This is a genomic window from Paenibacillus sp. CB74 (assembly GCF_055687625.1).
Map to the genome: position 1 here is coordinate 921,487 of NZ_CM146009.1, position 57,671 is coordinate 979,157.

Here is a 57,671-nt window from a genome sequence, read left to right on the forward strand (position 1 = left end):
GAAGTCGAAGAAGATGGGACCGTCAGACGTAAAAGAACCTTCAATGACGAGGATTACACGGAGATATCAGAAGATGATATAGGTATGCTTGCACAAGCGCTCGGAGGATAAGAGAGAGATATCCCGTTTTGCCTAAATGAAGGTAGAACGGGATTTATGCATAAAGGCGGTGATTCTATTGACTGAAACAGAAGGACAAGGAGACAAACACTCCTTAACACAAGAAATATTAACGGATAGAGATCAATTAACTGGACAAAACACAGCACTAAAAGGGAGCTACCAATCAGGTGTTAGCACGCTGGTTAGACGTGTGCAGACGATCAGAAGTGATATGCAGTCGCAAATGATAGAAACGCTGACTAACGATCTGGAGCTTTTTTATCGTGGAGCGTTTAGGGAATTGAAGAATGTGTCTGCAGCTGGATCACAGGAGTTGTTAGACTCCGTGATGAATACGATGAAATATATTTCAGCAGGTGAAACCAAGGGATATTCGTCAACAATGCTCAAGAAATCTCTTGACTCGTCGCAGCAGATGGATCAACAGATGAGCCGGGCCGACCAGAATTTCGAGCTTAGATCTTCTGGGACAACGAATGACAGTGGGCAATACACACAAACCGGAACGTTCAAAAATCTGCAACGAATTGCACTGCAACATGGTATGGATCAGGAAGATGTAGGGCTTGCCTATCGCATTGGTTCTCGTAATTATGATCATGCCTCTGAAGCTGTCGCTTTTGCCGATGAAGTAGCCAAGCTACATGCTGTGAGCAATACGGATGTAGAACAGACGGCAACAGGCCTGGAAGCTGTCACTTCGGCATGGGGAAGCAGTAGCTTTGATCTGTCACAAGTCACAGACATGATGATCAGAGCTTCAACGCTGTTGGATATTGGCGTTCAGGACTTGATGGATATGATGCGTCAGACCCTTCCAGTGGTTGGTAACCATGAGGGAACGCTTGCACAAGAGGATACATTAGCCAACTGGATTAGCAAGGCTGCATTGGCAGTCCAGGAAAAAGGAGATAATCCGCAGCAGGCTTTTGCATCAAATCGAGTTAGATTCGATCTTCTTGCTGAACAATTGAAGGCTACGGATGCAAACACATCGATTCATCAGCGCACCGGAAGTAGAGACAACCTTCAATTCCGACAACGAGAGATCGAGATCGCATTTCAGATTGCAACACATGAGGCGATGCAAGGGTTGAAAGATGAATTTACCGAGCTGGGCGATTATCTGATCGCAGTCATGCGGTTAATTGGTGATCGTACGGGTGGCATTGTTGATCATATGGAACTGCTTAACCGAATTATGGATGAAGTCGGTGTTCAGGTTGCGTGGAATAAGTTCGGTGAAGTGATGAATGAAGGCGATCAGAAACGATACGGTGCTACGAATGCGGATCCAGGGAAAGTCGAAAAAACGGGGAGCGATGTTCCCGAGCGACTTGGAGTCACGGATGTGCAACGTGCTGGTGTAGCACAAGAAATGGGCAGACAGCAGAGTCGTCTACAGACTCTGGATCATCGCAGAACAGAAATTCAAAGTAGGGTCGCAGTTAAGCAAGATGAGGTACTTCAGGCACGGACTAACCGAGATCATCAACATGATATGTACAATCAGGCTATACAAGATGGGGATATAGCGGCTTCTTCCATTCATGCAGAAGAACGTGACGAAGCTGAGAAGCGAGTCAAAACGTATAGTCGAGAACTTCTTCTGTTGCGAGAAGAAATGCATTCACTCGATATTCAGATTGCGAAGACGAAGCGAAGTCTTGAGTTTCTAGGCCGAGAACTGGATGACACGAGTAAAGCCATAATGCAACTTGAACATCGATCTAGAGTTTTGATGATGGCGATGGATGACATGGACCTGGATGCAGTTGAACTACGAAACAAGTTGTACTTCCTTAATGCTGAGTTTACATACGGTTCCACCGATGTTCAGCGCTACGAATCCGAGATCCAGAAGCTGCGTAAACAGTCAACGCTGTTGAATGATGTTCTCTCTAAACTGAGAACCGAAGTCAATGAGTTAAATGCGTCTTTTAGACAGGGCATGATTGATGCTACAGCATACATATCCAAACTGAAGGAACTTGAACAAGTTCAGCTCGCGAGTATGATGAGTGGTCCAGGAGGATTGCTAGTTGTTCCAGGAGCAGGAAGTGGTGAATCCCCTGTTAAGGATGACAAGGAAGATTCAGCAAACAAACCCTTTCTAGAGAGACATCAAGATCTCATCAATGATGCAATTAAGGATATGGCTACATCAAAGATTGAGGAAGTTATGGATTTTGGCTCAGACAAGAAGAAGAAGGACAAGCCCAAGCGACGAGGGATTAAACAAAGATTCGAAGATATGAAGGAAGTCGGTAGTAAAAAAGCATTTTTCAACGGTCATGCACCTATTCGTGACAAGGATGGAAAAGTACTCAGAGGACCGGATAAACCTGACGGAACCCCTGGAGATATCCTTACCCAGCGTGATATCACGATCGAGCGTAAGAAGAACGGAGACATTCCAGGGAAATGGGCAAAGCTCGGCAAGTTGGGTAAGACGATACTGAAACCCCTAAAAGCCGTTCCTTATCTTGGGGCTGCCATGACTGCTGTGGATGTAGTGTCCGGTCTTGTTGATCCGCTGAGTAATATGGGTAAGTCAGAAGCGGAGAAGCAAAGTATTCGTGCATCAAATAAAGAGGAACTGGCCAAGGATTTTAAAGATATGGAGCAATCCTCATTTGTAGGTAAAGTATGGAAAGGTCTTAACCTTGGAATGGATGGGATCTTCAAGGGTGGAATGAGCACCCTGTTCGGAAACAATGCCACCAACAATAAGATGGGGGATTACTGGGCGGGTTTCAAAGCGGTATGGTCCGAAAAAGGCGGAGATGCTGTTGAGAAGAAACTGGCTAAAGAGTATAACTACGAGCAAGAGAAAAAAGACGCTCAGGTTCAAATGGATAAAGAGTCAGGAAAGCCACCTATTGATAACACTCAACAACAACCGCAGATACAATACATTCCACCTCAAATGCAGTACATTCCTGCTGCGGGCGGAATTGGGGCATTCGCTAATGGGTATAAGCCTCAGCCGCAAAGTAATGGTATTGATGAAATGATCGCCAAAATTAATCGGCAGCTTAACAAATCAACAAGTGACAACGAAACCAATTACCAAGTGACACGATCCCGTCTGTTGATTAGTGGTGTTCGCGAAGATTCGGGTCAGATGCGTGCGCTAATGGAGAAATATTTGCAAGAGAATATCAAGTTCTTTGATAAGGCTATTGCAAGCTTACAGAAGACGTACGACAAGATGGCTGAAGGCAAGGAGAAAGATGAACTGGGTCTGGAGATCAATGAGAAGAAACAGCAGAAGGCACAATCAGAGCTTGAACTGAATGGTGTCAAAAACAGCCAAATTGATGAGCTTAGACGCAAGATGAATGATCAGTTTGAATTGACGGAGTTGGATTATGATAAACGAATGTATGATCTCCTTGCAGCTAATGGGGGTAAGGAAGATGCACCCGAATTAATTGCATTGAACAAATCCCGTGCATCCGAAATGAACTCACAGATAAGTTCGATCAAGCAAGAGTGGAAGAATCTACTGAGTAGCGGTGTTTTTAAACCAGGGTCCAATGAATATATGGATATTTTTAAACAGATTCAGTCATTGGGTGTAGAACAAGCCAAAAATTTGGCTGAAATTAGTAAAAAAATGGATAAACCGATATCCACTTTCAACATTCCAGCAGGTCTAAAGGTCATGGATTACTTTGATTACATGACCACGAACAATACACATAAAAGTGTGATGGTTGGTTCGGGTGATGTCACGGTTCATGTGAACATCGACAATATGACAGGCAGCACAAAAGATGTGGAGAGACTGACATCTACGTTGGACAAGACACTGCGGCAGAACAGTCCTGGTATTGCAAACCGAATGTCCGGCAATGTTGGTGCGGGAATGGGAACGAATCATATCCCTAGATATAGTAGATAAGGAGGAACTCTGATATGACTCAGCAAAATCCGTTTGGCTTAGTTAATGACCGTTATAAAAGAAAGCTATATGTAGATACAGGCATGAAGTTCGAGCCAGTAAACGGAAGAATTATTGATCCGTACTCTTCACCTTCGCCCAATCCGCAAGTAAGGGAAATTAAAATGATTAATGCTCCCTCACATTTTCATCAGATGGGTGTGTCTTCGTACAAGGCGATCATTAACATCCTGTTTAAAGATAAGCAATCCTATCACGACTACGTCATGTACGTAGGCTGGACACACAAATTTTATGATGAGAAGGGCAATATCTATGTTGGTGTTGTAGAGTCCATCAAAGTTGACCCAATTTTCTACCATCAGGATACGATGGATAAGGATCAGAAGGGGTACAAGGTCGAATTGACCATGACCCTGATCAAAAAAGATGGATATGACCGTAAGAGTGCGATACAGTTTCAGGATTTACAGACGACACAAGGTAAAGACCACTGGGCAAGAGATTCCATTGAACGCTTGGCTGATTTGGGATTGACGGTTGTAACCCAATTGGATGGCACACCCATTCTATATTTCAGACCGGAAAACTTTATAACCAGAGCAGAGTTTGTTACTTTTCTGATGCGTACCAAGCGTCTGCTGGAACGAACAATTCGAGAGTAGGGTGACCTACTCTCTTTTCTGTCTATTCTAAAGATAGGAGGTGTTTATCATACGAAAATGGGTTGATGTAAACGAAGGGGACTGGTTCTATAACGATGTTATGGAAGCCACGAATATAGTTTTGGAAGATGGTGAAGTCTTTGTTGCCGGGATCAACTATAACAAGTTTGAGGAAGGCAAACCTTTTGTATATGAAGAAATCAAGGGGCAAGCGGGGCAAACCTCATTCAGTCTGCCTGTGCTGATTAAACCAACAGATGACAACCCACTGTATGTGTTTATTGACGGTGTTCAAACCATCTACCAAACGGCTGAAACCAATAGTAAGGGATTAACCGATGTGGAGTTGTATACCGGTGTAAAAGCAGGACAGGTGGTGTCCTTCTGTAGTTATGGTGAACCGTTGCTGGACAGTGCTTGGAAAAGGCCACCGGTGTCCTGGACTGGAGATCTGCCCAGAGCTGTACTTAGCGCAGCGACGACCTATTTCTACGATCCATTCAGTCGTAATCATCAGGAATATTTATATGCAGCAGGCCAACCGCTTCGCAGACTCAGTATTCCTTCCGAGGTATGGGCAGACACCATGGGAGACGCAGAGGCGGTAACCAAAATTGCAACCAAGGCGATTGGTTACCGAACGGATGTATATTGTGTCAGCCCTGGGGGCTCGGTGTTTCTTCCTTTTAATCTGAACGGTGTCACCTGCAAGTTCAATTATTGGACGAAGAATAACAAGTTCATGAGTGAAAATATCAAAGCAACAACCCTCAAACCAGCCTACAACAATTGTTTTTTTCCTAATGCCATTATACAGCGGGGAGAAGCCTTTCATCTGATTAACAAGTTGCGCAAGGTGTTCTATGCCAGATTTACGGACATGAAAGCACCAACGACGGAGATTAATCAGCCTATTACGGCATTTCAAGGTCAACGGGTCTTTAGACTTAACGGCAATTATCCGGCAGGTAAAAAGAAACTTAAAGTCACAGTGAAATTTAAAGACGAAAAAAAAGATAACGTCCCAGAAACCCCCGCTTATTCGGAAATTGACAACCACACGGTTGTATTTAATCAACCTTTTTCAGAAGGCGACGAAGTGACGTTCTATTATCTCAAAGATGTGAGCGAGAGGTTTGCAGACGTTGGCAAAGATTCAGCCATTTATTATCAAACCAAAGGTGAGCGGGTAGAACAGTCCAAGGATGCCTTTTGGAAAATAGCCGTCTCAGAAATGGAGGACGAAACATTTGCGAACAATGATCCACTCATTAATGGCATTCCTATCAAGAAAAAGATGGATGGTGCGGCAGTAGTTACGGAAATGGGGAGACCTGTAAATGGCACAGACGAAGAAGAGATATGGTTCCTTGGAAATTCCGCTATGACACGGGCTGAAGCCGCAGCTTTCCTGGACCGATTCATGAAATGGACCATCGAGCGATTCAAGTAAGGGGGAGATTACAATATGATTCCAATTTCGGATGAGGTTATGAATGTGCTATCCCAGCGTCTGAAGCTGGGGGAAGGAGCGCTTCCCAATATCCGTGTCGAAGTAGATCGGCTGGCCTTTATCCCGGGACGGACAGAAGAGTTCAGGCATATCGTAACCGAGCAGGTACCCATCATCAGTACAGAATCCGTTTGGGTGGATGAGTCGAGCAATGGTACATATAATGGTTCGACTCAAGCGAATGCTCAGGAGATTTTTTTTCCTGTCAAGGGTAAAACGTTTTTTACGATTAAAGTTACGGATAATTTCGGAGCTCCTCGTGATAAAGGTACAAGAATTCATAAAGGTATTGATTTGTGGGATGACATTGGAACGCCAATTCTGGCTGCTTGGTCAGGAAAGGTAGTCCGAATATCCCAGAATAAAACAGAAGGTGCTGGTAATGCCGTAAATATAAGACATGCCAACGGTGTAATCACCAAATATTTTCATCTCAAAGAAATTCTCTGTTCGGTGGATGATGAAGTAGCCCAAGGGGATGTCATTGGAACGCTAGGCAATACAGGTGGCGTATATACTGGTGGGCATAAGGTATCCGCGGCTGAACGTGCGGCGGGCAAGGGACGACATCTACATTTTGAGATCTGGGAAGGAGTCAATCCAACAACTAGAACAGGAGAAGGCGGTAAGGCAGTTAATCCTGAATTGTATTTCAAGGGCCAGCGCAAGTTGCATGGAAATGCTAGAACAACATTTACTGATGTAAAGCCGGTTCAGGTCGAGGGATATCCCGGAGAGATTAAACTGAATGAGAAGTTTGACAAGCGAAACTGGCATGAGAAAGACGTTTATACAACCGGATTGAAATTTTCGGATTATGCCAAGATTGAATCGGGCTGGACTATGTTTGATTCAGGAGGCAAGTTGCTATATACGTTTGAAGGCAAAGCTGCCGTAGCTGAATTCGAAATTAACGTGACGAAACTGAGTATGCCCACACAAGGGTTGCTTAGTATTGGAATGGGGACTAATTTCAGTGAAGCGGAAGGGGATTCTTTCGCCGTGGTGATTGATGGTAAAACGTATGCCTATGTCAATAAATTCAACGGGGCATATGATCTGACCAAACTAACGGAATTGAATAATATTGTGATCCCTGCAAAAGCCAAGAGTATCAAGATTAAGGTGACGTATGGGGGCAAACAAAACTCCACTGTCCCAACCGGGTCTGTTCCTGCTTCAAGTAAGAAGTATAAAAAATTCGCCATTGATTATATTCGCATTCAAGAGTTGTTGCCTGCTCCGTTGAAGAATCAAAAGAGTGAAGAAGGGCTCGATCCATCTAAAGGATATTATCAAACGAACAGCTACACAGATTTTATCAATAATAAAAGGGTCGAGACGGATGTTATTCAGGTCGGGTCTTTTGTTTATATGGACACACAGGTTCTTCCCAATATCATTAGTGCCGAAATCGATGATCAGTTTGATTCTGAAGCCCGGGAAGCACGGCTGACGATCTCCAATCCGAGAGGATTCTTCTCCCCCGATTATAATCCTGCTCATTTTCCTGAGCTTGGGGGCGTACCATCTCCATGGTCGTATTTCGCAAACGGATTCCATATCGGGGTTCTGAGTGAAAACACACCGATACGCATATATATGGGATATGGTCAGCACATGATGCGGGTATTTACGGGACTGATTGATAAGGTGGACATCAATGGCGAAGGCTCCACGTTGGAGATCACGGCTCGAGATATGTACAAGCGTATTATCGAGAAAGTCATTTCCGAGAAAAAAGCCTATCCAGAAGTAGATGAGATTGATAATGTGCCAGATCCGGTGCCGCCTGCAGCAGTTGGCACGGACCGGACATCATCCATCATTCAGGCCGCACAGGCCCAAGCTGCAGCGTATGGTGTGCCTGATCATAAGTTTTTGCTTGCGATATGCAGGCATGAGACCGTTCTCGGAACACAAGGTAAGGGTAAAGATGAGAACGGCAGCTTCATTCTTGGATATGGCTGTCCTAGTACAAGTGCTTGCAATCCACTGTACAAGGGAATTCAGGAGCAAATGAAGCGCGGAGCAGAACGGATGTCCAAGGCACTGGCTTCCAGAGGGAAAAAAGTGAGTTCCAAGGCGGATGTACTTTATTTCCATAATGGTGGAGATATTGCTCCGATGACCTGGAGCCAGGATCGGGAGAATTGGGTGGACAAGGTATGGACCTATTATCAGGAGATGCTCGCAGACCCGGCAAGCTGGACCATTACAGCAACCTCCACTCCGGCAGTTACACCAACACCCGCTCAGCCTGTAGAATTTGAAAAGCCGGCTTGGGTCAAATCAACCGTTGTACTAGATCTGGTTAAACATGCAGGTATGGTGGGTTGGAGGGCAACCAGTGAGGATCGCTCTTATCCTGACTATGTGATTGACGAGACCTATCTGATTGAGGTGAATCAGAAGACGGGCAGGGTCATTGTCCCCGTACCGGGTCAGGAAGGTGAGTTTGAAGTTAAGGACGCAAGTACAGTGCTGACACCGAATGGATGGCTTAATCCATTTATCGAGGAATATGGCAGGACGTTTGAGCAATGGTCCACCAAAGTTACAGAAGCTGTGCAGGAGGTAATCTCGGAGATACCGTATCGAAGCTACTGTGACCGTTATGGTACATACCGACTGGAACGTTTGAATTATGACAAACCTGTCGTGGCAGAGTTTTCCGAGAATGACAATCTGATCTCGATTACCAAATCCACGGATTGGTCCAGAGGAAGAAGTCACATCGTTGTTATCGACTCGAATTCAAGTCAGAGCAGTTTCGTGGACAAAGAGATTTTGCTCGAACTCAAAGGAGAGATCCGAACCATGGTGCTGGCCGTTCCTTGGGCGAAGACGGTCGAAGCTAAAAGACAGGTGGCAGAGCGAGCTTTTTTTGATATGAAACGGATGTGCCGTACGCTTCAGGTATCCATTCCTGCGAATCCTGCGCTTGATCTGCTCGACAACGTTATTGTGACGGATAAAACGACCACCACTCGAGCTGTATATACGATTAAAAGTATTAAAACCAGTTATTCGGTCGACCGTGGCATGTTACAGGTCATTGATATGATGTGGGCAAGAAAGGGCGTGATGGTGTAATGGCCGGCATTGTGAATGAAAATATTGTTTTTCCCGTGCTGGATCTCATCCACCGGGAACTTCGCAAATATAGCAGTATCTCCAATTCGAATGTTTCTCCTCTTGAAGGTGAGCCCTCCGTTACATTATATCGGGAGCACATGCAGGACCCCGACCGGGTGACTGGAGCAGACCTCTTGTATGAATCGGCATGGAAGGTTTCGATCTGGATGAAGTTTGGCTCAGAGGATGAGGAAGACTTTCCTTCCGGAGTGGGCTATTCCCATCCGGATTATGATTATTACAAGTATTTCAGGTTAACGCAGGTGACGGCCCGTACATATGATGCATCTGGAGAGTCGATGTTCACTTACAATATTGCTCTAAATTATGATGACGAAGGACGCTTAACTGGAACGAGCGTAAGTCGTATATAACATGTAGGAGGTGGTTCCATGGCATTTAATGTATCTTACATCGCGGGTGGCGTCATCGACAAAGTGCGCGAGCTGCCGTACCCACACTTCAGTAAAAAGACGATCCCGTTCATTCGGGGACAGATGTTGGACATTCCGGCGGCGAAGACCACCAAGTCGGATACGTTCACCTTGGCGTATGACACGGAGTTTCTGAGCATTGCGTTTGCTGCGAGTCACTACTGTGTCGGCGATTACTGGGAACTGACGATCGGGACGGAAAAGGTGTGCCGCACCATTTATGCGAAGGAACTTCCCGAGTCGGTTTCCATGGGGAACAGTTTCGGGATTGTCTACCCCATTCCAGCGGGAACGACCATCACGTTTGACTTTTTTAACGCGGTGGCTGAAGCCAAGTCGGTCTGGTACAACATCAAATTTTTGAGATAAGGAGGATGACCATGGCACAGACAGTACCATTAACCAAGTTCAGTGGGTTCGTGTCAGGCGAAAGTAAAGCAGAGGATATTATTTTCGATCTGGCCGATGCCATTGTGGGGGCGAAAATTCCATCGGCAGATGACTCAAATGTAGAAAATAAATGGAAAAAGGTCTACGAGTCTATGTCAGATGTATGGGTGACTTACAAAGAGATGACCCGTTCAGGTGTGCAAGGGAAGTATAAGCATACAGATGGTAAGTTGTATGATGTATTGAAGATTGCGTCTAACTTACCGAGTTTGACTAAAACACAAGATGGTACTTCTTTAGTGGATGAAGAAGGATTTCTTTCTGAGGTAAATTCATTTTATGGAAACAACCCAACGGGAAAGAAGATTCAAGTTGTTTCATTTGAATACATTGATAGTGTAGGGATAACTCAGTCTGTAATGTTGCCAGGAAGCCTTGTGGTCATACTTCCTGATGCAGATTCTCAGTGGGGATCAAAGGTCTATCTTGTAAAGCAAGTTCATTTAAAGAAGAACGGCGTGACGGTTGATAATATTGACTGGAATGAATTTGAATTGCTTACGGAACTCCCGAAAGATTGGGATTATGCACTAACACAGCTGGGATATAAGTTCAGAGTTGAACGCAATAGATATTTAGTTACGGGGACATCAAGCAGTTATTACACCACTGTTGATCAACAGCCTGTTTTAGCTGAGAAATACACTTTCACCGAACGATATTACGTAGCTGAACCAACCAACTACACTACACCAAAAGTTGTGCTGAAAGCTACACCAGATGTACCAGAAGGCATTTCCTCTCGGGATTACTTCATCATGTTTACTCAACCTCAGAACTTCGCGGGCGGAGATTATAATTACTTTGACTGCCAGCATGGTGTGGGATTTGTAGGCGAATTAAGCAAGGGTGATCCGTCAGCTACATACAAAGGAATTTGCAATCCCTCAACCGTTTCACCTGGGTCGACATCCGTTGTAGTGGATCAGACAGCAGCAGAAGCGATGTACGAGCAATGGAATGATCCTGAAGCAACTAAATTGTACACACCGCCAACCATCACATGGGACAAGGATTTTGATGGTGTAACTGAACTGATCAGTCCAGCTTCCCATTTCTTTTACGGACGTAACTCAACCGTGAAATGGTTGCCGAACAAAAAACGAAGACCAGATTATCTGGTAGCCTACCATATTTCGGTCAATAATGACCGAGCTGCGGTTGTCATTGAAGGAGATCCTTCTCCAAATATTCATGGATATTACCGCAGTTTTGGTTACTTTGGGAAAATCGTACCTTTTAACGACCACGATCACATTGGAAACTTTGGTTTAACCGTAGGTATGGGAGATTTGAAACAGGATCTAACAGGATATACCAAAAATGATATTCGAACGGATTTAAATCCGGACAAGTATGCGCAATATGGAGAGTATACTTCGAACGGGATGGATTCGGTATCTCTTCTCCGAACTCGAGGTAACGTATTGTATCAGGCTCATTATCCAGCATTTATTACCCAACTGCCGAATTATCCCGATGTTGGGAGTATCCCGAAAGAACTGTCTAAACTAGTCTTAGACAAAGATGGTTTCCAAAAGTCACTATGGACTGGGAAATACCATGCAAGTCCAGTCTATCTGGTGCACCAGGCGGAAGGTTATCGGGGGTATATGGATGGGGTTGTCGCGATATATGATCAGAATCTCGTTAATCTGGACGAACTGATTGTAGATACGGAGATTTCCAAAGATAATAATAACCCTGCAGCTGGTAATTGGACGGAAGTGTACAAATTCTTCAGTATCAAATCACCGATGAATTTTTTCAAGCAGTCGCCTGCTCCTGACCTGGTAACGATTGCAATACTTAAGGAAATTAAATAAGGAGGATTAACATTACATGGCAAATTTTAAGTATGTAGAAACCATTACAACATCCCAGGATCTTCTGAACAAGTTGAAGGAGGAGATTACGGCTTTCGAGAAATTCCCCTTCGAATCAACAGCGGGTGAAACAGCTGAGAATAACTCGTGGAAGGTGTTTTATGAGGAAAAGGATGCTGAAAATCGTATCAGTCTCTTGATTCTTCAAGGCACCATGACGATCGGAACAACAGAAAAACCAATCACCAAAAAATATTATGTACAGTTCACGAATCACGCCATCGTTCCACGAGTGATCACACCTACACCCAAATATGTAGAGCATAGTACTTTGACGGTCCAATTGCTTGAAGGACTGGAAGGAGAAGAGCCTGCTGCTTTGCCAGTGAAAACACTCCCTACATTCAAATTAACAGGTCACCCTGTACTGTACCAGTGGGCACTGGAGAGTCATACGCCAACGGATCGAAACAAAGAAAAGCCGGTTTACATGTATATCAATGTGATGAATAATCGTCTGGCTATGGTTCTGGTTGCAGATCCGGCTGTGAATTTCCTGGATTACAAAAAATCATTCCTCTATGTAGGTGCGCTGAAGCCATTCAAATACAACCTGAATGATGTAGACGGAAACGTTATGCTGACGGCAGGTGCAGTTATTGATGAACCGGATATCGCAACAATCGCCAAAGACGGTACATACTACTATGGACAGTATACTTCTGCAGGTAACAACACGTTGCAGATGCTCAAGACTAAATCAGGTATTGAATTCCAGAGCCATTATCCTTCTTTCATTACACAAGCACCACCAGTAGGCAAAGCCTTTATTGATCCTGAACTTGGGGATACGGGACTTGAACTGGAACCACAGGGTTTCCAGGCATCCAAATGGACGTCCAAATATCACTTGTCTCCAATTTATGTTGTCCACCCCTATGAGGGATATCGCGGGCAGTTCGACAATTGCATTGCGGTAACGAAACATAATATCCTTCACTTGGATGAGTTGATTATTGACGTGGAAGGAAAGCCTTGGCATCAAGAGGTTTATCGTTATTTCGATACAGATACACAGCAGAACTTCATGAACTTATCAGCTAATCAACGTATGGGCGTAGCGATTCTGAAAGAGGTACGTTACTCAAGTAAACAAGCATAGACCTGAATCGTATAGATTCAGTAGAGGGAACCCTGACTCCGCTCAGGAGTTCCCTTTTTATTTGGAGGGGGTGATGCCAGTGCTCACAACAAACGAATACTATTTCAGCATCCGGGATATTGTTCAGACATCACAGGGATATTTGCTCAGGATAGGCAGTACAGGAAGCAGGCCTTTGGACTATATGTTTGTATATATTCCTTATAGTCGCTATGCCAGCATATTAATGTTGGATTTCTACATGGCAAGGAATGCTGCTGATGATACGATAAAAGACGAATTGATTGACTCCATCAAAAGAGATTTGGAAGGAGAAGAACAATTTATCGTTCTGTCTGATGGAAGAGCAAGGAATCATGTATCAATAAAAGAGATACCTATTGGAGACAAAAGAAATACGGTACAAAGTGAGATCGAAGAAGGCATTAAGGCTATGCGTAATCGATTAGGTGCTGATGAGTCCTTAGAACCAATTGAAGGAATTCGAACATCTCTTCGAGATAGCGATCTTATGGATGACTCTGAACAAAAGGCTGCTGATCGAATGCAGTGGCTGCATCAGGGACAGTTGCATACGGAAGATGCAGCATGGCGTGTTGATAATAACAAAGAGTTAAGAATATTCAAGAATGTTACAGTAACACGTAATTTGCTGAAAAATTTGGACAAAATTCATCCATCCCAATGGGGTGTTCGTTTCTCGGATCAGGATGTCATTTTGGATTATCTTGGAGGTTACGATCGAGATGATGCAGTTGAAACTGTTGTTGAACGAATCATGGCGTCAGCCAGAGATCATCAGAAGCATACCCGGCTTGAGATACTAGCGTTAGCCAATCGGACAGTGTCGATGCTCACGGAGCAAATGATGATGGATGGTGCTTTGAAAGAAACTGAGCGAGACAGCATCATAGTTAGAGTAATTGAAAGTGTTAAAGAGAGGCTGAAAGATATTCGGATATCCAAGCTGGACTTGGCTTCATCCCTGACTCGGCGTGAACTCGATGTTTCATATGGAAACATGCTAAAAGCTGCAATAGCCCATCATCGGAACACTTCCAAGGAACTTATGAGTAACTCCAAGCGTTCCTATAAACGGAATTCAAGCATAGATCATGACATACGAATAGGGAATTCTTCACGTTCCTTGCAAGAAGAATATATGAAAATCGTACATGAGCACATTCTCTCTTCAATAGGTCATACGAGAGAAATCAGTGTTCATAAGCCAGATCAGGGTGAAAGAAATCTTCAGGTCGAAGGGCAACTAACTCAGTTCAATCAAGCTTTGCGGAATATTGATTTTGAAACGCAGATGCAGTACGTACAACAATGGGGGCAGCGCAAAGATTTCGAAAACGGATTAATCATGCGCCCACAGATTTTGGCTAAACTGAAAACACGCCAATTCCCAAGTGTGGTACATCAGTCTCTCCGAGTGGAAAGAGATACTAAAAAAGAACTGCTTTTAGCGGAAACTCAGTTATATAGACGAAGCGCGGAGCATGATATTAGTTCTTTAAACAAGATCATGAATTTTGATCGGAGCCGATTGACAGCACCAACCTTGATTAATAAGGCAGGTCTATGGGGAAGCATGGCTAAAGGTGTGCAAACCTATATGGACAGCTCTTCAGCCAATAGGTATCACCCTGCATCTGCGTTAAGAGATATTCGTAGTGATCCCTGGGTGATCCAAAATGCTTTTCCAAGAGGACAACGTATTATAGGTCATAATCCGGCAACAATAGATCAGGAATTTCCATGGGGCAAAAGAATCATAGATCATAATCCTACTTATATTGAAAGTGTGAATACGCAAATCAAGGCTCACCGACTTATTGTTGTACTTGGAGCGGTTGAGGACACGAATAAGCAAATTCTTGCATCAAGGGATGCTACGGAGTTCGGAAATGTCTTGCGAAATAAACCCGAAGCACATCGAGAGACAGTAGAATTCGCTAATGTTGAGAGGGATAAACCTGAAGGCACTCGGGTAGATAAAGAAGCTGCACATCTCCTTCGAGAATATTCAGAAGGACGCAGGGTCGACAAATTTGAATCATTTGTATCTTTCCAATTCGATACGGGTCATGTTGGTCCGCGAGCCATGTATATTCCCAAAACAGAAGTGCATGCCGAGCGAACGGATACATATGAGATAGAATTAAAATCCTCAAGTGCGGGTAACCGTATTACTGAGCAAGGAATCTGGTTACCCCAAGCTTTACGTGGAGAACGTGAAGATAAGACTTTGACGATTGAAGATACGGTTTACGAGGCGCTGAAGAGTAGGGAGAGTAAAAACCTTTTTCTTGACCATGAGATATATGTAGCACTTAAAGGCAGCAAAGAGCTCAATGTAGAGAAATTGTGGCAATCCCTAAAAAATATGACGCAGAAGCATATGGTTTACTTGGATGACTTACTGAAAAAGTTCATCAGTGATGGTGGAACGATTGGAAACAAGTTATATCCGGGCCATTTGGAAGATTCACTGCTGGCAGCAGAATTATTAGATCGCCCTGCGCTAGTGTTGGAGATGATGATTGATGCGGTGTATCAGACCGATGATGTTGCTTTTATGGATGAAAATCTTCTTACTGGAATTCGAGAGAGAATCGATGCATTAATTGAAGTGGGCATCTTGTGTTCAAATAAGAAAAGTAATAATGGACTCGTTACGTTCAGTTCAGAGGGGATTAGAGAATTAAAACAAGTTATTATCGACATGGACATGCCAGAAGCATATCAAGAGCCCGATGATGCATGGACAGACACACCACATCTAGATGCAGATCACCTCTCCCGTCATGGGAATGTAGAGGATAAAATGTCTGAGTCCATCAAGGAAAAAGACAGTGAGTATAATCAAGTAGGGTTGCTGAATGAGCAAAATACGGGTTCAAAGTTTGATCGGCGTGGAGAAACTATCGAGGTGACTTATGCAGATTGGGATGCCAAACCGATCACTTTTAATTTTGATACTCCACTTGGATATGTCGATTCATCCCCAGGAGTTTTTGATGAGGATCTATCAGAAATGAACGCTGCTCACTCACAGGGAAGCTTAGGTATGGTGAATGAAAAAGTCGATGGTTCTAATCATAATCGAGATGGATTATTTAACGATCAAAATTATACTACAGGAGAATCTATGCTTCGGTCAGGCGAGCACTCTAATACATACGTTGCGGGTTCGACAGATCTGCGAGAACTGCATATTAGCGAAGAGTACTCCATTGGTGCCCGTTTCAGTCAACAAGCGTATGTGAGTGACGAATATAACTTAGGCAGTCCTGTTAACCGTGAGCTTCAACAGACTGGAGAGATAGTCTCAGGAGCTTCTTCACAAATGAGAAAAGCACAGGTCATACAGTTGTATACCTCCAGCACTTCTGGAATTCGTCAAGCAAATACAAGTGAAGGATATGAATTAGGAGATCCACTTTTACGCCAAGGTCTATCTAATGAAGGCTACAGCCTAGGATATCAGGATTTGCGTCAAGTGCAATGGGATGATGGTTATATGGGGGAAATGAATCATCGGTTGGGTGTAGCAGTAGAAGGATCATTTTACAGTTATATGGAATTAAGACAGGCAAAGATGGAAAATGGAATGCAATTAGCCATGAACTCAGAACGATTGGCAGAGCAATCAGGTCGATTAGAACATGCTACACAATTGAAAGATTCATGGGTGAATGAAGATTTTCTGGGTCAGGTATACAAACTCGGCAATCTGGAACAGCAGTGGATAGCTGATAAGCCACAACAGGGAAATCTGGAGAGCCAGTGGGTTGCTACCAAATATCAATATGGTTTGATGGATCAAGATCTTGACAGCGGGGATAAACCTAAGTACGCAGACGTTCCAGTAGAATCCATAGGAGGTTGGCCGCTCAAATATGGGCAGATTGAAGAGGAGTTGCAGGCAAGTAAATACCAGTATGGCAACTTGGAAGAGCAGCTACTCGGAGTTAAACCTCAGTATGGAAAAATTGAAGAAATGCTGTTTTCTACCAAGCCTCAATATGGCAATTTGGAAGAAAATCTTCTCGCTATCAAGGATGGTAGAAGTTCCGAATACCACTTCACCAACAATGGACATAAACGTGTAAGGGATTCGTATCTTGAAGAACAATGGAACGGATCAAAGAGCAAGCGAATCACAGGTCTTGAGGAAGATATAGCTGGGATTCTGAATCCTCTTCGGGCTACGTTTGAAACCAGGTTTTTAAGCACAAAAGCTAATTCCCAGGCTGATTGGGAGCAATCTTTAATGAGCGACAAAGCGAGCAATTATTCTTCAATTGTTATTATGTCTGAAGCATTAAAAAACCAACAGTATGGGCATGTGGGAGAGCAATTGAATGCTGGCAAGTTGGATCAAGCTGCTTCCCTTCTGGATGGTTCAGAAGGAATGAAAGGAAATGTCGATGGTGAATTCACTGATTATTCATGGACAGGTACGAACTCAGCGCACCACGCTAATGTTGGGGCAGGATTATCCGGTGAAACAGGACTACTTGATTCTACATGGCCCTACGAAATAACGAAAGCAATTAAGAAAAGTGTTAATGGTGAATTAACTACAGAAGATACTAACATGTCAATTAAATTAAGTGGATCAGGACTAGAAGTTGATGATTTTTCATTTGCAAATTTTGAGGCTAGAGTGGCGCTCGTTCAACAGGATGTCATCACTGTAGAACGAGAGGATGAACGAATATCTCATCTGGAAAACCAGACAAGAGAGGCAACTATTGCAAATGCTCGTTTGTCTGAATTGCAGAATCCAGAGGATACATTTGCAACCTTTGAGGAACGATGTGCGCAGGTGATCACGGGCTTTATTTTCGCTGAACGACCTGAGATGCGGGCAGAGTATTTGGAACAGCTTTTTGCATTTTTGCCTGAACGAACAGCGCATCTGATGAAAGTCTATCATGAAGCTAAAATGGAAGGACGCGCTTCTGAGGTTGAAGTCGATTCGGTGTTGGCTTATCGGGATCGGATTACTGAGGGATATCTGCCTCTTATGGATACTACCGCGCAGGGACTTGTTTTCGATTATACCGATAATCTGTTGGACCACGGAATGAATCCCGAAGACTGGGAGGGTGGTTTTGGCGTGCCCGAAGAGTATGATCCTCATGACCCGTTCAACGTTTATTTTCCATACTCCAAAGAGATGGATGCACTTGAACTTGTTCAGGCGGATGATTGGGTTCAATTCGGCGGCGGCGATTGGAAACGGGATGAGCTCCTCGGCAAGTTTTACAGTGAAAATGAAACTTCTCAAATCAACGGATGGTACCGGAATAATTTTCTGGGCGATCAGTATAAATTCTCCGTTGATTTCAAGGTAGATGAGAACGAGAAGGGTGACGATGGCGTTGGTATTATTTTCAAGATGCAAGATACCAATAACTACTGGATGTTCATGGTCAACGGTGGCGATTCTACGAACGCTCTAGATATGAGGACACCGATGCAGTTGTATCATGTCGTTGCGGGTAGAAAAGAGTCTGTAGGTTCTCCGATGCAACCTTTTAAATGGGAGAGGAATCGGTGGTACACAATCTCAGTATCTATCATGAAAGGTAAATTACAAATCTATACCGATTCCAAATTACAATACGATTTAACGGGCACTGATTAACTCAGTGTTCTTTTTTTCGTATATAGCGAGTACGAGGTGATTTTATGGGTCATACATTTGGATTGTTTACAATGTCTCAGAAAGGCGTGTTGTTCGCCAATATGAGAGCTAAGATAGCTGATAAAGACGATTATGCCAATCCTAATCATCCACAGCATCTCCCGGAGAGTCCCAATGCACCGAGGAGTGAAACGGACCGGCACGGCGAAGAAAATAATCCTATTCTGGGTGATCCAGGTTACGGTCAGATAGGACGATGGCAGACGGTTCAATTGGATGCACTGGAAAACAGTATTGATCAAATTATTGAGCAATATCTGAAAGATAAGTCGTGGTATGCGAGTGTACGATGCCGTGAAGCACTGTGGAATATGTACCGCAGGATTGAATGGTGGGTAGAACAGCAGCAACCTCCAGATAAAACACAATATCAGCGAGTTCTGCAAATGGTGAAGGACTGTATTCACAAGATTCTTGAAAACGCCCAGAAGCCTGGCGGTAGTCATCATGGTGTGTCATTGCCGATCTGTCCGGCACCCTACTACCATCATTTTACTGGGAATTACTTTAATCATTTTGATGCAACAGTATATGAGATCCCGCTCTTTTCAATGAAAAAGGACGTCCCGTTCTCGAATAAATTCCCTGATTTCTTCAGATATGTATCCTCGACGGAGGATCAGGAATGGGTAGCTGTCCACTCCGTAGGCCGAAATGAACAATCTGGTTCAGAGATGATCTTAAAACTGGATTTAGGGCTTCTGGAGATTGGCAACTCATCCAAAATCACATTTAACTGGCGTGTGAAGCGTTATGGACAGATCAGGTTCAAGTACCTGGCTAGTGCCAAGCGCGGTAATGGCATGCTGTTCTACATTAATGGGCAGCAAGTCGGAGGTGAATGGAGCGAGAATAGCGGATGGCAGGAAGCTGCATTTACGTTGCAGCCAGGACAGATGTACAAGTTCGACTGGTTAATCCGCAAAATGAGACCAGAAGTATGGCAGAACAATGGTATCTATATCAAGGATGTTGAAGTCGTTGAGATTGTGGATACACGCAAGCCGCCTGCTCCTTTGGATATTGATCTGGATGGGGAGGGAAGTGATAGTGATTGGTATGTAAAGTCTTCAAAAAGCATTGCACAAGCCCATTTTCAAGCTCAGTTCATTACAGATGAAGATCGAAGTAAAACGATGAAAATGGATTTGGATAATGAATGTGACGGTACAGTTTCTTTTGCTTACTTCATGGGAGTAGATAAAGAATCATATCCAACTAAAGATTATGAATTGTTTTTTGATGACATTTTTGAATCTAGGACTCAGCATGGAGAAAGCAGGCATGGTAGCCATGCTCAATCTTTACACGGTGTAGAGTGGAATATCAATGAGGAATATTCAGAAACAACAGCTAATCAAGCCAAGATTGAATACGAAATTATAGCAGGTCCTGAGACGAATGTAGATTTAAAAGGTGTAGTTGAAGTTATATGTCCAACGTACGAGATTGATCATTGGGAACCATCGCTTCATGGTCAAGGGATTGGGAGTTATCAGTGGCAGATGTCGGGCAGTCCGCCATGGGTAAGATCAGGGAATGTATTAAGACTGGATGAACCTATAGAAGGGGATATGATTGCTCAAACCGAAGTGAACTTGCAAGATGAGGGTTGGTTTTTGTTTAGTTATTCTCATCAATTACGAGCTACGGAATCGTTTGAGGTGACTGTAAATGGCATGCTTGAATACTATTCAACGATGCATAGCCAGGGGGAGCAGATACGAATTCCGCTAGAGGAAGGTTTAAATATTATCCAATTCTATATTCGAGATTATTACACTGAGCAGCCTTTCATCGATAACATAGAAAAATTATTCACGTACGGGAACAATACTGGCAATACATATCGAACTGTAACTGATCTAGGCTCGTATGTTGATGTGACTCGTGGATGGGATGTAACAGATGCAGGAGCTAGAACAGAAAAATCTGGTGATACAATTAGATATAATGCAGAGTTAAATCCTGGAGCTAAGTTTAGCATTCAAGAGCATATGCGTATCTATCCAGCGATGGACTCGTCATACGATCCAGACAAAGGGGTAACAAGAGATTTTAACGTTTTTGAAGAATTGTTTAATGAGGAAGGCAAGTATCATGAAGCATTAAGATTCTCTGGAAACTGGGTGTGGAAAAAAATTGTAAACGGTGATGGGGTTATGTGGGCACAGGGGCATGATCAGGATTTTATATGTGATTTTGAAGCTCATTTAGATAATTCTGGTTACATCTGTTGGCAATACGGAGGGCAATTTGATCCGGGAGAAAAATTGGAACTACAAATTGATGGTGTCTCTGTATGGACAGGCAGTCAGTCGAATGACAGAGAAGGGACCAATTGTATGTATCCTCTACCTTCGGGGAATCATCAATTCCGATGGAGATACCGTGACGGTAAAAAATATACACCAGGTAACGGAGATGGGGGGGGGGAAGATTCCACTGGACCAGGTACGGGAACTGATCAGCAAGGCGATACAACGAAAGATCCATATGGAGTGAAGTGTTATACAGGAGATTCAAAAACGAATAACATCCAGTACGCGCAAAAATCATATGGAGGGCATTCGCCACGTGCTGCTAAGTTTGATGCAACCAATAGAGGTGAAGTTTACTCATCCTCTGGTCAAGCGTACGCATTGGGTGTTACTAAGCAAAATTCGACAATTGTTCGTACGTTTACTGCCCCTAAGATTGGAAGTTTCAATTACTCTGAATTGTTGACAGTCTATCCAGTAACAAAGAGAAGAGTCTTTGTGAAAAGAGAACTAAATAATAAGAGTGCTCAATATGATCGTGCTGAAACTATTAACAAATCAAATGGTACAGTGGACTATTACTCATTGGATGTTTCTGGAAACAACCCTCAAAGTCCTGAATATAGTTTATTTGGCTCAGATACCAAGAAGATAACTTTTGAATTCTATTGTGTTGAATCATTTGATATTAAATTTAAATATTTGTGTTACCTGTTACAAGATTCAATTCAAGCCGGGCGACTTAGGGTTGCTTATTATCCTAAAGATAAAGCAAGTCAAGCGGTAACAATTCTCGATTGTAACGATAATTTTGGAGATCAAAAAGGATATAATAGCAAAAGTATTGATGAAACAAAATGGAAAAAAGCAGAAAAGTTTTCTATTCCAATTACAGTTGAGAAACCTGGAAAATATACATTAATTATAGGTCTTACTGATACTTATAATGGGCGTGAAAGAGGAAAAGAAGGTAATTACTATTATGCAGCCATCAAAGATCTTGTGGTTCGCACGGATGATCCTGATGGTGTGAATCAAAATAAACTGCTAAATCCAGTCTTGGTGGATCGATCAACTTATGTGAATGTGCAGTGGTTTGATTTAACAGACGAAAAAAACAAATTTAATACTATTAAAGTATCCGTTGAAAATGGTCAAAAAGTTAGCGATTTCATTAACAGCCCTCCCTCATTAATACCCGGGCACAAATATAAAGTGGTTTACACACTTATTAAAGATAAAACCTCAACCAACGCGACAGGTCTTGATGCAGGTGGATTTACATTAAGTGAAGGTAGTTTTTCCGAGAGATGGCCTAACTACTGTATTGATGCAAGTGGAAACATGTTCCCTGAAGGCAATTCCCCTCACCCAGGCAAGGAGCCATCGAATCCACCAGACACTACAACACCAGATGGTGGGAGTCATGCTTGGCTAGATGTTATTCGTCTATACAAAAATAACAGCAGAGCGTGTTCTGGGACGAAAATCGTTATTGAAACCTTCGAAGAAGGGAAATTTCTTCATTCCCGAGATGTGACGAATCAAGATGACACATTGGTTACAATTGAAGTGGAAAATACCTCAGATGAGAAGCGGAAGTATGAAGTTCAAGTTCGTTTTGTACAAGATTGTCCTGGAGATGGCGCCATGATCTGGGGAGGTAAACTTAATATTGATGACATTATTAAAGTTGATTCATCCTGGGCTGAGGTGACTGACTTCGAAGTTTGGAATAACAAACCGATCTGGATGGGCGGCTGCGATAACAGTAATATGCGCGTGAAAATTACCCGTGAGGACGGAAAAGTGTTATGGGATGAAAAGTATTACGGAGATGGTTTCCGTGGCTTCGAACTGAATGAACTGGCTCCCAAGCCTTATAGCAAGTATAAAGTGGAGATTACAACAGATCAGAAGGGACAGATCAGTGACTGGACAGGAAAACGATATCTGACCACCTTCCGGGTGCATGACTTCAAAGCCTACGAAAGATGGGTATGGGTACCTGAGCCGTTTGATTGTCAGCTGGATTTTTTCATTGATGATGAGTTGATCAAAACATTCACCCAGGAGGGTGGATACTATACATTTTCACATCCAGTGCCCAAAGGCAAACATGAATTCAAATGGGTGTTTACCTCGCTTCAGGAAGTAGGTACGCGTAGTTACGAATACGCTAATCTGGACTGGATGGAACTGACCAACTGGATCTGTGATGACGTCTATGTCATTCCTTACTGCGAAGGCGGTGGGGGAGACAAGTGTGTTGAAGCACTTATTAAATGCCTACTGGAAGTTTGGAAATCACGGCCTAAGATGTGTGTAATCGGTAAACGCATCTGGTTATTCACGTAAAGAAAGGAGGAGCTCTATGGGAATTGTGAAACGTCAGGAAAAAGGGCTAATCTATTTTGATGAATTCATTAAATCCGAACTTGATTCAGGGTGGGAAGTATTGACTGACGATCCTGGAAGGTACAATGCTGATCATGGAGTACTGGAACTAAGGTATGGAGAGTCTCCAATATATATGTTTTTCACGGAGTTGACCACAATTGAAGAGTTCGTGTTGGATGTCAAGAATGAGTATAATCCAACGGTTGAGGGAGACTCCGGGGGACTTATTGTATATGCGGACGATGAGAATGTGGTGAAACTTGAAGAGTACTTTGATGCGGAGAAAGGGATAGCGAGAAGCTATCCTTGGATCCGTTTGGTACGAAGTTTTAATGTATATTCCGCATATTGGTCAGAGGACGGGAAGATATGGCGGTTTATTGGTAATCAGGAAGTCATCTCCTCTGTACCTAAGATCGGGCTTTTCTTAGAATCAGGAACAGAAGGTGAACCACTACGCATTAATCATATACGAATTCAAAGAAGTGGCAGGGTAAAGGTAGATAATCTGAAACAAGGTTATCAGGTTGAACTCCGGGATCAGGCAGGAAAAATTCTTGAAACTAAGATATGTAAATATGAGAATACATCGATTATGTTTGACCTTCAACGCTATGAATATCCGCTTACCGGAAGTTTTGCTGTGACTTTGCCTGACCACAATAGATTTGAAACGTCGGACATATTAAGTATATACGGTGGCGATACATATTACTTTGAACCTAGAGTGGATCTTTACTATCGTGAGTATAGCGATAATGGAGAATTTCTTGATATGCGGTTACAAGACAACCAGGAACGTTTTCTCGGTTATATGTCCTCTGGTCAATCCGTAACTGAGAATGTATTGTTTATTGCCAAAAATTCATTAAACCAAGGTGTTTTTCAAAATGTTAACTTTGAGCTTGCCTCTTATCGGGGAGATCAGTATCAAAATGTAGTTCGGTTAGCGCCTGATGTTGAGGGCGAACCAGGAGCTTGGAGTATGCAAGTGAACGCAGCCGAGATAACTCCAGAAACCCCTTATCAATTCTGGGTGAGAGTAGAGAGGCTGGATAGCAGCACTAATTATGAAGCCCAGGTCACGTTCGGGATCAAAGTTTCTTCAACGTATATATAGCTCTAAACTTTAAGTGCTCGACCACGTATAGATTCAATAAGGGTTGAGTTGGAGGTGAGAATATGTCTGTCCGCTTTAGCGGAACAAGTTCAGGAACGAACAATGGCAAGTTGCTTGATCACAATAGTTTGCTCAACAAAGGGACCCGATCCCACCAAGAAATTGATGAGCATCTTTCAGAAATGGAGGAAGCCAGAAGCAGCTATGTCAGTCTCCCTGAGCGGTTGGATCAGATGGAACTTGTAGGCAAACAGAATGAAACAGGGATAGCCGGTCATGAATTGCGTATTGCTGATCTGGAACCTCGGGTATTGAATCAGGGAATATTATTGGAAGACCAGAAATCCAAGTTGGGTGAAGTTGAGAAAAACCTAATGGATATCAGCATGGATGTTCATGAACAAAATGAACGGTTGGAGAGTTTAGAAAATGAATTAGGAGATACTCGTGGGAATCGTGAATCACTTGCAGATGTTATATCGGATATAGAGCATTCCATTGATATTCTAAAAACGATCCCATTATCTGATTTGGCAATAAGCGCAGCAACTATGGATTCTAATGGTCTTCTTAAGGTTCAGATCAACGGTGGTTATGCAAGCATTAACAGCACACTTGTTCAAAAAGAGGAGTCTTTCTATTCATTCTTAGCTGAGCAAGATACTCGATACTATATATTTCTAAAGAATGATGGAACCTTCGTACATCAGGTGATTCCTGATGAACCCGATAACGGTATGATTTTGGGATCTGTAACGACTGGTGCGACCTTCGATGCGTTGTATATTAAAGATCAACGCTATTATCTAACCAAAACGGTTTCTACAGGAGATTTTCAAGATCTTCAGGAAAGAATCACATATGCTCAATCTCAGATCAATGAATTAGACGAAGAAGTGGTCAGGTGGATTGATCTTACCGAAGACTTGTCCAAACAAGTCGAAGGTTTTGGTGAGACTAAGGCTGAAGTATCAGATGCTAGAACAGACAAAGATGGCTTTGAATTTGATAAGCTGCCGGATCGTTTAAACCATATGCAATCCAAGCTGGAGCTTGCTGCATCCAGGGGGACGATGGAAAATCAATCGATTTTTCGTATTGAGTACCCACCTGATATAAGGCTTTCAGAACAAAAGAGCTTTTATTGTCCAAAGTATAGTATTGGTTCTGACAGTGTAGAAGTACTTCTGGATGGCATTAGGGTAACTCCTGGGGATGATTATATCGAATATACGGATACAGAAATTCGTTTTCTCTATGATATTCCGGTAGATTCACGTGTCACACTGCTTAGCCGAGGGTCGATCATCAATACGTCTTCAACTTCAGAGTATGAGTATGACACCAAAGGCAGAATGAAGCGTGAGAGTATCACTGGAGGTATTAACCGCGTTATTGATTATGAGTACGATCTTGAGGGGAATCTTACAGCGGAACTCATTACGGAGAGTGACGGACAAGTTAAAACGATCACCTACGAACGGGAAGAAGGAAGAATTAGACGCAAGTTGAACAATGGGGCAATGTACTTTTACTTACAAGGTAGTTCAGCCTATGATGATCGCCCTATTAAGCAACGTGTGTCTGTGCTTGAAGACATGGAAGAACAGGACGTTTATTTTGAGTATGACCCTCTAAGCGGTCTGATTATCAAAGAGATTACATATAACAACGACATAAAACCATTAGTTATAAAGATTATTGAATACAATTATAACTCTGATGGTAGTGTGGATACCGAGATGGTCGACTTCAATGGTTCGAAAATAGTAAAAAAATATAAGTACGATTCGGATGGAAATATCCTTGGCGTCCAAAAAAGAAAGGTAGGCTGATAGAGTGGAATCACATTTCTCAATGACCAAAATAAAGACCGGGTTTCGTCCTTTGTTCGATAAAATGGTAGGTACGAACCTAACGTCAATTACAGAGGAAGAGGTAGAACTTCTGGTGTTTATGCTGCGGAGCGATATTATCTTCGATGGTACGGGACAACAGTACCTTCCGATGCTGGAAGCTTTGGAACAGGTGGTTCCTCTTGAACTATCGGACGAAATTAACCAGGAGCTAGTGGATCGAGATACACGACTGCAAGAGCAAGATAGACAGATGCAGATCCGCACCGTGTTTCTGACAGCAATGAAAGAGTCGATGCTTCAGCAATTGAAAGTTCGATATGGCATTTAAGGAGGTGAGCGCATGACAGCTACAGTAGTGCAAGGATTTAGGAGATATGAATTTACGAGCACCGTGACCAATTTCTTAAGCACTTTGGCAAGAGAGATGAACACTAATCCATATGAGGATGTCAACTGGAAGGTGACTTATTATCCTAACGATGAGTATTCGCAGCCCAAAGCATATACAACTAATCAAGTATATGGAAGTACTTTGGGTTCATTAACACTGGAAAATTTAAATGTACGCTCTCTGCTATTTTCTCTATGTTTGAATCTTTCTGTTCATCGAAGTTCCAATAATGGCACTTGGACAAGCTACGGCTATCAACTAAGATGCGGTATGAATCGATTTTCTGAAGATACAGGACCTTTTCCAGATATATCGTTAAATTTGGGCGAGGAAGCTAATATCCCGTTTCACACGACGACGGGGAATGTGACATTAAACATTAACTACAAGTGGTCAGTATTTCCTTTAAAAGAAGCAATCTTTATTTTTGGAGAAGCTCTAAATAATATAGGATATGCATATCCTTTCAGACTTTACTTAGGGCAATTGTCTTCTTATGAGAAGGAAGATCCCGCTGTTGAAGGAGGATTTGTGGGTATCTTTTCCCACGCGCCTATTGATAGTAACAATGAATGGGCAAATAACAATTTATATAATGTTGGTAGAGGCGTGGTCAGAACCTCTAGGAATAATAAAAAGTATGAATTGTATAATTTCTGCACAAGTGCTCAAGCGACTTCGCCAGGTTCAGGGAATCGTTATTTTATTTCCCCCTGGTATATATTTCAGCCCAAAGAAGGGGTTCGGGGAGAGTTTCAACAGATGAGATCTGTTGTGTTTAAAGACTCAAACCAACATCCAGATGGAACGATGATTGATCTTGAAGGTAAGAGGTATCATGTTTTTCACATTACCGATCAACAACAACCGATACATTCTAAATATTGGATTGATATCGTAGGTAAAAGTAGATTCATACAACCATACTTTTTTGATAGCAACACGTTACTCGGGGATGGACAGAGAGCAATTTTATTCGAATTACCAACGGAGGTGTCCCAATAATGGCAGTACCTAAACGATACTCTTGGGTGAGCACAATATCCGAGTTTTCAAGCACCGCTGAGTTACAGATGGCAGGCGACTCATGGTGGGAAGTGAAAAAATATGCTGCTGCTGCAGTTGGCGGCGGGGGTAACTGGGGAAACACTGTTTTCAAAAATCTAGAAGATAACAGTCTGTGTTTCACAATGGCATTTCAAAACAGTAATACTCCTTCGATCCGGTGGGGGTTAATGAATAATGAAACACCTAGGGTGGATGTATACTTGGATTCTCCTGATAAACAAATGACAGATACACCTTTTTCTTGTGACACAGGTAACTATAATATAACTTACAAATGGACTGCATTCACTACGAATAAGGGTATTTTTATTCACGGTGAGTATCAAAATTATATCAATTATGCCTACCCAGTGAGAATATACATGGGAAGGATGAATTCACTGGAACCAGAAGATCCTGCTATTTCAAACGATTTTGTAGGCATTTTTACGCACATGCCTTCCAATGTTAGTAACAATAGCAATTCTACATATGGTGATTACAATGTTGGACGGGGAGTGGTTAGGAAATCTCGAAACGGTACAAAGTACGAATATTATAACTTTACTACCGACGCTCAACTTACTTCACCAGGTGTAGGGGGGAGGTACTATGTTAACCCATTTATGGTATTTAATCCATCAGAAGGAGTACGTGGGCAGTTTGCAGATATATATACGGCTTGTTTAAAGGATGCTTCACAACATCCAGATGGGTCCATTCTTGATCTGGGAGAAAACAAATACTACGTGTTTCATGTTGTAGACCAACAAATGCCATACAACGGTAACTACACTCGCTGGTATACATCTAGTAATAACGTTCGGTACTGCGTTCCTTGCTTCTTCGGTAGCAACAACGTTATGGGTGGGCAACGAGTCATTCTATTTAAAATATAAGGAGGATACCTATACATGTCATTTTTCAGTGGTAAAGTCAAAATGAATATGTTGTTTCAAGCCTTAATTAATGGCTTCAAAGGAGTTGCATCCTCGCCTTGGTCTATATATTTTGAGACCTCGGATGCCTTCGTCATTAAATCAGTGGGCTCAACAGGAAAAGATAAGTTATTTATTAAATTCGAAAAAGGCAACACCAAAGATACAAACGGCAACTACATCACGGTAACTTCAGCAGAAGATGTATTACTTGCTGACGGGAGTATTCCGGAAGGGAAAATGTTTACTACACGGAATTTTTACTGCCATACATCTGTCGTAGATTCCAACCTCTTAACAGACTACCAGGTATCGGTTACAGCAGATCGTGTAATTATGTGGTTGGCGGGGGATGTGAACTCCGTAACAGGGATATCCAATTTGGGGTATTTCGGTCTGATGTATCGTTATTCCCAAGAAAATCACTCGGGTGCTCAAGGAATTGGAGTGAGCTACCAGGGATTCAATGGTATTCGTACAGTTAAGGATCTGGATAATATTCAGACCAATAACGTCTACAAATCCTACTCCGCGATGGTACCGACCAATCCGGGTTGGGGCGCGCTCTACCATCTCTCTCCATGTATTATGGCCAATAATGCAGAAGGTCCGCGAGGCGAACTACATGATATTTATTTTGCACCTGCAGCAGGTGTAAGCCACGGAGATGAGATTACAGTGGCCAATAAGACATACAAGGTATATTCTCTGACCACAGGAGGTTCAAGCTTCCTACCGGGTAACACTGTAGCTGTATTAATGCAGTAGGGGAGGAGAACTATGGCTGTAGCAGGAACGGAACAATCCATTTACACGCCTCAACAATCAGTAATAAAACGAAACACGGGTGTGCTTTATACATATTTAAGCAGTATTTATTATTCCAATAGAACCAAGGCGAGCTCTTACTATGAACCTGAGAGGGCAGGCCAACAACATAATTTAGGCGTACTTTACACGTACGCTCAGGGTCCATATCGTTCAATTGAGACGCAAGCTTTATCACTGTATACGAGCAAAAGCTCTGGGAAAACGGGTCAGTTAAAACTAGAGGGAGTCCAGTACCAATTCCAAATTGGAGAGCTTCATCATCTTTCTTCACACAACCCATCGGAGGAAAATGTGTATTCCATTTGGGGGTATGATCAGGAGGATCTCCCTCAGTATTATACAGGTCGTTTCATATTGACTGACACTCATGGTGTCATAATAAGCCATACCAAAGAGATAAGCATTTACGATAGTTTGGGTTATCTTCCATTACACACCACGCCAGAAACTCGATTCACAGGTAAACTTGGTATGGCAGGTTATCTGGGCTCTTTAACGAAACAAGCAAATGGTCGCTGGGTACACGTTACCAAGATTGTTTTGCCTTCAAAGGATTCATTCAAGGGTGTTATTCGATCAATTATTGTAGGTCAGAGAACCCCGGCCTCATCAGAGGGTGCAAAAATTCGATATATTGTAAAGCACGTTTACAAAGACGAAATGAAAACATTTCAAGGCTATCTCTCTGGTCAAGGAGGCAACATAGATCCAACTGTACCAACCACGATATTGCCACGAAGGTACCCTGCTACCTATATTCCAAATCGCAGGAGGAGTGAGAAATGAACAAAACATGGCGAATTATGCAGGAGCTGAAAGACGTGTACAAACAGGTAGAATTGTCTCATGTAGTTGAAGCACTAAACGGTGGGGGAGAAACATTAATCGTTTCGCTCCCCATGGAAAGCCCACGTTTTCTGATTAAGACGGTACGTGTTATCCCAGCAAAGGAAACGAATGTGGAGCTTCACATACTTGATAGTGCAGACAAAATGAAAGCCAAAATTTTATACTTTAATACAGCAGAATTCAGTACAGGCAACTTCATAGACGGGATATACGACAATGTGGATTTACCTTATGACGATAAGGATGGTACATCCCATTTCCATTTTGAAATCATTAATCCAGGTTCCGTGCCTTCAGATTTTACCATTGAAGTAACGGGGTTGACGGTCAGATAGGAGACAACGATCATGGATATCATTACTTATGGTAAAGTGGTCAAGCTTTCAAACGAGATCAAGGAAGCCAGGGAAGATAGCGGGACTCTAGATGCTCGATTGGACAAGATTGCATTAGGTACGATTACAACAGTAAATGCCAAAAAAGACCTTCCCCCACAGGGGATACCGGAAGCTATTTATGCCGTGCTCGCGGATGAAAGTAATCAAAATTTGCCAACATTATATATGTATGGGGAAGAATATACACGTCTTACGGGATCTGATGTCAGCTATAAATCCAATGGAATCCTAACGGTTAACGGGTTGGAGGTCATGGTATATGAACATCCAGATACACATAGTGCCGATATGATCACCGATGGAGAGACCCATGTGAGCATGACTTGGGAGGAACGAAAACGCCTGAGTATCATGGACCCGTGGGAATCGATCAGTGACTTGGTGGATTATACCGATACGGTTACATATTTTGCTTTTGACATGCATGGAAGAGTTGTTCGACAAGTCGTTACGGACAACTACACCGAGCAGCTGGTTAGAGAACCTGTGCTGACCATGCCGACTTCTTCAGAAGGTTACGCAAAGGGTGATTCCTTCTTGGTCATTTCCATTGGTGAGATTTATCGATATGACGGTCTGGACTTCGTGCAGCTCCCACCTTTGGTTGATGTCATTTATCAGTATGATAATGAGGGAAGATTGGTGGCGAAGTCCATCGCCAGAATGGGAACAACACCTATTCAAACCAACTTCCAATATATATATGACTCATTCGGCAATCGCATAGCGGTTAAGAAATACTAATACGGAAGGACAGCATATGCTGTCCTTTTTTCTTTTAACAATGAAGTTATTAGTGTATATCCATCACCATATGAAGACTAGCATTAACACTTGGCTGATCAAGTCGTATAGAGAAAGTAGTATGAGAACGTAATTATTTCGGGAGGTAGTGTACGATGAATATTGAACTGACTGCTCATTTCTATTTCAAGGGAAGTGGGAAGAAAAAAACGGTGAACTGGATAGAAGATAATCCTAGATTACAACAGAAAGAGAAAGATTCGGATAAGGTCGTACGTGAAATCCCGTTAACAGCGGATGAGGTTAAGCAAGAATATCGACGACTTTTCACTAAACACAAGAACGAGGGGAAATCGATCACGCTGGAAGATACAGACGATGTGGTTCATATCATTGATCTTACGGATGTACGAAACATTGAATTGACTTCTAAGGAGGGGAATACAGATGCTGTACAGACTGACCTTCGCACTGAATGATGAGGAAATTGTGACTACCGAGATGACTTCGGATAAGGAGGATCTGGTTGGAGCAACCGAAGAAGCATTCGATTTGATCGAAAGAGACTATGGAGCCACTGTCGCTTTGAACCTGGTCGCGTTTAGCCTGCTCAAAATAGAGCTTACCAATGAAATGATAAATTAAGCGTTTACGCTAACTAATGTTAGCTTTTCAGCATCAACTGCTAATTTATTTGAATAATTATAAAATATAGTTAATAAAGTGATATACCCCAAGCCTAGTTCTGGGGTCTATTCCTTTTTCATGAAAAGATGAACGTGACTTGATTTAATGCATCCATTGAAACTTGTCTTGTACAAGTAGTTTTGATTAAACTAGGTTGAATTCATATGTTCAGGGGCAGTAGAAGGGGTCAGGATGATTGGCAAGGAGGGATGGGACATTGAGATAAAAGACTTGGAAAGAGAGCTCGCAAAGTTGGCATCCAGAATAAGAAAAGATTTTACTGAACGCGGGCCGGTAGATACCAGAGTCTCTATCATGAATCATTTTATCATCTTAAAGTTTACAGCAAAATTCACCAAGCCTGAAGCATTCATGCTGGAACATATGCAATCACACTCAAGTCAAATTTTCGCCGAATACAAGATGAAGCTAGCACATATGATGAGAGAAAATTTCAACCCCGTTTTCTCCTATATCAACATGGGTCTGAAGATCGAAGACATCGAAACAACATTTTTTGGCCCTGATTTTGCAGAACAGATTACAGTCTTCAAGATGAACAAGGATGTTGAAGTGCTGCTGAAAAATGATGAGATAAACATGCCTTAAGTCCTATTAACTAAATTTTGAATACTATACAGGTTCTTAGGAACTAATTTTTGTTGTTGACAATATCCTACATATTTCCTTATACTACCCTTATGGCGATTGTATAGATTAATAATCTTGACGAAGCCTATAACCTTGTTAAAGAACTTGAAGGCCATATCTTCGGTAATTGGGACGAAATAGATGTCAGACCAAGACCGACACATTCCACCATTTTGGTATTTTACAGTGGTGCGCTCTGTGTTGGTCTTTTTGTTTGTAAAAAATGCTGCTTTACCTTTCACCGTATACTTCGTATATAGTCAGTAAAAGGCATATAAGCGAACGAAATAAATAAATGTTGCGAACATTAGTTCGTATTTGTTATTCTGAATGTAATAGGATGGGAATGAGGAGGCGGATCAAAGGGGGATTTTTTGATCGTTTGTATGTAATTAGGCTTATTAGTTTCAATTGTTTGTAACAAGACTACATATGGTATGTGAGATTTAGGGAGCAATAGCGGGTGTGTATAGTAAAATCACGCTGGATAGTAACTAGATTGTGAAGAAAGTATACGACCGACGATAATTAAAAGTTAATGGGGGAAATGTATTATGTCTGCTACAACTGCTATGGGTTTTGATGATTTATTTGAGATTGGGGATATAGACATGTTCCTGAATAAAGCTCAGGAGAAGTGTCGTCACAAGCTTAGAGGCAAAACATTTGCAGGGATGGAGAAAGAAGATGTAACCCAGGAGATTATGATCAAATTGGTTAATTCCTTGGACAAGTATGATGCAGAAAAAGCGAAAATGTCGACGTTTGTTGATCATCTTATCGAAAATAAAATCAAGGACATGTACCGCAAGTGCATGTCTGAGAAAAATCTCAGTGTGGTTAACGCTGTACAGATCATGTGCACGGATCAGAGTGGTGGCGATGAATCGGAAAGTTCAGATATTGCATTAGCGCTTGGTCATGCTGGATTTGCATATGAGAATTTTGAGTTTGTAACAGATATTATGGAAAATATGAGGCTGAACGAACGTGAGAAGCAAATCTTTAAACTTCGGACTTCGGGGTATGAATTTGTAGAGATTGCAGGAATGCTAGGTGTATCCAAGGCACGTATATCCCAGTTATGGAAAGCGATTCGTGAGAAGTACGAAGCATTGTAGTCATAAGTGGCAATTAATAGCCTAAGTTAGATGAAGATAGATTCAGTAACCTACATAGAACAGAGAGAGCACCCTTAACTGGGTGCTCTTTTAAGTCGTATAGAGTGACTAGTACAGAAAGAAAGGCGGAACAAGATGCTTAGTGTGGTGGTTTTAGGATTTACGATGGAACGTCTGAAGGGGTATTCGGATATCGCTTGGGCAAGTCATGATTCGTCGACAGCTGCTGATTTAAGCAACAGGGAGTATGCCTTGATTATTGAGAAAGTAGTCGTACAGGCTGATGCCGTCTTGGTTAATCTGGCATTGGATCATTTGAGCTCTACTGATATTGTGATCATGCATCATGCTTATATACATAAAAAACCAATCTTGGGTGTGGGTTTCAAACCATTGGAGCCTGTTATCGAAGATTTTGTATCCAAACGAGTGACTGATCTGGATACAGCTGTACTCCATATGCGGACGAAGTATTTGGTCCTAAGCAGCGGAACCAATACTTCATCTGCGGCTCCAATTTAACTGCTGCTCCTATAACACGTATAGAGAATGTAAGGGCAAGAATATTCGCGAGACTTTAACTAATGGAGGAATAATTCAATGACACATGTGATCAAAGCAAAAGAAGATAAATTAACGGAAGAAATCGTAGCCAGCATGATTGGAAAGTATATCCACGCACCAATCAATATGCATGAGGTCCAGACGCCAACCGGTGCAACAACCCAGGCTAACGTATGGTTTGCTGGCAGTGTAGCGGGTTACGAAAAAGCCGTTATTGGATTCAATTACGAAGAGGGTACCTTTCATGAAGAACCACAAACATTTTATAACGTTCATTTAACGGATGGTATGGGGTACATTCTGACAAGTGCTTACGAATTGGAAATTCATGAACTGACCGAAGAGGAGTTTAATCAACTCATTGAAGAGAAAAAGGAAGAAGAACAAGACTCACGTGGTGAAGAGCAATGAAGGTGTTGAACTACGCCTCGGATTTAGCAGTAAAAACGTTTGTGTCCACTAGCGCTGCAGGTATGGAAGAACTGATCAACGCATGGATGTTATCCAAACCACACACATTTGTTACCGGACTGGAGTTTACCTCCACCGTTGATCCACTCAGCAGCATGTTGGAATTTGCAGCAATTATCGTATATCAACCAAGTGAACAAGACCAATCCTAACTTATGCATGAGATTATTCCTTCTATAATATAGAGGCTTTCAGTAAGGAGGTGGACGAATCTGTTGTTCACTTTAGAAAGAGTAATAGGTGTTGTTATTGCTGTTGTGGTATTGGCTTCGCAATACGGGAGTCTATCGACATCAGAAAATTTCAAACGGGCTTACGAAGAAATAGTTGGCTCCCAGAGATTAAAGGAAGTAACACAAGAAGAGCAGATAAAGCAGATAAAGCAAGTAAAGCCAATGAAGCAAGAGGAACAAGAAAAACAACAGAAACAAATTAAATCGGTTGCTCCTGCGCACATACGAATGACGGATATGCTTGAGCAGTATATAGAACTCCACCAGGAGAAAACAGTGAGCCGCGCAAAGCTGCTGAAGTATGTGAGGTGGGTAATTCAATATTCGAAGGATACGGATATCGATTCCGTCTGGATTCTGGCAATGATGTGGCAAGAGAGTCGAATGTTAGAGGAAAGTGTATCATCCCATGGAGCGATTGGTTTACTTCAGATTCTGCCTAGCACAGCGAAATCGTTTGGAGTGAGCCAACAGGAGCTACATCAGCCTGAAACGAATATCAGGACAAGTATTACCTACTTGGAATATCTTATGGATAAGTACGATGGGAATCTTCGTACAGCAATCATTGCGTACAATCAGGGAGAAGGCAACGTAGCTAAGGGAAAGGCTCGCCCCTGGTATTACAATCAAGTGAAGGAACACCATAACAAAATGCTTGAAATAATCAAAAAAGCACAATAAACATCAGTTAACAATAGAATTTGAATACCATAGTATAGTTTATCAATTTTACATAGGGAGATCCAAATGGGAAAATTTCCAGAACATATTAGTATGAATTTACAGGTAGATAAGAAGCATTACACAATGGATGACGTAGAAAATATTGAACGTTGTAAGCTTGATGAACATTTCCTTGGGGATTGTATTCTGGTCAATGAGAACCTGATTTGGCATTCCGTTCATAAGTATATAGGAAAGCCGGAAATGATTATTAAGAATCATTGTGTAGAGAAGGATGATATTCTGCAACTGGGCCGTCTTGGATTTATCAAAGCGATTAGGGCATTTGATACCGGACGTGGCGTAAAATTTAGTTCGTTTGCTGTCACTGCGATTGTCAGAGAAATTCGGTGTTTTCTAAGAGATAGTGCAAGCATTATTCGTCCAACTCGCACAGCTACGGAATTAATCAACCGAATTAATCGACTTGAACACGATATGGGCTACCTGCCATCAGCACATGAAATCGCACTGCTGTTGGATGAGGAGGAAGATAAGATCAACAAAGCACTTCAGGTGGGTAAAGGTGTGAAGTACCTGGATGAGCCTGTAGGTGCTGATGATCAACAAACTCAATCCGTGACGTTGATGGATACCATCTATAGTGGGGAGAACATTGAAGAAGGTATTCTGGATAAGTTATATGTTGATGCGGTCATTGATTCGGTCAAGCGCAAGCTCAGTGAGAAAGAAGTGACAGTACTGAAACATCGTGTAGACGGATTTAATCAAACTCAGACCGCAGATATGGAAGATATTAGCCAGATGAGAGTCTCCAGAATTATGCGAAAAGTGGCTAAAATGCTGAATAAACCGGATCAGGCGTAATCGTCATCACAGCCATTGATATTTTATATAATGTTTCATACATAACGTCCCTCTCGCTCCAAGCGTGAGGGATTTTTGCTGTTTTTGCCCTATGGGACATACTCCAAGTTGTCCGAACATAAGATAGTACAAGATTCCAAGTGACCCGGAGGAATGAATTGATGCGAAAAATAACGAAAGTTCTTGCATGCATGCTTATCCCTGTCTTCTTGCTGTCTTCCTTAGGGGTTACTCAAGCCCAGGCAACAATTCAAGGTCCGTCCACACATGCGCAAAGCGCTGCTCTCATCGATGTCACATCAGGCCGGATCTTATACAGCAAGGATGGGGATAAGGAACTGCGAATTGCCAGCTTGACCAAAATCATGACAGCGATTGTAGCGATCGAACACAGCAAGCTGGATGAGAAAGTGAAAGTGTCTCCCACGGCTTTTGCCAAAGAAGGATCGTCTCTCTATCTGAAGTTAGGTGAAGAGATGACACTCGAGAACATGTTGTACGGGCTAATGCTCCGTTCAGGCAATGACGCGGCTTCTGCGATCGCAGAGCATGTGGGGGGTTCGGAAGAAGGATTTGTGCTATTAATGAACAAAAAGGCAGAGCAAATCGGTCTGACGCACTCCCACTTTATGAACCCTCATGGACTGGATGCAGAAGGTCATTATTCTACAGCCAATGACTTGGCCAGATTAACTGCCTACGCGTTGCACAATCCGGTATTCAAACGCATCGTGGCCACGGAGGACAAATCCGCACCGAACCCCAATGAAAGCTGGGAATACTCCTGGCACAACAAAAATAAAATGCTACGGATGTATGAAGGTGCAGATGGTGTGAAAACCGGCTATACAAAGAAAGCTTTCAGATGTTTGGTCAGCTCGGCTACACGCAATGGACAGCAGCTCGCCGCGGTAACGCTGAACGATGGAAATGATTGGAATGATCATGCTCGGATGCTTGATTTTGGGTTTGAATACTTCCCATTGGTAGAGATTGCGAGGCAAGAACAGCCTGTGCAAAATACAGATGTCGTTACAGGCCGGGGATTTTGGTATCCACTTGCTGAGAGTGAGAAAAGTTCATTGACTAAAAAGTTGATTTTGCACGAAAATCGCGCCCAATCTGAAACGGAAGGGAATAAACAATCCACAGACCCTACATTTGGATTGGCAGGACGCATCGATATGCAACTTGACGGAAAACTTGTTGGCTCGATTCCGGTATATCGCAAAGGCAGTTTTATTCCTCCTGAACCAAAGACAGATGAGGCAACGATAGGGGGAATCGGAGACGTTTCTTCCTGGGCAGCAGCTTGGCGTGCCGTGTTAAGTAACCTGTTGTCTCCTTAGTAGAATCATCGTTGAAGGGAGGGTATAACCATTGATCAATTTAATTTGGCTGCTAATGATCTTAATCGGATTTGCTTTTGCAGCCATCAACGGCAATATTGAGGTGGTCACGCAAGCCGCTTTTGATGGCGCGGCCACGGGAGTTACAGTCTGTTTTGGACTGATCAGTGTGCTTGTGTTCTGGATGGGCATGATGAAAATGGCTGAGGATGCCGGTCTCCTGTCTCGGATTGCTAAGCTGCTTGGTCCCATTGTGGGCTTCCTGTTCCCCGATGTGCCCAAAAATCATCCGGCGATGGGTTATATTCTCTCCAATATGAGTGCCAATCTACTGGGGCTAGGAAACGCGGCGACACCAATGGGAATCAAAGCCATGCAACAGCTGCAGGAGCTTAATCCGGATAAACAAACAGCTTCTCCAGCCATGTGCACCTTACTGGCTCTGAATACGGCCAGCATTACCATTATTCCAACAACGCTAATTGCCATCCGATTAAACTATAATTCCGCCAATGCTACAGAGATCGTGGGAACAACATTAATGGCTACCATTATCGCTACACTTGCTGCTATAATCGCCGATCGCTGGTATCGGAATAGGGCTTTACATAAACCGCCACGTATACAGAAAAGTGGCAAACCCGGCATGAAAGGATGAGTAGCTTTGTTAACCTTCATCAACTGGATCTCTGTCTGGGCCATCCCGGTTATTATCGCGTTTGTTCCATTATATGCGTTTACCAAAAAGGTCCCGGTTTATGAATCCTTTGTTGATGGGGCCAAGGATGGATTCTCTACTGCAATCAGTATTATCCCGCATCTCGTAGGCATGATGGTCGCAATCAGCGTATTTCGTGCCTCGGGTGCACTGGATTTTGTAATTAGTCTATTGGCTCCATTGGTGTCCTGGATGGGTGTTCCAGGCGAAGTGTTACCACTCGGAATACTGCGTCCTTTGACTGGGACAGGCTCCCTGGCGTTTACAACCGATCTGATCAAAACCCATGGCCCCGACTCCATGATTGGACGTATGGCATCTACGATTCAGGGGAGTACAGATACTACATTATATGTGCTGACTGTCTATTTCGGGGCTGTAGGCATAAGGAACGGTCGGTATGCACTCAAAGTAGGGTTGTTTTCCGATGTCGTTGGTTTTATTGCTGCCCTCGCCATTTGTTTGCTCGTTTTTGGTTAAAAGATATCTCCTTTCCTTCCGATATATTAGTTATGCTAGAATAATAGCGGAGGAGAGTGAGACATGCAGAAGAGTTGGAAACGAATGCTCCGTGTTGGAATGTCAGGTGTGCTTGCCATTGCAATGCTCGCTGGTTCAACGGGGCTGGCGGCGGCTCAAGCCGTTCAGACGATACATTTTACAGGTTACTTCAACAAACAGCTGCGTGCACAAATGGCAGTCACAGCGGATTCTTTCCCCGTCGTGAATGTACGTTTGGTCAAGCAGAATGAACCCGATATGGTATATTATGATATTGGTACCTCGATACTGATCTCGAAGGATGAAGTGCTCACGAATTACCATGTGGTTCAGAGTTATGCTGAACTGTCTGATGGTGATGAAGGCACACTGACTGTTGCGAGTCCGGGTTCCTTAGGTAAGCCTGTCAAGGCAAAGATTGTGAAGACAGATCCGGTGACAGACATGGCGCTGCTGAAGCTGGACAAGGAAATAGACGCCCAACCGGTCTCATTTGCAAACGCGAGGGATAACCAGGTTGTCTATACGATTGGATTCCCCAAAAATCCTGCTGGTGATCTGGTCATCCTGGATGAAGATTTTCCTTCAACCTACAATACGATAGCCAAAAGCAGAGTATTCAGTTCCCAAGCCTCGGATGTTCCGGGTAAAAAAGGAATCGGCAGTATTGTGAAATCCATGGCACAAGGTAATTCAGGTGGCCCTGTGCTGGACCAGAACAACCGGGTCATTGGTATGATGACATTTGTATACGGTGGACGCACCTATTATATTACTTCCAAAACATTGCAGTCTTTCATTAAGGACAGCGCTACGCCTGCCAAAAAACAGGTTGCAGTTGCCGGAAAAGTTTCCAATTAATTGGTTTGAGGTAAAGGCTTATCTTTACGCTATCTGTGTTGAACAGATCGTGCAAAGGTAGGCTTTTTTTACGTGAATCTCAAAGGGGAAGTCAGCCTGAAATGGATATTCGTGTCGTCAGTTTACAAAATCCTTGGATTATCCTTGTGATTTCCTTGCGTGATGGGTATCATTAGTGTGAGGTGACATGACAAACATGGAAAGATTACAAAAAATTATCGCACAGGCAGGCATTGCATCCCGCCGTAAGAGCGAGGAACTAATCCTGTCCGGCAAAGTAGAAGTTAACGGGGAGGTCGTAACCGAACTGGGTACGAAAGCGAACCCCGAAGAGGATATGATTACGGTTAATGGAAAACCGATCCGCAGTGAGAAAAAAGTGTACTTGATGTTGAACAAGCCAAAAGGCGTAATCACAAGTGCATCTGACCCGGAAGGTCGGAAAATTGTATCCGACTACCTGAAAGGTGTCAAGGAACGTGTATACCCTGTGGGTCGTCTGGATTATGACACAGAGGGCTTATTAATTCTGACCAATGATGGTGAGTTTGCACATTTGTTGACGCATCCGAAACATCACGTACCCAAAACGTATCACGCAACGGTCAAAGGTGTGCCGCATGGTTCGGCTCTGGAAAAATTAAAGACAGGCATTATGCTGGATGATGGCATGACTGCTCCTGCAGAGGTGGAGTACAAAGATGTGGATACAGCGGCCAATGAGTCGGTGATCTCCATTACGATCTATGAAGGGCGTAACCGTCAGGTTAGACGCATGTTCGAGGCGATCAACCATCCGGTAACCCGGTTGAAACGGATTTCGTTTGGTGGCATTTTGCTACAAAACCTGAAACGTGGTTTGACACGCAATCTGACCAAAGAGGAAGTTAACAACCTGATTACCCTCGCACAATCAGAACCAGCCAGAAAAATGAAAAAAAGGTAATGTGAGGACACATAATTTTCATAAAACCGCCGCAGTTTTGTGACGAAATTCGCTATAATTGTTCATAGGATGTTCACAGTTGTCCAGTTCAATAATATGCGAGTGTTAGAGTCACTTAAAAGGGGAGCAGCACATGGGGAAATCAAGAAGAACGGTGCAAATCGTCATTTTGACATTGATCCTGGTGTTGGGCGGATATGCGATTACGACATCGGTATCCGGCTCGAACGGCAAGCCAAAGGAAGGGGACAAGTCTCCTTCTTTTGAACTGCTGGGCCTGGATGGTCAAGTTCATACGTCTGACGAGTACAAAGGAAAAGCATTGGTGATCAATTTCTGGGGCACCTGGTGTGAACCTTGTGTTAAAGAAATGCCTGCACTACAGGCACAAGCTGACAAATGGAAGGACAAGGGAGTACAATTTGTCGGAATTAATGTTGGAGAAGACCAGATGACCGTGGATAATTTTGTTCGGCAGGTTGGGGTTACATTTCCAATCATGTTAGACCGTGAGAAAAACTCGGTTCGTGATTTCGGGATCTCTCCGATGCCAACAACATTTTTTGTATCCGACACCGGCAAAATCTCTACCATTCATATCGGGCAACTTGATTTGGACACACTTGACGCTCAAATTTCGCAACTGGCGAAGCAGCCCTGACAGGAGGTCTATTCGTGTTCCAAAATACCAAATGTGAGTGCGGACACCAAAATCCGGTTGGCACTGTACTATGTGAAGCATGTGGGAAACCACTACTGGAGTCTGAAGCTAAATCGAATGAAGTGCTGGAAATGCGTTACGATGGCATGGCGCGCCGTTCACAGCGCAGTAATCCCAACATCATTGATCGCATCTGGAACTTTTTTTCATCCGTCAAAATTGCTGTCTATATGATTGTGTTAACGCTTGTAGGCTCTATGCTTGGCACGATCTATCCGCAAGAAAGTACATTTCTAAATATTGATCCTTCCGTGTATTACAAAGAAACATACGGTCAGTTGGGTCATATCTATTATCTGTTGGGTTTATCCCATACATACGAATCCTGGTGGTTTATCTTGCTATTGGTGCTGATCGGTGCATCATTGGTGATATGCAGTCTGGATCGCGTCCTACCGCTCTACAAAGCCCTGAATAAACAGAAAATACGTAAACACACGCAATTTCTGACCAGACAGCGTCTGGTGTACCAAGGTCCTATCGAAGAGGCACCAGAAGACTGGATTAAGAAAGCGGTTACGCCGCTGAAAAAGAAAGGCTACCGCGTGCATACTCAGGGTGATGCTTTACTCGCCGAGAAACAGCGATTCAGTCGATGGGGCCCATATGTCATTCATATTGGACTCATTATATTTCTACTGGCGGTGCTTGCACGAGGGTTGCCTGGCCTGAATCTGGATGAGCATGTTGCTTTTCCGGAAGGTGAGATCAAAAAGATACCGAATACGTCGATGTATCTGAAAAACGAACAGTTTAATGTTGAATTTTACAGTGAGGAAGAAGTACCGGAGCAATTCCGTAACCTGAACAAGACCGTTCCAAAACTATTCGAAACAAAAGTTGTTTTGTATGAATGTACAGCAGATTGTTCGGATCTTTCAAAAAAACCTCAATTAGCTGAGGTGGCCAGACATGATGTTCGTGTGAATCATCCCTTAAATTATAACGGTCTGAAAGCATATCAGTTTGATTATGATCTAACACCCACCATTCGATCCGTAACGCCGGATCTGGTTAATACAAAGACTGGTGAATTATATGGGGCGATTAAGATTGATATGGTCGATACCCAAAAAACATTTGAAGCGGGCCCTTATGAACTGACCGTGAAGGAAAAGTTCATGGACTTTGGATTGGATGAGAATGGACAGCCCAAATCAATATCGCCTTCACCTAATGCACCTGCTTTTCTCTTTCTGATTAAGGGACCGAATCTGCCGGAAGAGGGGATACAATATCTTTATTTTGCGAAGCAGATTGATAAACAACGGTTTCAGCAGGATGCAATTAACCAACAGCTAATTGGAACAGAGATTCCTTTACAGTTGGAAGTGGACAGCATGGACAAGGTTGATATTATTCAATCCGTAAGTTATCTCAATATACGCGTAGATAAAGCAATGCCTTTTGTGTGGGTAGGAGCCGGAATTGTCATGTTGGGTCTGGTCATGGGTTTTTATTGGCATCATCGCCGCATCTGGATTCGTTTTGATGATCAACAGCTTACCTTGGGTGGACATACCAACAAAAACTGGTTTGGCTTCAGGCGTGAAGTGGCGGCTGTTTTGAAACAAATGAATTTGGAAGTGGAAGAGAAGTCGTTGGATAACGGGGGGAACCAAGCATGAATTTATTGGATTTCAGCAGCGACGCATTTATCGTAGCTTTCTTTCTCTATTGTGCCGCATTCTTTTTATATGGTGTTGCGGTAATGGGCAAAAAATGGAGCAATCGTGATCCTCTGGCGCACATGAATCGCTGGGGTAAACGAGCTTTCATTGCCTCGACTGTCGCTTTGGCGGCACATCTTGTATTCTTTGCAACCCGATGGGCAGGGGCAGGGCATATTCCTGTTAGTAACATGTACGAATTCATGTCTTTTCTGTCCATGATGATCATGGTTGCATTTATCGTTGTATACGCGATATATCGGAAGTCGTTACTGGGTTTGTTTGCCTTACCACTTACCATCATTATAATGGCTTATGCTGCTGTATTTCCACAGGAGGTACAACCGTTGATCCCGGCACTTCAGTCCATCTGGCTGAAAATACACGTGACGTTGGCCGCACTTGGTGAAGCATTCTTCGCCGTGGGTTTTGCCGCAGGGTTCATGTATTTGCTCCGTACTGTTGATTTTAGTGGTAAGGACAAGTCTTCAAGACGTCAACGAGGATGGGTTGAATTCACCCTGGTTACGATCGTTGTCGTTATTGGATTTATAGGGACTGTATTTGCCTTTCGTGCAGCTGGTTATGAGGCGGTTTTTGTGCAGAAAACGGTCAGCATTGACATGCAGGTACAGGAAAATAGTACAATAGAGAAAGTGAATTATCGCATGCCTCCAATTTTTGCGCCATATAATAGCGAAGTGGAGAGCATGACACCGTTTCTTGGCATGAAAAAACCTTTACTTGAGACGCCTTCCTGGATGAACGGCGTAAATGCCGGGCGTAAGCTGAATACGGTGATTTGGTCACTTATTGTAGGTCTGATCCTGTATGGAATTGTACGACTTCTTGTGCGCAGACCCCTTGGACAAGCGTTACAGCCAATGATGGATGGAATCGATGCCGATGATCTGGATGAGATAAGTTATCGTGCGATTGCCATCGGTTTTCCAATATTTACACTCGGAGCATTAATCTTTGCCATGATCTGGGCTCAGATTGCCTGGAGTCGTTTTTGGGGTTGGGACCCCAAAGAGGTGTGGGCGTTAATTACATGGCTATATTATAGTGTGTATCTGCATTTGCGTTTATCCAGAGGTTGGCAAGGTCAAAAGTCTGCATGGCTTGCGGTTCTTGGTTTCCTGGTTGTCATGTTTACGCTGGTTGGGGTGAATCTGATCATTGCCGGATTGCATTCGTACGCTGGAGCGGACTAGGACAGACTCGTCTTGCAAAGGTTGGATTTAGAAACGGGAAACACAAACGTACCTTTTTATTGAAGGGTATTCAAATATTGTTCGCCAGATCGAACATAATAGAAGTGATCAGGAGTTATTGCAAAGGGGCTGGAGAGGCATGGCTGAACATGAGAATCGAATACTGGTCGTGGATGACGAAGAGAGAATCCGCAGACTTTTGAAAATGTATCTCGAAAAAGAAGGTTATGAAATTGATGAAGCTGAGGATGGGGAAACTGCGCTGCGTAAAGCAACAGCAGGGGACTACGGACTGATTTTGCTTGATGTGATGTTACCGGGTATGGATGGAGTTGAAGTGTGTACCCGTCTTCGTCAGGTGAAATCAACGCCGGTTTTGATGCTCACTGCAAAAGGTGAAGAGATTAACCGGGTTCAAGGCTTCGAAGTTGGCGCTGATGACTACGTAGTAAAACCATTCAGTCCGCGTGAAGTGATTTATCGTGTCAAAGCGATTTTGCGTCGATCTTCCGCGACAGCTTATCTCTCGAAGGAGAGCAATTCGAGTAATAACATCGTGTTCCCACATTTGGTTATTGAGCATGATGCCCACCGGGTCACGGCTGGTGGTGAAGAGATTAGCCTTACACCAAAAGAATATGAATTGTTGCACTACCTGGCAACATCTCCCGACAAAGTGTTCTCCAGAGAAGAATTGCTCAAAGATGTATGGAACTACGAGTTCTTTGGCGATCTTCGTACCGTGGATACGCATGTGAAGCGTCTTCGCGAGAAACTTAACAAGGTATCGCCAGAGTCGGCGGCCATGATTACGACGGTGTGGGGTGTCGGTTATAAACTGGAAGTACCGAAGTAGTTTAAGTTTCTGGAGATCGCTGGTCGGGAAGTTATGGATCACTATTATCTGCCTTGTGGGTTGTGTACTTATAGCGCTGGGTCTTTTTTTGCTGCCCTACATTGATACGAACTTTGCAGAATCCGAGTCCAGAGATATTAAACGGTTGTTCACCTATATCTGTATTATCGGATTCAGTTTAACTACCTTTTTTGCATTGTTCCTATTCACCAAAATAACGCAGCCTATGCAGCAATTGATTCAGGCAGCCAATGCGATTCGCAAAGGCAACTACGGAACACGTCTCTCCCTGGTAACGAGTGATGAGATTGGTGAATTGGCCAATACTTTTAATCATATGGCTGCCCAACTGGAAGATAATATTCGAAACCTTAACCATGAGAAGGAACATTTGGCTAGTGTGCTTCGAAGCATGACCGATGCGGTGGTTACATTTGATGGTGAAGGCAAAGTTATTCTGACGAATCCGCCAGGAGAGAAGATCATGCAGACTTGGTATGATCTGGATTGGGCGAAAGTGGACGAAGGAAAAGATTCTGAACAGTTTGACAAGTCTTCACGTGATGTACCTGAGCCTCTTCTTCCATTGTTCAGAATGGTGATGGAGCAAGGTGGGGATCAGAACTCCAATGTTCATGTACAGCAAGGCGTTTGGTCTGTCCAGATGGCACCGTTGTATGCTGACAGTGTTGTCAGAGGCGCTGTGGCTGTCTTGAGAGATGTAACAGAAGAAGTGCGTTTGGAGAAAATGCGGCGTGATTTTGTGGCTAATGTATCTCATGAAATACGAACTCCGCTATCCATGATGCAAGGTTACAGTGAAGCCCTACTGGACGGTATGGCAACCTCACCGGAAGAGAGCGAAGAACTTATCCAGGTTATTCATGATGAGTCCCTGCGAATGGGCAGATTGGTCAAAGACTTACTTGATCTGGCTCGGATGGAAGCTGGACACACGGACATGGTGATGAAGGAAGTTGACCTTGGGGAACTACTTGAGCGTGTATACCGGAAGTTCTCAGTGCGGTCGAAAGAACAGGGAATTCAACTGCACTTCGAATGTGAACAGCCAACCATTGAACTTCAACAGGCAGATGAGGATCGACTTGAGCAAGTCTTTACGAATTTGCTGGATAATGCCTTCAGGCATACGCCGACTGGCAAAAATGTAATGATCTCGGCAGAGCGGGTCACTTATCTTCGTGCGCCATTCGTTAGAGTTTCAGTGAAGGATCAGGGTGTAGGGATCCCTTCATCCGACTTGCCATTTATTTTCGAACGATTCTACAAAGCAGACAAGGCTCGTGTTCGGGGAGAAAGTGTAGGTACAGGGCTTGGGTTAGCGATTGTGAAAAATATTGTTGATGCGCATCAAGGCATGATTACCGTCAACAGTGTGCTTGGCGAAGGAACAGAGTTTATTTTACAATTTCCCTTGGATTCATCGAAATAGCCTGATTTCATACAAAAAGTGCGGAAACACCCTCTTACGGAGGGTGTTTTTTGTTGAAGAGTACCGTTTAATCTTGTTCAACGTGGAACATGATTTTTTTTATTTTTGACTAAAAAGAGTGTCCAAGATAATTTTCCTTCCTATGTTACATAAGCTTGAAAAGCAAGCAAGATAGAGGAGGATTGAGTTAAGCATGTCCGATGATCGAAAAAGGGTCAATATTAAAGCTTTTCTGGAAGGCAGATCTTTTAGAGCGGGCTCTCCGTTTATTCCCATAACCACTAAAGAACTGGAGCAATTTGAATCCATACTGCGTTCTCTCGCTGTGACTATTCCAGCTGCACTCGGCCAGCCGACTTCAGCCAATATACTAGCATTACAGAATGGATTACGCCCGTTACTTACATTTGTAAATGAATCCGGATTTCGTGCCGGGGTAAAAGCAGAATTACAAGCAGTACTAGAATTAACGATTGCAGGCTCAGAGGTTATTCCTGTTCCTTTAATTAATCTCGCAGGTAACTTGCAACATTTACTAGATGATTTATTGTGTGTGACGCTACTTCTTGAAGTGCCACCTGTAGAAAAAGATAAATTCGTGGGGTTAATCCGTTCGATATCGTTATCCTTAAGTCGGGCGACGACAACTCTTGGAAACGGAGGAGCTACCGGACCAACTGGCCCACAGGGAGTTCCAGGAGTACCAGGTGTACCAGGTGTTCCGGGTGTTCCCGGGGTGAAAGGTGCTACTGGACCGGCAGGAGGAATTGGACCAATCGGCCCAGTAGGACCAGTTGGCCCACAGGGAGCACAGGGTCCGGCAGGAGCACCTGGTGTAGGTTTAAACAATATTACCGGATATGATCCAGCACTTGGACCGACATATGCTCAGGGTCAGGTAGTAAGCTATGAGGGGAATCTTTATGTTGCTAATGTAAACGGTCCGTTGGGTATACCCGGGAGTTCCCCGGATTACACTCTTTTGTTGGCGGGAGGAACGAGCGGAGCTACAGGAGCAACCGGAGCTGGTTTAACGGGTGCATTAGCATTTGATCCAGCGCTTGCCCCGGGTTATCCAGCCGGTCAGATAATTACGTATAACGGGAGTACGTACATTACAAGTGTTGCCAGTCCTTTAGGAACACCGGGAACTTCGTCAGATTATACATTAATTGCGGCTGCAGGGGACACCGGTGCAACTGGTGTAGGCCTAACTGGAATAACTTCTTTTGATCCGGCTCAATCCCCGACATATCCAACCGGTCAGGTTGTTACGTACAACGGGAGTACTTATATTACGAATGTTGCAAGTCCTGGAGGAGTACCAGGAAGCTCCCCGGATTACACGCTGCTTGCGGCTGCGGGAGACACGGGTGTAGGAACGACAGGAGCAACCGGGGCCACAGGCGTAGGTTTAAGTGGTATCGTGCCATTCGATCCGGCATTAGCACCAACCTATCCCGCTGAACAGATCATCACATTTGGGGGAAGTACTTATATTACCAATGTGGCATCACCAACAGGTACACCCGGCAGTTCACCAGATTATACACTGCTAGCAGGATCTGGAGTTACAGGTTCGACTGGAGCTACGGGCATAGGCCTTGATGGTGCAGTTACGTTTGACCCTGCAGTAGCTCCAACGTATCCAACCGGTCAGGTTGTTACCTTAAATGGCAGTACGTATATAACAAATGTGGCTTCTCCTGCGGGTACTCCAGGGACTTCGCCAGACTATACATTGCTTGCAGGAGCAGGACCTACAGGAGCCACAGGTGCATCAGGTGTAACGGGAGCGACAGGTGCAGGTTTGAGTGGTATCGTACCATTTGATCCAGCCGTAGCCCCAACGTACCCAGTGGGTCAAGTAGTAACGTTTAATGGCAGTACGTATATTGCCAATGTAGCCTCACCAACGGGCACGCCGGGCACGTCGCCAGATTATACGTTGCTTGCAGGCGCAGGAGCGACGGGAGTTACCGGAGCCACCGGAGTTGGGGTAACGGGAAGTACCGGAGTTACAGGGACTTCAGGTGTAACGGGAGCGACAGGTGCAGGTTTGAGTGGTATCGTACCATTCGACCCAGCGGTAGCCCCAACGTACCCAGTGGGTCAGGTTGTAACGTTTAACGGGAGTACGTATATCGCGAATGTGGCATCACCAACGGGCACGCCGGGCACGTCGCCAGATTATACGTTGCTTGCAGGCGCAGGAGCGACGGGAGTTACAGGAGCAACCGGAGTCGGGGTAACGGGAAGTACCGGAGTTACAGGGACTTCAGGTGTAACAGGAGCGACAGGCGTAGGTTTGAGTGGCCTTGTGCCATTTGATCCAGCCGTAGCCCCAACGTATCCAGCCGGTCAGATCGTAACGTTCAACGGCAGTACGTATATTACGAATGTAGCCTCACCAACGGGAACGCCGGGGACTTCACCGGATTATACATTGCTTGCCGGCGCAGGAGCAACGGGAGTTACCGGGGCCACAGGAATTGGATTAGATGGTGTTGTGCCATTCGATCCGGCGGTAGCGCCAACGTATCCAGCCGGTCAGATCGTAACGTTTAATGGAAGTACGTATATCGCGAATGTGGCATCACCAACAGGAACGCCGGGCACATCGCCGGATTATACACTGCTTGCAGGTGCAGGATCTACGGGGCCCACTGGAACAGCAGGTGTAACAGGAGCGACAGGTGTAGGTTTAAGTGGCCTCGTGCCATTTGATCCAGCCTTAGCCCCAACGTATCCAGCCGGCCAAGTTGTAACGTTTAATGGCAGTACGTATATATCCAATCTTGCATCTCCAACGGGCACACCGGGTACATCACCGGATTACACATTAATTGCGGGTGCGGGAGCAACAGGTGTGACAGGTGTAACGGGAGCTGGAGTGACAGGAAATACCGGAGCAACGGGTGTTACGGGTGCAGGACTCACGGGAGTGGTGCCGTTCGATCCAGCAGTTGCGCCGACGTATCCAGTCGGTCAGGTCGTAACGTTTAATGGAAGTACGTATATCGCGAATGTGGCATCACCAACGGGAACGCCAGGGATTTCACCGGATTTTACGTTGCTTGCGGGCGCAGGGGCAACGGGTGTTACGGGAGCCACAGGAGTTGGCGTAACCGGCAGTACTGGAGACACAGGGGCATCCGGTGCAACCGGGGAAACAGGAGCGACGGGAACGGCAGGGCTAACCGGAGTCACTGGTGGAACAGGAGCAACAGGTATAACGGGGGCCACTGGAGTCGGCGTAACAGGAAGTACCGGAGAAACGGGTGTCACTGGTGAAACAGGAGCGACAGGTGTGACTGGAGCAACGGGAGTCGGCATAACGGGAAGTACGGGAGTAACGGGAGCCACTGGTGAGACAGGAGTGACAGGGTTAACTGGAGCAACAGGAGTTGGCATAACAGGAAGTACCGGGTCAACGGGTGCGACAGGGGAAACAGGAGCGACAGGGATAACGGGAGCCACAGGAGTTGGTGTAACGGGAAGCACTGGACCAACGGGTGCCACTGGTGAAACAGGAGCGACAGGGTTAACTGGAGCAACAGGAGTCGGCATAACAGGAAGCACTGGACCAACGGGTGCAACTGGTGAAACAGGAGCAACAGGGATAACCGGAGCCACAGGAGTTGGTGTAACGGGAAGCACTGGACCAACGGGTGCAACTGGTGAAACAGGAGCAACAGGGATAACCGGAACCACAGGAGTTGGTGTAACAGGAAGTACCGGGTCAACGGGTGCGACAGGGGAAACAGGAGCGACAGGGTTAACTGGAGCAACAGGAGTTGGCATAACAGGAAGCACTGGACCAACGGGTGCAACTGGTGAAACAGGAGCAACAGGGATAACCGGAGCCACAGGAGTTGGTGTAACGGGAAGCACTGGACCAACGGGTGCAACTGGTGAAACAGGAGCAACAGGGATAACCGGAACCACAGGAGTTGGTGTAACAGGAAGTACCGGGTCAACGGGTGCGACAGGGGAAACAGGAGCGACAGGGTTAACTGGAGCAACAGGAGTTGGCATAACAGGAAGCACTGGACCAACGGGTGCAACTGGTGAAACAGGAGCAACAGGGATAACCGGAGCCACAGGAGTTGGTGTAACGGGAAGCATTGGACCAACGGGTGCCACTGGTGAAACAGGAGCGACAGGGATAACCGGAGCCACAGGAGTTGGTATAACGGGAAGCACTGGACCAACGGGTGCGACAGGGGAAACAGGAGCGACAGGGATAACCGGGGCCACAGGAGTCGGCATAACAGGAAGTACCGGTATAACGGGTGCTACTGGTGAAACGGGAGTAAGTGGAGTAACGGGTCTTGCAGGGGCGACCGGAACGACTGGGGTTACAGGAGCTACAGGTACAACCGGACCAACGGGTGTCACTGGTGAAACAGGAGCCACAGGAGTCGGCGTAACGGGAAGTACGGGAGTAACGGGCGCGACTGGGGGAACAGGAGCGACAGGTATAACCGGAGCCACGGGAGTCGGCATAACAGGAAGTACCGGACCAACGGGTGCGACTGGTGAAACAGGAGCTACCGGTGCAACCGGAACATCTGTAACATCTAACTCTGCTTTTGCTGAGAACACTAATGGTACGATTGTTGTAATATTGGGAGGTACACTCGTTCCATTGCCGAATAACCAAAATATCGGCACAGGTATAACCGTCAATGGGACCAATGACACCTTCACACTTGCCAATGCAGGTCGTTACTACATCTCATACAAAATAAATCTGACAGCTGCACTTGCTATTCAATCTCGGGTTTTACTTAATGGTACAGCTATTCCAGCGAGTGTAGTATCTCCAGCACTTTCTCTCAGTCAGCTTCAGTCTGACTTTATGGTTACCGTTACAGCTGGTTCAACAATACAGTTACAATTATTCGGGCTTGTTGGCACAGCTATTCTTTCTCCTCCAGGATCTACACTAAATATTATTCAGTTAAGTTAATCGTCTGATAACGTCTTAAGATGAATCACTAGTGGGCAAAAGAAGAGGGACTCATTACGGGATTGGTGCATCAGAATCCAGAGAAACCCAAATCGTTTTTATAACTCGGGTTTCTCTTTCTTTCCAGATAGTGGTCAATCAAACAACAGGTGTTTGGGGCAACCGAAAGTGCACGGCCAGAAGTATCACTCAACATTATCAAATTTAACTTGAAAATGTAAATGAAAACTTCATTTAATTCGCGACAAAAAAAGGCGGAACCATGATGGTCCCGTCTTTTCTTTTACATTTATAATACGTATGATTATTCCAGCACGATTTCAACAGCAGTATTGATCTCAGGCAGCGCAGCAAGCTGCACAAGCACGTCTTTTGGCACAGCTTTATCTACGGTCAGAATCATGATGGCTGCACCACCAATAATCTTACGTCCAACCTGCATGGATGCGATGTTGACATCGTTTTGTCCAAGCAGTGTTCCTACACGACCGATAATACCTGGCTTATCGTTATGTGAGATCAAGATTTGATGACTTTCCGGAGCGATATCTACCGGGAATTTGTCCAGACGAACGATACGTTCTCCATAACCTGCAAGCAATGTACCTGCTACACGGCGTTCCTCAGCATCCTGAGTTGTAACCAATGTTACAGTAATCAGGTTAGTGAATCCTTTGGTTGCAGAGGTTTGGCTTACAACCACATTCAGATCACGGATTTTGGCCAAATGCATGGAGTTGACGATGTTGGCTTCCCCACCCAAATGTCTGGCGAGAATACCCTTCACAATGTAACGCGTAAGAGGCGATGTATCTACTTCAGAAAGTTCGCCAGCATAGTCGATTCGGATCTCCTGCACTGCATTTTGTGTAATCTGTGCTGCAAAACTTCCCAATGTTTCACCCAATTTGAAATAAGGCTGCAATTTGTTCATTACGGTTGGTGCAACAGCCGGCATGTTAACTGCGTTCTTGAAAGGTTCATTGCGCAGAATGTGAAGAACCTGTTCAGAAACGTCAATTGCCACGTTTTCTTGTGCCTCAACAGTCGATGCACCCAAGTGAGGTGTGACGATGATGCTAGGGTGATTCAGGAATGGATGGTCCTGAGCAGGTGGTTCACTTTCAAATACATCAAATGCTGCTCCAGCAACAATGCCTTCGTCAATTGCTTCCACAAGTGCCATCTCGTCAACTACACCACCACGAGCACAGTTGATGATACGCATGCCTTTTTTCATAACTTCGAATTGTGGACGTGAAATCATGTGCCGTGTTTCCGGTGTTAATGGCGTATGAACGGTCATGAAGTCCGCATTACGAATGATATCATCTACACTAGCCAGCTTCACTTGCAGCTTCTCGGCACGCTCCTCCGTCAGGAACGGGTCGTATGCAAGGATGTCCATTCCGAATGCTTTGGCGCGTTTGGCAACTTCACTACCGATTCGTCCCATACCCAGTACACCTAGCGTTTTATTTCTTAATTCCACACCCAGGAAGGTTTTACGATCCCACGTACCCTGAATAGTCTTGGCGTATGCCTGAGGAATGTGTCGTGCCAATGCCATCATCATGGCAAACGTATGCTCACAGGTTGTGATGGTATTGCCATCAGGTGCATTAATAACGATGATCCCGCGCTGTGTAGCAGCTTCCAGATCAATGTTATCTACACCAACACCTGCACGTCCAATCACTTTAAGGTTGGTACCCGCCGTCATAATACGATCTGTAACACGAGTCTGGCTACGAACCAAGAGGGCATCATAATCACCAATAATGGCAACAAGTTCATCTTCACTAAGACCGGTTTTCTTCTCAACAACAACATCATTTGCATCCACCAGTTGCTGGATACCGAGATCACTGATTGGGTCCGACACTAACACTTTGTACATGGTTTCTTCCTCCTTAGGTATGTGTATCTATATCGTCAAGGTTTGACCTCAGGGAAGAGGTATTCCTTAAAACCAGATTGATTCTTCCGCCCAACAACGCGGTGTCGCAACAGAGGGGGAAGGTGAAGCAAATAGAGTGATTCCACAGATATCCATTAAAATAAATCAAAAAACTCTCAATCCACATACTGCTTGCGCAATAAGGGACGAGAGTTGTCGTGGTACCACCCTAATTCACCGCCGTTTCGCAACGACAGTCTTAGCGGTCAATGAAGACCGAAGAGGATAACGGGTCTAAACCGATTGCACCTACTCCAATTTCAATGCAATAACTCAGGAGCGCTCAAGACCATTTGCCTGCCACCGATTCACACCAACCATCGGCTCTCTGTAAGACGAAGCAACGTCTTTTTTCCATCATCGTGTTTAACGTGACTAATTTTTTCATAATGTATCATGGCTGACATGAGCATGTCAATAGGCTTAAATGTTTTAAATTGTTTCGCAGATGGCTTTCGCTTCTTACCTATACCAAGACACCATAAGCAATGCATTCCTTATTCTATCTACTACAAGAAGATGGAATGTAAGCTGTTTGGTGAACCGGATTTTACTGCTTTAATGAAGTAATGTCACTGACGCAAAACCAGGACTTGGGGCAGGCCTTGAACCTATTTGGTTTTTTGGCTATGATTTAGTATACTATCCGATTGGACAACGTAATTGTTATCCATTTGGACAACGTAATTGTTATCCATCAAATTTAACTCAAGAGGACAGACGCATCCGATGAAAAAATTCAAGTTTCCCAAGTTCAAGATTCAGAAGGCTGAGCCACAGCAGCTCACCGAGCGTTTGCTTTTAATCAATCTATACTTTACTCAAGGTCTGACACTGATTATCGGAGTTGTGTGGATCTTATTGCAAAAACGAAACTTGTTAGATGTACTCGCATGGCCTGACAATTACCAATTTGTATGGTGGGGTCTTGGTCTTGCTGGCATTATGCTTGTTATGGACTTGGTACTGTCGTATGTTATACCTCAGGAAAGCATGGATGACGGTGGAATTAACGAGATGTTGTTCCGTGGACGTCCGATCTGGCACATTGTATGTATAGCAGCCATTGTTGCTGTGTGTGAGGAATTATTATTCCGTGGAGCCATTCAACATGCCATCGGTCCTTACTGGACAAGTATTTTATTTGCAGTTATCCACATTCGTTATTTGCGCCACTGGATTCCAACAGGCTGGGTGTTTGTCTCAAGTTATGGATTGGGTTGGATTTACCTGCAATCCGGCACATTATGGGCGCCTATATTATGTCACTTTATTATTGATTTGGTGTCCGGATTAGCGATACGTTTTCGGAGGGGATCATGAATCAGCCATTAAGTAGAATGAAGACATATGGCAGTCAGCGCCATCGTCAATCGGATAAAAAAGAGACATCCGAGCGAGAGATGGCTTCTCAAGTAAGCATCGTTGCTGAAACAGCAGCAGCTGCTGAGGTTGGCGGAATTACACCAATTACTTCCGTTACTTTACCTAGATCACAGCGCAAGCCTTATACAGAAAAGCTGGAAAGTCCAGTACTTCCTCAAAGGGCACCATCACGCTCCAAAAAAACGCTAAAATCGACAGAAGAATCGATCCCCGAAGCGGGTTCGCTTCCTACACGGACAGAATTACATCCTTCACGTCGTTTAAAATTGAGCAAGAGGTTTGTCAATTCACTCATTTTTATTTTTGTCATGCTAACGATTAGTCTGGTTTGGTGGGGAGTAAAAGGGGCCCCCGCTCTGAATACGTTCCTTCCCTTGCCGTGGTAATGTTATTACTCGCAGGATTAGTCATTTTGATTGGAATTTTGCTACTCTCTCATATGTGGCGTCAAGCCCATGTTCATCAATTGATTGAAGAAGAGGTCGAAGTTCCTCATCTGCCAACATCCTTTGATGGGGCCGTGATTTTGTATGTATCCGACACTCATAAGCGCAAGCTAAAGCAGAAGGATCTGGCAAACTTTAAAAACAAGGTGGACTGGGTTCTGATCGGTGGGGATGTTGCGGAAAGAGGAATCTCATGGTCTCTAGTAAGACATAATATGAAACTCTTATCGAACATTGCTCCTTCTTTTACCGCGTATGGCAACCATGACAAGCGGGCTGGTACCGCTCAACTTGCTCGTATTCTTCAGCAATCGGGCGTTCAGCTCTTGCAGGATAATGTGGAATATCTGCAAAGGGGCAACGACAGATTAAGCCTGATCGGTATAGATTATCGTTCCAGACAGGGCGATGAATTGTTAGAGCAGATCGGCGACAGTTTTTGCAAAATTGCGATTGTTCATGATCCTTTGCAGGCCCTTCGCTTGGAGCAAAATGCAGATCTTATTCTAAGTGGTCATACACATGGCGGGCAATTGGTATTACCATTTTTTGGACCCGTTTTCCTTAGTAAAGCGTATCGTCCCATATCGAATGGGTGGTACTCTCTGAAGCGCAATCCGGAGGACGTTCATCGAGAAGGTAAAATGCTGGTCAGCAGAGGATACGGTACGAATCATCTTCCTCTCCGACTAGGTTGTCCTGCGGAGATGCATATCATCACATTAAGAGTGCCCGCGGAAAAAGCACTCACAGAGAAACAGCCTTGATCCATTGGATCAAGGCTGTTTAACTTTTGATGCGAGAAATAAGGATTTAACGAGCTTCCAATTCGATTGCACGCGGATCGACAAATGCGTAGCCTTTCTTTTCGAGCTTGGTCAGCAACTCATCCAATGCTTCAACCGTCCATGGCAATTCATGCATCAAAATATTACTTCCTGGATTTAACTGGTCCATTACATTTTGAATGACTTTTTCCGGTTTGTCTTTGGTGCTTTTATCCCAATCAAGGGAACCATTAGACCATGTCATATATAACATGCCATTTTTCTTCACAGCAGCTTTCAGTGCATCATTACCCGATCCAAAAGGTGGGCGGAAGAATTGCGGTTCTTCACCAATGGTATCCTTCACTATTTTTTGGACATCTGTAACCTGTTTTGCCGCTTCAGCATTAGACATTTTTTTGAGATCCTCATGATCCCAGGCATGATTGCCTACAATCTGACCCCGTTCGTGGATAAGTTTGAGCAATTCCGGATGACTTTTCACCCGATATCCATTGACGAAAAATATCGCTTTGGCGTTGTGTTTATCAAGAGTGTCGATTAGTGAAGTAATCATTTTTTCTTCTTTGGGTCCATCATCAAACGTTAACAAGACCACTTTGCTTTGGCTTGTATCATCGTTCGGTTTAATATAATAATTTTCATTCATATGATAGGTCTTTTCCACTTTCTCTTCTGTAGAAACCTTCCCCGAAGATTCGGTTTCTTCTTCAGTCACAGTTGTATCATTCGCTGGGAGTTCAGGGGCACTGGTTCCGG

At 44.0% G+C, this 57,671-nt stretch carries 45 protein-coding genes and 1 other annotated feature (2 of these 46 only partly in view); of the genes, 43 read left to right on the forward strand and 2 right to left on the reverse strand.

Annotation, left to right across the window (positions count from 1 at the left end; translation table 11 throughout):
• The 40 genes from ACX9NY_RS04260 to ACX9NY_RS04455 all read left to right on the forward strand — a co-directional run.
• Positions 1-111, forward strand: partial view of a hypothetical protein gene (locus tag ACX9NY_RS04260; RefSeq protein WP_240768054.1) — the final stretch only. It extends 222 nt beyond the left edge of the window; 111 of the gene's 333 nt are visible here — the last part of the coding sequence; its start codon lies beyond the left edge, outside the window; the stop codon is at positions 109-111.
• 67 nt (positions 112-178) lie between these two features.
• The gene (locus ACX9NY_RS04265; protein WP_472477213.1) at positions 179-4,033 is read left to right on the forward strand and encodes a hypothetical protein; all 3,855 of its coding nucleotides are present in this window, start codon (positions 179-181) and stop codon (positions 4,031-4,033) included.
• Positions 4,034-4,047: 14 nt separating this feature from the next.
• Positions 4,048-4,698 carry an S-layer homology domain-containing protein gene (locus ACX9NY_RS04270; RefSeq protein ID WP_472477215.1) on the forward strand — a complete coding sequence of 217 codons (651 nt, stop codon included), beginning with the start codon at positions 4,048-4,050 and terminating at the stop codon, positions 4,696-4,698.
• A gap of 40 nt (positions 4,699-4,738) precedes the next feature.
• On the forward strand, positions 4,739-6,151 hold the full coding sequence (locus ACX9NY_RS04275; RefSeq protein ID WP_472477217.1) for a hypothetical protein: 1,413 nt from the start codon (positions 4,739-4,741) through the stop codon (positions 6,149-6,151).
• Positions 6,152-6,166: 15 nt separating this feature from the next.
• Entirely contained in the window at positions 6,167-9,307 is a 3,141-nt protein-coding gene (locus ACX9NY_RS04280; protein WP_472477219.1) for a M23 family metallopeptidase, read from the forward strand.
• A complete protein-coding gene (locus tag ACX9NY_RS04285) occupies positions 9,280-9,723 on the forward strand; it encodes a hypothetical protein (protein WP_472477221.1) in 444 nt (147 codons plus the stop codon). The genes ACX9NY_RS04280 and ACX9NY_RS04285 overlap by 28 nt, the downstream gene beginning before the upstream one ends.
• An 18-nt stretch (positions 9,724-9,741) precedes the next feature.
• The gene (locus tag ACX9NY_RS04290; protein WP_076331348.1) at positions 9,742-10,152 is read left to right on the forward strand and encodes a hypothetical protein; all 411 of its coding nucleotides are present in this window, start codon (positions 9,742-9,744) and stop codon (positions 10,150-10,152) included.
• An 11-nt stretch (positions 10,153-10,163) separates the two neighbouring features.
• Positions 10,164-12,059: a hypothetical protein gene (locus ACX9NY_RS04295; RefSeq protein WP_472477224.1), complete on the forward strand. Its 1,896-nt coding sequence runs from the start codon at positions 10,164-10,166 to the stop codon at positions 12,057-12,059.
• 16 nt (positions 12,060-12,075) lie between these two features.
• Positions 12,076-13,221, forward strand: a complete 1,146-nt coding sequence (locus ACX9NY_RS04300) for a hypothetical protein (RefSeq protein WP_169482058.1) — start codon at positions 12,076-12,078, stop codon at positions 13,219-13,221.
• Positions 13,222-13,300: 79 nt separating this feature from the next.
• Positions 13,301-18,886 carry a hypothetical protein gene (locus tag ACX9NY_RS04305; RefSeq protein ID WP_472477226.1) on the forward strand — a complete coding sequence of 1,862 codons (5,586 nt, stop codon included), beginning with the start codon at positions 13,301-13,303 and terminating at the stop codon, positions 18,884-18,886.
• 272 nt (positions 18,887-19,158) lie between these two features.
• Positions 19,159-23,565, forward strand: coding sequence for a hypothetical protein (locus ACX9NY_RS04310; RefSeq protein ID WP_472477228.1), 4,407 nt, complete (start codon positions 19,159-19,161; stop codon positions 23,563-23,565).
• A 16-nt stretch (positions 23,566-23,581) separates the two neighbouring features.
• Positions 23,582-24,727: a DUF1349 domain-containing protein gene (locus ACX9NY_RS04315; protein ID WP_472477230.1), complete on the forward strand. Its 1,146-nt coding sequence runs from the start codon at positions 23,582-23,584 to the stop codon at positions 24,725-24,727.
• Positions 24,728-24,789: 62 nt separating this feature from the next.
• Positions 24,790-26,562, forward strand: a complete 1,773-nt coding sequence (locus ACX9NY_RS04320; RefSeq protein WP_472477231.1) for a hypothetical protein — start codon at positions 24,790-24,792, stop codon at positions 26,560-26,562.
• A 22-nt stretch (positions 26,563-26,584) separates the two neighbouring features.
• Positions 26,585-26,914, forward strand: a complete 330-nt coding sequence (locus tag ACX9NY_RS04325) for a hypothetical protein (protein WP_472477233.1) — start codon at positions 26,585-26,587, stop codon at positions 26,912-26,914.
• A gap of 12 nt (positions 26,915-26,926) precedes the next feature.
• Positions 26,927-27,982: a hypothetical protein gene (locus ACX9NY_RS04330; protein ID WP_472477235.1), complete on the forward strand. Its 1,056-nt coding sequence runs from the start codon at positions 26,927-26,929 to the stop codon at positions 27,980-27,982.
• Positions 27,982-28,923, forward strand: a complete 942-nt coding sequence (locus ACX9NY_RS04335) for a hypothetical protein (protein ID WP_472477237.1) — start codon at positions 27,982-27,984, stop codon at positions 28,921-28,923. Before ACX9NY_RS04330 ends, ACX9NY_RS04335 begins: the two co-directional genes overlap by 1 nt.
• 15 nt (positions 28,924-28,938) lie before the next feature.
• Complete coding sequence (locus ACX9NY_RS04340; RefSeq protein ID WP_472477239.1) at positions 28,939-29,730, forward strand: hypothetical protein; 792 nt, start codon at positions 28,939-28,941, stop codon at positions 29,728-29,730.
• A gap of 12 nt (positions 29,731-29,742) precedes the next feature.
• Entirely contained in the window at positions 29,743-30,579 is an 837-nt protein-coding gene (locus ACX9NY_RS04345; protein WP_472477241.1) for a hypothetical protein, read from the forward strand.
• On the forward strand, positions 30,576-30,977 hold the full coding sequence (locus ACX9NY_RS04350) for a hypothetical protein (RefSeq protein ID WP_472477243.1): 402 nt from the start codon (positions 30,576-30,578) through the stop codon (positions 30,975-30,977). Before ACX9NY_RS04345 ends, ACX9NY_RS04350 begins: the two co-directional genes overlap by 4 nt.
• Positions 30,978-30,989: 12 nt before the next feature.
• Positions 30,990-31,784, forward strand: a complete 795-nt coding sequence (locus ACX9NY_RS04355; RefSeq protein ID WP_472477245.1) for a hypothetical protein — start codon at positions 30,990-30,992, stop codon at positions 31,782-31,784.
• Between the two features lie 155 nt (positions 31,785-31,939).
• The gene (locus ACX9NY_RS04360) at positions 31,940-32,263 is read left to right on the forward strand and encodes a hypothetical protein (protein ID WP_339235303.1); all 324 of its coding nucleotides are present in this window, start codon (positions 31,940-31,942) and stop codon (positions 32,261-32,263) included.
• A complete protein-coding gene (locus ACX9NY_RS04365) occupies positions 32,232-32,429 on the forward strand; it encodes a hypothetical protein (RefSeq protein ID WP_339235300.1) in 198 nt (65 codons plus the stop codon). Before ACX9NY_RS04360 ends, ACX9NY_RS04365 begins: the two co-directional genes overlap by 32 nt.
• Positions 32,430-32,663: 234 nt before the next feature.
• The gene (locus ACX9NY_RS04370; RefSeq protein ID WP_339235298.1) at positions 32,664-33,080 is read left to right on the forward strand and encodes a Na-translocating system protein MpsC family protein; all 417 of its coding nucleotides are present in this window, start codon (positions 32,664-32,666) and stop codon (positions 33,078-33,080) included.
• 596 nt (positions 33,081-33,676) lie between these two features.
• A complete protein-coding gene (locus ACX9NY_RS04375; protein ID WP_339235296.1) occupies positions 33,677-34,243 on the forward strand; it encodes a sigma-70 family RNA polymerase sigma factor in 567 nt (188 codons plus the stop codon).
• 135 nt (positions 34,244-34,378) lie between these two features.
• Positions 34,379-34,765: a hypothetical protein gene (locus tag ACX9NY_RS04380; RefSeq protein WP_472477248.1), complete on the forward strand. Its 387-nt coding sequence runs from the start codon at positions 34,379-34,381 to the stop codon at positions 34,763-34,765.
• Between the two features lie 78 nt (positions 34,766-34,843).
• Positions 34,844-35,218 carry a hypothetical protein gene (locus ACX9NY_RS04385; protein ID WP_472477250.1) on the forward strand — a complete coding sequence of 125 codons (375 nt, stop codon included), beginning with the start codon at positions 34,844-34,846 and terminating at the stop codon, positions 35,216-35,218.
• On the forward strand, positions 35,215-35,430 hold the full coding sequence (locus tag ACX9NY_RS04390; protein ID WP_472477252.1) for a hypothetical protein: 216 nt from the start codon (positions 35,215-35,217) through the stop codon (positions 35,428-35,430). Before ACX9NY_RS04385 ends, ACX9NY_RS04390 begins: the two co-directional genes overlap by 4 nt.
• Before the next feature lie 63 nt (positions 35,431-35,493).
• The gene (locus tag ACX9NY_RS04395; RefSeq protein WP_472477254.1) at positions 35,494-36,195 is read left to right on the forward strand and encodes a lytic transglycosylase domain-containing protein; all 702 of its coding nucleotides are present in this window, start codon (positions 35,494-35,496) and stop codon (positions 36,193-36,195) included.
• Between the two features lie 66 nt (positions 36,196-36,261).
• Complete coding sequence (locus tag ACX9NY_RS04400; RefSeq protein ID WP_472477256.1) at positions 36,262-37,065, forward strand: sigma-70 family RNA polymerase sigma factor; 804 nt, start codon at positions 36,262-36,264, stop codon at positions 37,063-37,065.
• Between the two features lie 161 nt (positions 37,066-37,226).
• Positions 37,227-38,414, forward strand: a complete 1,188-nt coding sequence (locus tag ACX9NY_RS04405; RefSeq protein WP_472477258.1) for a D-alanyl-D-alanine carboxypeptidase family protein — start codon at positions 37,227-37,229, stop codon at positions 38,412-38,414.
• A 31-nt stretch (positions 38,415-38,445) separates the two neighbouring features.
• On the forward strand, positions 38,446-39,072 hold the full coding sequence (locus ACX9NY_RS04410; RefSeq protein ID WP_472477260.1) for a nucleoside recognition domain-containing protein: 627 nt from the start codon (positions 38,446-38,448) through the stop codon (positions 39,070-39,072).
• A gap of 6 nt (positions 39,073-39,078) precedes the next feature.
• Positions 39,079-39,612 carry a spore maturation protein gene (locus ACX9NY_RS04415; protein WP_062835224.1) on the forward strand — a complete coding sequence of 178 codons (534 nt, stop codon included), beginning with the start codon at positions 39,079-39,081 and terminating at the stop codon, positions 39,610-39,612.
• Positions 39,613-39,675: 63 nt separating this feature from the next.
• The gene (locus ACX9NY_RS04420; RefSeq protein WP_472477262.1) at positions 39,676-40,494 is read left to right on the forward strand and encodes a S1 family peptidase; all 819 of its coding nucleotides are present in this window, start codon (positions 39,676-39,678) and stop codon (positions 40,492-40,494) included.
• Positions 40,495-40,690: 196 nt separating this feature from the next.
• Positions 40,691-41,440: a pseudouridine synthase gene (locus ACX9NY_RS04425; protein WP_124116190.1), complete on the forward strand. Its 750-nt coding sequence runs from the start codon at positions 40,691-40,693 to the stop codon at positions 41,438-41,440.
• 133 nt (positions 41,441-41,573) lie between these two features.
• On the forward strand, positions 41,574-42,101 hold the full coding sequence (locus tag ACX9NY_RS04430; protein WP_339307281.1) for a redoxin family protein: 528 nt from the start codon (positions 41,574-41,576) through the stop codon (positions 42,099-42,101).
• A 14-nt stretch (positions 42,102-42,115) separates the two neighbouring features.
• On the forward strand, positions 42,116-43,789 hold the full coding sequence (gene resB, locus ACX9NY_RS04435) for a cytochrome c biogenesis protein ResB (RefSeq protein ID WP_472477265.1): 1,674 nt from the start codon (positions 42,116-42,118) through the stop codon (positions 43,787-43,789).
• Entirely contained in the window at positions 43,786-45,048 is a 1,263-nt protein-coding gene (gene ccsA / locus ACX9NY_RS04440; RefSeq protein WP_342570557.1) for a cytochrome c biogenesis protein CcsA, read from the forward strand. Before resB ends, ccsA begins: the two co-directional genes overlap by 4 nt.
• A 139-nt stretch (positions 45,049-45,187) precedes the next feature.
• Positions 45,188-45,904: a response regulator transcription factor gene (locus ACX9NY_RS04445; RefSeq protein WP_017687664.1), complete on the forward strand. Its 717-nt coding sequence runs from the start codon at positions 45,188-45,190 to the stop codon at positions 45,902-45,904.
• Between the two features lie 55 nt (positions 45,905-45,959).
• Complete coding sequence (locus ACX9NY_RS04450; protein WP_339243132.1) at positions 45,960-47,357, forward strand: ATP-binding protein; 1,398 nt, start codon at positions 45,960-45,962, stop codon at positions 47,355-47,357.
• 193 nt (positions 47,358-47,550) lie between these two features.
• Positions 47,551-52,332: a BclA C-terminal domain-containing protein gene (locus ACX9NY_RS04455; RefSeq protein ID WP_472477268.1), complete on the forward strand. Its 4,782-nt coding sequence runs from the start codon at positions 47,551-47,553 to the stop codon at positions 52,330-52,332.
• Between the two features lie 304 nt (positions 52,333-52,636).
• On the opposite strand, the gene serA is transcribed toward ACX9NY_RS04455, so the two are convergent.
• Positions 52,637-54,232 carry a phosphoglycerate dehydrogenase gene (serA, locus tag ACX9NY_RS04460; protein ID WP_253438670.1) on the reverse strand — a complete coding sequence of 532 codons (1,596 nt, stop codon included), beginning with the start codon at positions 54,230-54,232 and terminating at the stop codon, positions 52,637-52,639.
• Between the two features lie 199 nt (positions 54,233-54,431).
• Positions 54,432-54,662, reverse strand: a binding site (T-box leader).
• Between the two features lie 359 nt (positions 54,663-55,021).
• Here serA and ACX9NY_RS04465 point away from each other — a divergent pair.
• Genes ACX9NY_RS04465 through ACX9NY_RS04475 form a run of 3 tightly spaced genes read left to right on the forward strand, consistent with a single transcriptional unit; the run spans position 55,022 to position 56,891 of the window.
• A complete protein-coding gene (locus ACX9NY_RS04465; RefSeq protein WP_339235264.1) occupies positions 55,022-55,615 on the forward strand; it encodes a CPBP family intramembrane glutamic endopeptidase in 594 nt (197 codons plus the stop codon).
• On the forward strand, positions 55,612-56,064 hold the full coding sequence (locus tag ACX9NY_RS04470) for a hypothetical protein (RefSeq protein ID WP_339235262.1): 453 nt from the start codon (positions 55,612-55,614) through the stop codon (positions 56,062-56,064). Before ACX9NY_RS04465 ends, ACX9NY_RS04470 begins: the two co-directional genes overlap by 4 nt.
• Positions 56,065-56,090: 26 nt before the next feature.
• Entirely contained in the window at positions 56,091-56,891 is an 801-nt protein-coding gene (locus ACX9NY_RS04475) for a metallophosphoesterase (RefSeq protein ID WP_472477271.1), read from the forward strand.
• Positions 56,892-56,937: 46 nt separating this feature from the next.
• Here the strand turns inward: ACX9NY_RS04475 and ACX9NY_RS04480 are convergent, their stop codons facing one another.
• Positions 56,938-57,671 carry the 3' portion of a polysaccharide deacetylase family protein gene (locus ACX9NY_RS04480; RefSeq protein ID WP_472477273.1) on the reverse strand. 160 nt of this gene lie beyond the right edge of the window, so the window shows 734 of its 894 coding nt (coding positions 161-894); its start codon lies beyond the right edge, outside the window — the gene reads right to left on this strand; its stop codon occupies positions 56,938-56,940.

Excerpts from the sequence above, each read along its gene's own strand:
- ACX9NY_RS04270 (WP_472477215.1), top strand. The coding sequence starts at position 4,048 with ATGACTCAGCAAAATCCGTTTGGCTTAGTTAATGACCGTTATAAAAGA.
- ACX9NY_RS04280 (WP_472477219.1), top strand. The coding sequence starts at position 6,167 with ATGATTCCAATTTCGGATGAGGTTATGAATGTGCTATCCCAGCGTCTG.
- ACX9NY_RS04290 (WP_076331348.1), top strand. The coding sequence starts at position 9,742 with ATGGCATTTAATGTATCTTACATCGCGGGTGGCGTCATCGACAAAGTG.
- ACX9NY_RS04295 (WP_472477224.1), top strand. The coding sequence starts at position 10,164 with ATGGCACAGACAGTACCATTAACCAAGTTCAGTGGGTTCGTGTCAGGC.
- ACX9NY_RS04300 (WP_169482058.1), top strand. The coding sequence starts at position 12,076 with ATGGCAAATTTTAAGTATGTAGAAACCATTACAACATCCCAGGATCTT.
- ACX9NY_RS04315 (WP_472477230.1), top strand. The coding sequence starts at position 23,582 with ATGGGAATTGTGAAACGTCAGGAAAAAGGGCTAATCTATTTTGATGAA.
- ACX9NY_RS04320 (WP_472477231.1), top strand. The coding sequence starts at position 24,790 with ATGTCTGTCCGCTTTAGCGGAACAAGTTCAGGAACGAACAATGGCAAG.
- ACX9NY_RS04325 (WP_472477233.1), top strand. The coding sequence starts at position 26,585 with ATGACCAAAATAAAGACCGGGTTTCGTCCTTTGTTCGATAAAATGGTA.
- ACX9NY_RS04330 (WP_472477235.1), top strand. The coding sequence starts at position 26,927 with ATGACAGCTACAGTAGTGCAAGGATTTAGGAGATATGAATTTACGAGC.
- ACX9NY_RS04335 (WP_472477237.1), top strand. The coding sequence starts at position 27,982 with ATGGCAGTACCTAAACGATACTCTTGGGTGAGCACAATATCCGAGTTT.
- ACX9NY_RS04340 (WP_472477239.1), top strand. The coding sequence starts at position 28,939 with ATGTCATTTTTCAGTGGTAAAGTCAAAATGAATATGTTGTTTCAAGCC.
- ACX9NY_RS04345 (WP_472477241.1), top strand. The coding sequence starts at position 29,743 with ATGGCTGTAGCAGGAACGGAACAATCCATTTACACGCCTCAACAATCA.
- ACX9NY_RS04350 (WP_472477243.1), top strand. The coding sequence starts at position 30,576 with ATGAACAAAACATGGCGAATTATGCAGGAGCTGAAAGACGTGTACAAA.
- ACX9NY_RS04355 (WP_472477245.1), top strand. The coding sequence starts at position 30,990 with ATGGATATCATTACTTATGGTAAAGTGGTCAAGCTTTCAAACGAGATC.
- ACX9NY_RS04360 (WP_339235303.1), top strand. The coding sequence starts at position 31,940 with ATGAATATTGAACTGACTGCTCATTTCTATTTCAAGGGAAGTGGGAAG.
- ACX9NY_RS04365 (WP_339235300.1), top strand. The coding sequence starts at position 32,232 with ATGCTGTACAGACTGACCTTCGCACTGAATGATGAGGAAATTGTGACT.
- ACX9NY_RS04370 (WP_339235298.1), top strand. The coding sequence starts at position 32,664 with ATGATTGGCAAGGAGGGATGGGACATTGAGATAAAAGACTTGGAAAGA.
- ACX9NY_RS04375 (WP_339235296.1), top strand. The coding sequence starts at position 33,677 with ATGTCTGCTACAACTGCTATGGGTTTTGATGATTTATTTGAGATTGGG.
- ACX9NY_RS04380 (WP_472477248.1), top strand. The coding sequence starts at position 34,379 with ATGCTTAGTGTGGTGGTTTTAGGATTTACGATGGAACGTCTGAAGGGG.
- ACX9NY_RS04385 (WP_472477250.1), top strand. The coding sequence starts at position 34,844 with ATGACACATGTGATCAAAGCAAAAGAAGATAAATTAACGGAAGAAATC.
- ACX9NY_RS04390 (WP_472477252.1), top strand. The coding sequence starts at position 35,215 with ATGAAGGTGTTGAACTACGCCTCGGATTTAGCAGTAAAAACGTTTGTG.
- ACX9NY_RS04400 (WP_472477256.1), top strand. The coding sequence starts at position 36,262 with ATGGGAAAATTTCCAGAACATATTAGTATGAATTTACAGGTAGATAAG.
- ACX9NY_RS04405 (WP_472477258.1), top strand. The coding sequence starts at position 37,227 with ATGCGAAAAATAACGAAAGTTCTTGCATGCATGCTTATCCCTGTCTTC.
- ACX9NY_RS04420 (WP_472477262.1), top strand. The coding sequence starts at position 39,676 with ATGCAGAAGAGTTGGAAACGAATGCTCCGTGTTGGAATGTCAGGTGTG.
- ACX9NY_RS04425 (WP_124116190.1), top strand. The coding sequence starts at position 40,691 with ATGGAAAGATTACAAAAAATTATCGCACAGGCAGGCATTGCATCCCGC.
- ACX9NY_RS04430 (WP_339307281.1), top strand. The coding sequence starts at position 41,574 with ATGGGGAAATCAAGAAGAACGGTGCAAATCGTCATTTTGACATTGATC.
- ccsA (WP_342570557.1), top strand. The coding sequence starts at position 43,786 with ATGAATTTATTGGATTTCAGCAGCGACGCATTTATCGTAGCTTTCTTT.
- ACX9NY_RS04445 (WP_017687664.1), top strand. The coding sequence starts at position 45,188 with ATGGCTGAACATGAGAATCGAATACTGGTCGTGGATGACGAAGAGAGA.
- ACX9NY_RS04455 (WP_472477268.1), top strand. The coding sequence starts at position 47,551 with ATGTCCGATGATCGAAAAAGGGTCAATATTAAAGCTTTTCTGGAAGGC.
- serA (WP_253438670.1), bottom strand. The coding sequence starts at position 54,232 with ATGTACAAAGTGTTAGTGTCGGACCCAATCAGTGATCTCGGTATCCAG.
- ACX9NY_RS04465 (WP_339235264.1), top strand. The coding sequence starts at position 55,022 with ATGAAAAAATTCAAGTTTCCCAAGTTCAAGATTCAGAAGGCTGAGCCA.
- ACX9NY_RS04470 (WP_339235262.1), top strand. The coding sequence starts at position 55,612 with ATGAATCAGCCATTAAGTAGAATGAAGACATATGGCAGTCAGCGCCAT.